The organism is Streptomyces sp. NPDC045022 (genome assembly GCF_056432605.1).
On sequence record NZ_JBWKIR010000004.1, the window covers coordinates 1 to 56,213 of the forward strand.

The 56,213-nt window shown below is 72.2% G+C and carries 60 protein-coding genes, 1 tRNA gene and 1 riboswitch (1 of these 62 running past the window's edge); of the genes, 12 read left to right on the top strand and 49 right to left on the bottom strand.

Annotation, left to right across the window (positions count from 1 at the left end):
- Positions 1-527 precede the first annotated feature (527 nt).
- Entirely contained in the window at positions 528-1,076 is a 549-nt protein-coding gene (locus tag AC07C1_RS08660) for a MarR family winged helix-turn-helix transcriptional regulator (protein ID WP_478937846.1), read from the bottom strand.
- Positions 1,077-1,186: 110 nt separating this feature from the next.
- On the opposite strand from AC07C1_RS08660, the gene AC07C1_RS08665 reads away from it, so the two are divergent.
- Entirely contained in the window at positions 1,187-2,473 is a 1,287-nt protein-coding gene (locus AC07C1_RS08665; RefSeq protein ID WP_478938402.1) for an MFS transporter, read from the top strand.
- A 120-nt stretch (positions 2,474-2,593) separates the two neighbouring features.
- Here AC07C1_RS08665 and AC07C1_RS08670 read toward each other — a convergent pair whose 3' ends face one another.
- Positions 2,594-4,240, bottom strand: a complete 1,647-nt coding sequence (locus AC07C1_RS08670) for an ATP-binding SpoIIE family protein phosphatase (protein WP_478937847.1) — start codon at positions 4,238-4,240, stop codon at positions 2,594-2,596.
- A gap of 130 nt (positions 4,241-4,370) precedes the next feature.
- Complete coding sequence (locus AC07C1_RS08675; RefSeq protein WP_478937848.1) at positions 4,371-5,750, bottom strand: NAD(P)/FAD-dependent oxidoreductase; 1,380 nt, start codon at positions 5,748-5,750, stop codon at positions 4,371-4,373.
- A gap of 377 nt (positions 5,751-6,127) precedes the next feature.
- On the opposite strand from AC07C1_RS08675, the gene AC07C1_RS08680 reads away from it, so the two are divergent.
- Positions 6,128-6,964 (top strand): TetR/AcrR family transcriptional regulator, encoded by an 837-nt coding sequence (locus AC07C1_RS08680; RefSeq protein ID WP_478937849.1) that lies wholly within the window; start codon positions 6,128-6,130, stop codon positions 6,962-6,964.
- Between the two features lie 580 nt (positions 6,965-7,544).
- Here the strand turns inward: AC07C1_RS08680 and AC07C1_RS08685 are convergent.
- Both AC07C1_RS08685 and AC07C1_RS08690 read right to left on the bottom strand, forming a co-directional pair.
- On the bottom strand, positions 7,545-10,859 hold the full coding sequence (locus tag AC07C1_RS08685; RefSeq protein ID WP_478937851.1) for an AfsR/SARP family transcriptional regulator: 3,315 nt from the start codon (positions 10,857-10,859) through the stop codon (positions 7,545-7,547).
- Between the two features lie 503 nt (positions 10,860-11,362).
- The gene (locus AC07C1_RS08690; RefSeq protein WP_478937853.1) at positions 11,363-13,441 is read right to left on the bottom strand and encodes an asparagine synthase-related protein; all 2,079 of its coding nucleotides are present in this window, start codon (positions 13,439-13,441) and stop codon (positions 11,363-11,365) included.
- A 779-nt stretch (positions 13,442-14,220) separates the two neighbouring features.
- Between AC07C1_RS08690 and AC07C1_RS08695 the strand changes: the two genes are divergently transcribed.
- From AC07C1_RS08695 to AC07C1_RS08715, 5 genes are all read left to right on the top strand, one after another.
- Complete coding sequence (locus AC07C1_RS08695; RefSeq protein ID WP_478937854.1) at positions 14,221-15,645, top strand: MFS transporter; 1,425 nt, start codon at positions 14,221-14,223, stop codon at positions 15,643-15,645.
- Positions 15,646-15,792: 147 nt separating this feature from the next.
- Positions 15,793-17,010 (top strand): L-2-hydroxyglutarate oxidase, encoded by a 1,218-nt coding sequence (gene lhgO, locus AC07C1_RS08700; RefSeq protein WP_478937856.1) that lies wholly within the window; start codon positions 15,793-15,795, stop codon positions 17,008-17,010.
- 172 nt (positions 17,011-17,182) lie between these two features.
- Entirely contained in the window at positions 17,183-18,769 is a 1,587-nt protein-coding gene (locus AC07C1_RS08705) for a N,N-dimethylformamidase beta subunit family domain-containing protein (RefSeq protein WP_478937857.1), read from the top strand.
- Between the two features lie 85 nt (positions 18,770-18,854).
- A complete protein-coding gene (gene trmB, locus AC07C1_RS08710) occupies positions 18,855-19,679 on the top strand; it encodes a tRNA (guanosine(46)-N7)-methyltransferase TrmB (protein WP_478937859.1) in 825 nt (274 codons plus the stop codon).
- A gap of 55 nt (positions 19,680-19,734) precedes the next feature.
- Positions 19,735-21,096 (top strand): PrsW family intramembrane metalloprotease, encoded by a 1,362-nt coding sequence (locus AC07C1_RS08715; protein ID WP_478937861.1) that lies wholly within the window; start codon positions 19,735-19,737, stop codon positions 21,094-21,096.
- A 106-nt stretch (positions 21,097-21,202) separates the two neighbouring features.
- Here the strand turns inward: AC07C1_RS08715 and AC07C1_RS08720 are convergent, their stop codons facing one another.
- The 5 genes from AC07C1_RS08720 to AC07C1_RS08740 all read right to left on the bottom strand — a co-directional run bounded on the left by AC07C1_RS08720 (position 21,203) and on the right by AC07C1_RS08740 (position 26,368).
- A complete protein-coding gene (locus AC07C1_RS08720; protein ID WP_478937862.1) occupies positions 21,203-22,147 on the bottom strand; it encodes an aldo/keto reductase in 945 nt (314 codons plus the stop codon).
- A gap of 94 nt (positions 22,148-22,241) precedes the next feature.
- Positions 22,242-23,273, bottom strand: a complete 1,032-nt coding sequence (locus AC07C1_RS08725) for a M23 family metallopeptidase (RefSeq protein ID WP_478937863.1) — start codon at positions 23,271-23,273, stop codon at positions 22,242-22,244.
- Between the two features lie 9 nt (positions 23,274-23,282).
- Positions 23,283-23,449, bottom strand: a riboswitch (cyclic di-AMP (ydaO/yuaA leader).
- Between the two features lie 250 nt (positions 23,450-23,699).
- The gene (locus tag AC07C1_RS08730) at positions 23,700-24,881 is read right to left on the bottom strand and encodes a PP2C family protein-serine/threonine phosphatase (RefSeq protein WP_478937864.1); all 1,182 of its coding nucleotides are present in this window, start codon (positions 24,879-24,881) and stop codon (positions 23,700-23,702) included.
- A gap of 190 nt (positions 24,882-25,071) precedes the next feature.
- Positions 25,072-25,145 (bottom strand) — tRNA-Met (locus AC07C1_RS08735).
- Between the two features lie 89 nt (positions 25,146-25,234).
- Positions 25,235-26,368 carry a dihydrofolate reductase family protein gene (locus AC07C1_RS08740; RefSeq protein ID WP_478937865.1) on the bottom strand — a complete coding sequence of 378 codons (1,134 nt, stop codon included), beginning with the start codon at positions 26,366-26,368 and terminating at the stop codon, positions 25,235-25,237.
- Between the two features lie 76 nt (positions 26,369-26,444).
- Here AC07C1_RS08740 and AC07C1_RS08745 point away from each other — a divergent pair, with 76 nt between their 5' ends.
- The 5 genes from AC07C1_RS08745 (at position 26,445) to AC07C1_RS08765 (ending at position 30,167) form a co-directional block, all read left to right on the top strand.
- Complete coding sequence (locus tag AC07C1_RS08745; RefSeq protein ID WP_478937867.1) at positions 26,445-26,963, top strand: MarR family winged helix-turn-helix transcriptional regulator; 519 nt, start codon at positions 26,445-26,447, stop codon at positions 26,961-26,963.
- Positions 26,964-27,061: 98 nt separating this feature from the next.
- Complete coding sequence (locus tag AC07C1_RS08750; RefSeq protein WP_478938403.1) at positions 27,062-27,706, top strand: GTP cyclohydrolase II; 645 nt, start codon at positions 27,062-27,064, stop codon at positions 27,704-27,706.
- Between the two features lie 429 nt (positions 27,707-28,135).
- A complete protein-coding gene (locus AC07C1_RS08755; protein WP_478937868.1) occupies positions 28,136-28,723 on the top strand; it encodes a hypothetical protein in 588 nt (195 codons plus the stop codon).
- Positions 28,724-28,955: 232 nt separating this feature from the next.
- Complete coding sequence (locus tag AC07C1_RS08760) at positions 28,956-29,543, top strand: TetR/AcrR family transcriptional regulator (RefSeq protein ID WP_478937869.1); 588 nt, start codon at positions 28,956-28,958, stop codon at positions 29,541-29,543.
- Positions 29,544-29,873: 330 nt separating this feature from the next.
- A complete protein-coding gene (locus AC07C1_RS08765) occupies positions 29,874-30,167 on the top strand; it encodes a hypothetical protein (RefSeq protein ID WP_478937871.1) in 294 nt (97 codons plus the stop codon).
- 457 nt (positions 30,168-30,624) lie between these two features.
- Here AC07C1_RS08765 and AC07C1_RS08770 read toward each other — a convergent pair whose 3' ends face one another.
- The 39 genes from AC07C1_RS08770 to AC07C1_RS08960 form a co-directional block, all read right to left on the bottom strand.
- Entirely contained in the window at positions 30,625-30,807 is a 183-nt protein-coding gene (locus AC07C1_RS08770; RefSeq protein ID WP_478937872.1) for a hypothetical protein, read from the bottom strand.
- Positions 30,800-31,507, bottom strand: coding sequence for a hypothetical protein (locus tag AC07C1_RS08775; protein ID WP_478937874.1), 708 nt, complete (start codon positions 31,505-31,507; stop codon positions 30,800-30,802). The genes AC07C1_RS08770 and AC07C1_RS08775 overlap by 8 nt, the downstream gene beginning before the upstream one ends.
- A gap of 26 nt (positions 31,508-31,533) precedes the next feature.
- Positions 31,534-31,992 (bottom strand): hypothetical protein, encoded by a 459-nt coding sequence (locus AC07C1_RS08780; protein ID WP_478937875.1) that lies wholly within the window; start codon positions 31,990-31,992, stop codon positions 31,534-31,536.
- 194 nt (positions 31,993-32,186) lie between these two features.
- A complete protein-coding gene (locus AC07C1_RS08785; RefSeq protein WP_478937876.1) occupies positions 32,187-32,801 on the bottom strand; it encodes a hypothetical protein in 615 nt (204 codons plus the stop codon).
- 66 nt (positions 32,802-32,867) lie between these two features.
- A complete protein-coding gene (locus AC07C1_RS08790; protein ID WP_478937877.1) occupies positions 32,868-33,674 on the bottom strand; it encodes a hypothetical protein in 807 nt (268 codons plus the stop codon).
- A 64-nt stretch (positions 33,675-33,738) separates the two neighbouring features.
- Positions 33,739-34,041, bottom strand: a complete 303-nt coding sequence (locus tag AC07C1_RS08795; protein ID WP_478937878.1) for a hypothetical protein — start codon at positions 34,039-34,041, stop codon at positions 33,739-33,741.
- 85 nt (positions 34,042-34,126) lie between these two features.
- The gene (locus AC07C1_RS08800) at positions 34,127-34,678 is read right to left on the bottom strand and encodes a DUF4314 domain-containing protein (protein WP_478937879.1); all 552 of its coding nucleotides are present in this window, start codon (positions 34,676-34,678) and stop codon (positions 34,127-34,129) included.
- A 94-nt stretch (positions 34,679-34,772) separates the two neighbouring features.
- Positions 34,773-34,958 (bottom strand): hypothetical protein, encoded by a 186-nt coding sequence (locus AC07C1_RS08805; RefSeq protein ID WP_478937880.1) that lies wholly within the window; start codon positions 34,956-34,958, stop codon positions 34,773-34,775.
- A gap of 83 nt (positions 34,959-35,041) precedes the next feature.
- Entirely contained in the window at positions 35,042-36,220 is a 1,179-nt protein-coding gene (locus tag AC07C1_RS08810) for an N-6 DNA methylase (protein WP_478937882.1), read from the bottom strand.
- A gap of 90 nt (positions 36,221-36,310) precedes the next feature.
- Entirely contained in the window at positions 36,311-36,868 is a 558-nt protein-coding gene (locus AC07C1_RS08815; protein WP_478937883.1) for a hypothetical protein, read from the bottom strand.
- Positions 36,869-36,896: 28 nt separating this feature from the next.
- The gene (locus AC07C1_RS08820; protein ID WP_478937885.1) at positions 36,897-37,292 is read right to left on the bottom strand and encodes a hypothetical protein; all 396 of its coding nucleotides are present in this window, start codon (positions 37,290-37,292) and stop codon (positions 36,897-36,899) included.
- A gap of 73 nt (positions 37,293-37,365) precedes the next feature.
- Positions 37,366-37,932 (bottom strand): hypothetical protein, encoded by a 567-nt coding sequence (locus AC07C1_RS08825; RefSeq protein WP_478937887.1) that lies wholly within the window; start codon positions 37,930-37,932, stop codon positions 37,366-37,368.
- 78 nt (positions 37,933-38,010) lie between these two features.
- Entirely contained in the window at positions 38,011-38,397 is a 387-nt protein-coding gene (locus tag AC07C1_RS08830) for a hypothetical protein (protein WP_478937888.1), read from the bottom strand.
- A gap of 53 nt (positions 38,398-38,450) precedes the next feature.
- Positions 38,451-38,825 (bottom strand): hypothetical protein, encoded by a 375-nt coding sequence (locus AC07C1_RS08835; protein ID WP_478937890.1) that lies wholly within the window; start codon positions 38,823-38,825, stop codon positions 38,451-38,453.
- Positions 38,826-38,904: 79 nt separating this feature from the next.
- Positions 38,905-39,198 carry a hypothetical protein gene (locus AC07C1_RS08840; RefSeq protein WP_478937891.1) on the bottom strand — a complete coding sequence of 98 codons (294 nt, stop codon included), beginning with the start codon at positions 39,196-39,198 and terminating at the stop codon, positions 38,905-38,907.
- 119 nt (positions 39,199-39,317) lie between these two features.
- Complete coding sequence (locus tag AC07C1_RS08845) at positions 39,318-39,545, bottom strand: hypothetical protein (RefSeq protein WP_478937892.1); 228 nt, start codon at positions 39,543-39,545, stop codon at positions 39,318-39,320.
- Positions 39,546-39,653: 108 nt separating this feature from the next.
- Positions 39,654-39,959: a hypothetical protein gene (locus tag AC07C1_RS08850; protein ID WP_478937894.1), complete on the bottom strand. Its 306-nt coding sequence runs from the start codon at positions 39,957-39,959 to the stop codon at positions 39,654-39,656.
- Positions 39,960-40,064: 105 nt separating this feature from the next.
- The gene (locus AC07C1_RS08855) at positions 40,065-40,523 is read right to left on the bottom strand and encodes a hypothetical protein (protein ID WP_478937896.1); all 459 of its coding nucleotides are present in this window, start codon (positions 40,521-40,523) and stop codon (positions 40,065-40,067) included.
- A gap of 95 nt (positions 40,524-40,618) precedes the next feature.
- Positions 40,619-41,023, bottom strand: a complete 405-nt coding sequence (locus AC07C1_RS08860; RefSeq protein WP_478937897.1) for a hypothetical protein — start codon at positions 41,021-41,023, stop codon at positions 40,619-40,621.
- 25 nt (positions 41,024-41,048) lie between these two features.
- Positions 41,049-41,228 (bottom strand): hypothetical protein, encoded by a 180-nt coding sequence (locus tag AC07C1_RS08865; protein WP_478937898.1) that lies wholly within the window; start codon positions 41,226-41,228, stop codon positions 41,049-41,051.
- A complete protein-coding gene (locus tag AC07C1_RS08870) occupies positions 41,225-41,749 on the bottom strand; it encodes a hypothetical protein (protein ID WP_478937900.1) in 525 nt (174 codons plus the stop codon). The genes AC07C1_RS08865 and AC07C1_RS08870 overlap by 4 nt, the downstream gene beginning before the upstream one ends.
- A gap of 56 nt (positions 41,750-41,805) precedes the next feature.
- Positions 41,806-42,243 carry a hypothetical protein gene (locus tag AC07C1_RS08875; protein ID WP_478937901.1) on the bottom strand — a complete coding sequence of 146 codons (438 nt, stop codon included), beginning with the start codon at positions 42,241-42,243 and terminating at the stop codon, positions 41,806-41,808.
- The gene (locus AC07C1_RS08880; protein WP_478937902.1) at positions 42,240-43,787 is read right to left on the bottom strand and encodes a DNA cytosine methyltransferase; all 1,548 of its coding nucleotides are present in this window, start codon (positions 43,785-43,787) and stop codon (positions 42,240-42,242) included. The genes AC07C1_RS08875 and AC07C1_RS08880 overlap by 4 nt, the downstream gene beginning before the upstream one ends.
- 75 nt (positions 43,788-43,862) lie before the next feature.
- Positions 43,863-44,537, bottom strand: coding sequence for a hypothetical protein (locus AC07C1_RS08885; RefSeq protein ID WP_478937903.1), 675 nt, complete (start codon positions 44,535-44,537; stop codon positions 43,863-43,865).
- Between the two features lie 93 nt (positions 44,538-44,630).
- On the bottom strand, positions 44,631-45,230 hold the full coding sequence (locus AC07C1_RS08890) for a hypothetical protein (protein ID WP_478937904.1): 600 nt from the start codon (positions 45,228-45,230) through the stop codon (positions 44,631-44,633).
- 94 nt (positions 45,231-45,324) lie between these two features.
- The gene (locus AC07C1_RS08895) at positions 45,325-45,633 is read right to left on the bottom strand and encodes a hypothetical protein (protein WP_478937905.1); all 309 of its coding nucleotides are present in this window, start codon (positions 45,631-45,633) and stop codon (positions 45,325-45,327) included.
- Positions 45,634-45,689: 56 nt separating this feature from the next.
- Positions 45,690-45,881: a hypothetical protein gene (locus tag AC07C1_RS08900; RefSeq protein ID WP_478937906.1), complete on the bottom strand. Its 192-nt coding sequence runs from the start codon at positions 45,879-45,881 to the stop codon at positions 45,690-45,692.
- A gap of 75 nt (positions 45,882-45,956) precedes the next feature.
- Positions 45,957-46,868 (bottom strand): hypothetical protein, encoded by a 912-nt coding sequence (locus AC07C1_RS08905; protein ID WP_478937907.1) that lies wholly within the window; start codon positions 46,866-46,868, stop codon positions 45,957-45,959.
- 64 nt (positions 46,869-46,932) lie between these two features.
- Positions 46,933-48,066, bottom strand: coding sequence for a PD-(D/E)XK nuclease family protein (locus AC07C1_RS08910; RefSeq protein ID WP_478937908.1), 1,134 nt, complete (start codon positions 48,064-48,066; stop codon positions 46,933-46,935).
- A 61-nt stretch (positions 48,067-48,127) separates the two neighbouring features.
- Positions 48,128-49,321 carry a DEAD/DEAH box helicase family protein gene (locus tag AC07C1_RS08915; RefSeq protein WP_478937910.1) on the bottom strand — a complete coding sequence of 398 codons (1,194 nt, stop codon included), beginning with the start codon at positions 49,319-49,321 and terminating at the stop codon, positions 48,128-48,130.
- A 27-nt stretch (positions 49,322-49,348) separates the two neighbouring features.
- Positions 49,349-49,699, bottom strand: coding sequence for a hypothetical protein (locus AC07C1_RS08920; protein WP_478937911.1), 351 nt, complete (start codon positions 49,697-49,699; stop codon positions 49,349-49,351).
- 230 nt (positions 49,700-49,929) lie between these two features.
- Positions 49,930-50,493 carry a hypothetical protein gene (locus AC07C1_RS08925; protein ID WP_478937912.1) on the bottom strand — a complete coding sequence of 188 codons (564 nt, stop codon included), beginning with the start codon at positions 50,491-50,493 and terminating at the stop codon, positions 49,930-49,932.
- A 175-nt stretch (positions 50,494-50,668) separates the two neighbouring features.
- A complete protein-coding gene (locus AC07C1_RS08930; protein WP_478937913.1) occupies positions 50,669-50,905 on the bottom strand; it encodes a hypothetical protein in 237 nt (78 codons plus the stop codon).
- Entirely contained in the window at positions 50,902-51,129 is a 228-nt protein-coding gene (locus AC07C1_RS08935; protein ID WP_478937915.1) for an Acb2/Tad1 domain-containing protein, read from the bottom strand. The genes AC07C1_RS08930 and AC07C1_RS08935 overlap by 4 nt, the downstream gene beginning before the upstream one ends.
- A 3-nt stretch (positions 51,130-51,132) precedes the next feature.
- Positions 51,133-51,999 carry a GH25 family lysozyme gene (locus tag AC07C1_RS08940; RefSeq protein ID WP_478937917.1) on the bottom strand — a complete coding sequence of 289 codons (867 nt, stop codon included), beginning with the start codon at positions 51,997-51,999 and terminating at the stop codon, positions 51,133-51,135.
- A 13-nt stretch (positions 52,000-52,012) separates the two neighbouring features.
- Positions 52,013-52,825, bottom strand: coding sequence for a hypothetical protein (locus AC07C1_RS08945; protein ID WP_478937918.1), 813 nt, complete (start codon positions 52,823-52,825; stop codon positions 52,013-52,015).
- Between the two features lie 63 nt (positions 52,826-52,888).
- The gene (locus AC07C1_RS08950; protein ID WP_478937920.1) at positions 52,889-53,251 is read right to left on the bottom strand and encodes a hypothetical protein; all 363 of its coding nucleotides are present in this window, start codon (positions 53,249-53,251) and stop codon (positions 52,889-52,891) included.
- 65 nt (positions 53,252-53,316) lie between these two features.
- Positions 53,317-53,625, bottom strand: a complete 309-nt coding sequence (locus tag AC07C1_RS08955; RefSeq protein ID WP_478937921.1) for a hypothetical protein — start codon at positions 53,623-53,625, stop codon at positions 53,317-53,319.
- Positions 53,626-53,644: 19 nt separating this feature from the next.
- Positions 53,645-56,213: the 3' portion of a beta strand repeat-containing protein gene (locus AC07C1_RS08960; protein ID WP_478937922.1), read on the bottom strand. 743 nt of this gene lie beyond the right edge of the window; the window shows 2,569 of its 3,312 coding nt (coding positions 744-3,312); its start codon lies beyond the right edge, outside the window; the stop codon is at positions 53,645-53,647.

Consider the following 56,213-nt stretch of genomic DNA (forward strand, 5'->3'; position numbering starts at 1 on the left):
TATCAACATATCTGGCGTTGATTTTTGGCACGCTGTTGAGTTCTCAAGGAACGGTCGCTTCCTTTGTACTCACCCTCTCGGGCTTTCCTCCGGGCGCTTCCCTTCGGTCTTGCGTTTCCGACTCTATCAGACCTTTTCGATCCGATTTCCTCGGTGCTTTCCAGGTTCCCGCTTCCGCGTTTCCCTTTCCGGCGGTTCCGACTCTATCAGATCCTTTCGGTGTCTGACTCCCAGTCAGGGGGGGTTGTCTTCCCGGCCGCTGGGCCGTTCCGACGTCTCAAACCTTAGCGGATCCACCCGGCGATTCCCAATCGGGCCACCGAGTCCCTATTCGAATTGAATTCGGGCACGCCGAAATCAACCCGGTCGGGAGATCATGCTGATGATGTGAGTGGTGCCGCTCGAGGCGGCGGAGGTGCTGTCGCAGAACCGTTACGGCCCCGTGGCAACCCGAAGAACTCTACGGAGCCAGCAGGGGTGTGTCAAGCGACCCTTGTCAAGATCTTTCAAGGCGACGTCGGTCGAGTTCAGTCGAGGTCGCTGAGCCGGCCGCCGGCGTCCGGCTGCGCGTGTTCCACCCTGCGCAGCAGCCGGGTCAGGACCTCGCCGAGCACCGCGCGCTCCGCCGGCGTGAGGTCCTGGAGCAGGTCCTCCTCGAAGACGGTCGCGAGGCGCATCGCCTCCAGCCACTTCTCGCGCCCCTCGGGGGTCAGCTCGACGATGACCCGCACACGGTTGGTCTCGTCGCGCTCCCGGGTGACCAGGCCCTCGGTGACCATGCGGTCGATCCGGTGGGTCATCGCGGCCGGGGTGAGGCCCAGCCGCTTGGCGAGGTCGCCGGGACCCATCCGGTACGGGGCACCCGAGAGGACGAGCGCCTTGAGGACCTCCCACTCGGCGTTGCTGATGCCGAGGTCGGCGGTCTGGCGGCCGTAGGCGACGTTCATACGGCGGTTCAGCCGGGACAACGCCGACACGATCTTCTCGACCTGGGGGTCGAGGTCCTGGAACTCGCGCTGGTACGCGGCGATCTGTTCTTCGAGCGTCGGCTCTGTGACGCCGGGGGTGTCGGCCATGGCCGCAGTATCGCACGCGACGCCTTTGCCTTGAAGTCCTTCGCTGTGTAGTCTTTAGCTTCGAACTTTAGCTTTGAAGTCTTCAGGGCTAACTACTGAGAGAGGTGAACGTGACCAGGGCGATGGGCGCGGCGATGCGCCGGATCCACGTGGGTAACGCACTCAGCGCGTTCGGGCTCGGCTTCACCGTCCCCTACCTGTACGTCTATGTGACGCAGGTGCGGGGCCTGGGAGCCATGACGGCGGGACTCGTGCTCGCCGTCTTCGCCGTGGCCGCGCTGATCGTGCTGCCGTTCGCCGGCAGGGCGATCGTGCGGCGCGGCCCGCTGCCGGTCCTGCTCGCCGCCCTGGTGACCGCCGCTCTGGGCGCGCTGAGTCTCGGGCTGGCGGGCAGCGCCGCCACCGTGCTGCTGTCCTCGGCGGCGCTCGGCGCCGGGCAGGCTGTGATGCAGCCGGCGCTGGCGACGATGATCGTGGACTGCTCGTCGGCGGACACGCGGTCGCGGGCGTTCGCGACGCAGTTCTTCCTGCAGAACCTGGGGCTCGGTGTCGGTGGTCTCATCGGGGGTCACCTCGTCGACACCACGCGCGTGTCCTCGTTCACGCTGCTGTTCGCGATCGAGGCGGCGATGTTCCTGCTGCTGGTCGCGTTGATGGCGACGGTGCGGATGCCGCACTCGCCGCGGATGGAGGACGCGCCCGCGCAGGCGAAGGGCAGCTGGAAGCAGCTGCTCGGGAACCGGGCGATGGTGCAGCTGTCCGTGCTGGGCTTCGTGCTGTTCTTCGCCTGCTACGGCCAGTTCGAGTCGGGGCTCAGCGCGTACGGCGTGGAGGCGGCCGGGATATCCACCTCCGCGCTGGGTACGGCGCTGGCCGCGAACACGCTGATGATCGTGGTCGCTCAGTTCGCCGTACTGAAGTTCGTGGAGCGGCGTCGGCGGTCCCGGGTGATCGCCGGGGTCGGACTGATCTGGGCCGTTGCCTGGCTGGCCGCCGGGTACGCGGGGCTGGGCCAGGGCAGCCAGGAGATGGCGACGGCCGCGTTCGTGTCGACGTACGCCCTGTTCGGGCTGGGCGAGGCGATGCTGTCGCCGACCGTCGCGCCGCTGGTCGCCGATCTGGCGCCGGAGGGCATGGCCGGGCAGTACAACTCGGCTTTCGCGCTGGTCAAGCAGTTGGCGCTGGCGGTCGGTCCGGCCGTGGGCGGGCCCATGGGGGCCTCGCTGCACGCGCCGTACATCGTGACCTTCCTGCTGTTCTCGCTGGGGATCACCGTGCTGGCCCTGCGGCTGGGGCGGCGACTGAGCGCGGTACAGGACCAGCCGTGGCCGGCGCGGGGCAGCCGGGTGGTCACGCGCGGCGGAGCACCCACGGAGCCGGTGGCCGCGGAGGCGTAGGGCTCCCGGTGCGGGGGGGGGCGGGCCGGAGGCCCGGGGAACGGCGCGACCAGCCGCCGCGCACCCGTGGGGGGAGTCGGGCCATGCCCCGCGAGCCCGGCATGATCCGAACGAGAGGCACTAGCGTCTCGGCAGCAGAAACTCGCACCACACCGCCTTGCCGCCGCCGGGCGTTCTGCGGCAGCCCCAGCTGGAGGCGATCGTCGCCACGATCGCGATGCCCCGGCCGGACTCGTCGCCGGGCTCCGCGCGGCGGCGGCGGGGGAGGTGATCGTCGCCGTCCGTCACCTCGATGATCAGGCGGCGGTCGGTGCGGCGGAGCCGTAGCCGCATGGGCGGGATGCCGTGCTGGAGGCTGTTCGCGACCAGTTCGCTGGTTGCGAGGACGCCGAGGTCGTGCAGCTCGACGGGGAAGCGCCAGCTGGTGAGGACGCCGGAGGCGAAGGCACGCGCGCGGGGGGCCGCCTCGACGCCGCCGAGGAGTTCCAGGGCCGCGTTGCGGAAGAGTTCGCTGTCGGGGCCCTTGCGCGACGGGTGCTGGAGGACGAGGACGGCCACGTCGTCGTCGTGGTCGGCGGTGACGCCGGCCGACCGGACCAGGCGGTCGCAGACGACCTGCGGGGTGCCGGTCGCGCCCGCGAGGGCGCGTTCGAGCGCGGCGATGCCCTCGTCCAGGTCCTGGTCACGGCGCTCGACCAGGCCGTCGGTGTAGAGGACCGCCGTGGCGCCGGAGCCGAGCGCGATGGAGCCGGAGGCGTGGATCCAGCCGCCGGTGCCCAGCGGCGGTCCCGTCGGTTCGTCGGCGCGGGAGACGGAGCCGTTCTCGTCGCGGACCAGGATCGGCAGATGGCCGGCGGACGCGTACACCAGGCGGCCCTCGTTGGGGTCGTGGACGGCGTAGACGCAGGTGGCGATCTGGTTGGCGTCGATCTCGGCGGCGAGGCCGTCGAGGAGTTGCAGGACCTCGTGCGGAGGCAGGTCGAGGCGGGCGTAGGCGCGCACGGCGGTGCGCAGCTGGCCCATGACCGCCGCCGCCCGCACTCCCCGGCCCATGACGTCGCCGATGACCAGGGCCGTACGGCCACCGCCGAGGGTGATGACGTCGTACCAGTCGCCGCCCACCGCCGCCTCGGTCCCGCCGGGCTGGTAGGTGGCGGCGATGCGCAGGTCGTCGGGCTGTTCCAGCTCCTGTGGGAGCAGGGAGCGTTGCAGGGTGACGGCGGTCTCGCGCTGCCGGCGCTCGCTGGCACGCAGGCGTTCGGCCGCCTCGGCGTGGTCGGTGACGTCGGTGGCGAAGACGAGTACGCCGCCGTCGCGGTCACCGTCCTCGGCGACGGGGGTGCAGGTGAAGGTGTACGACCGGCCGTCGACGGCCCTGCGGGACTTCAGCGTGCGCGACTTGCCGCTGCGCAGCACCTGGTCGAGGAGCGGGAGCAGACCCAGTTCGGCGAGTTCGGGCAGCGTCTCGCGCGCCGGTGCGCCGGTGATCGGGGTGCCGAAGGCCGCCGCGTAGGCGTCGTTGACGTAGGCGATGCGGTGGTCGGGGCCGTGGACCAGGGCGACGAGGGCCGGGACGCGGTCGAGGACGTCGCGCGAGGGCAGTTCGTCGACGGCGGGTACCGGGGGTGTCCCGTCGGGCCGCTGTTCGACGCGGGCCGCGGGCACGGAGCCTTCCCCCCGCCGGTCCAGGGAGACCGGGGTCTCGGTCCGCGCTGCGGCGCGGCGCTGCGTTCCGGGGAGCCGGGCGCTCCAGCGCGTGAAGTTCACTGTGGGAAAAGCCTCGTGGGTGCTGAGGGCGGGCGGGTGGCCCGTCAGAGGACGTGGGCAGTCTGGCAGGGGGCGGGCCGCGACGACATCCGTCAGACGCCTCGGCGGTCCGTGGAGTTCCTCGGTCCCGTCAGGACGACCCCTTCGGGTCGTCCGAGGGGCTGTGAGGAGGCTTTCCACCGGCCGCGAGTTCGAACTCGGCTCGCGGATGTTCGAGTGAACCGAGCGAGACGATCTCCCTTTTGAAGAGCCCGGCGAGGGTCCATTCGGCGAGCACCCGGGCCTTGCGGTTGAAGGTGGGAACCCGGCTGAGGTGGTAGACGCGGTGCATGAACCAGGCAGGGTAGCCCTTCAGCCTGCGCCCGTAGACCTGGGCGACGCCCTTGTGCAGGCCCAGTGAGGCGACGGAGCCGGCGTACTTGTGCGCGTACGTCTCCAGGGGCTCGCCGCGCAGCGCGTGGGCGATGTTGTCGCCGAGGACCTTGGCCTGGCGGACGGCGTGCTGGGCGTTGGGGGCGGTGTCGGTTCCGGGTTCGGCCGCGGTGACGTCGGGAACGGCCGCCGCGTCGCCCGCCGCCCAGGCGTGCTCCACGCCGTCGACGGTCAGCCGGGCCGTGCACTTGAGGCGGCCGCGGGCGGTGAGCGGCAGATCGGTGGCGGCGAGCAGCGGGTGCGGTTTGACCCCGGCGGTCCACACGAGTGTGCGGGTCGGGAAACGCTGGCCGTCGCTGAGGACGGCGACCCGGTCGGCACAGGAGTCCAGGCGGGTGTTCAGCAGGACCTGGATGTTGCGGCGGCGCAGCTGGGTGACGGTGTAGCGGCCCATCTCCTCGCCGACCTCGGGCAGGATGCGGTCGGAGGCCTCCACGAGGATCCACTTCATGTCCTCGGGGCGGACGTTGTGGTAGTAGCGCGCCGTGTAGCGGGCCATGTCCTCCAGTTCGCCGAGCGCCTCCACGCCCGCGTAGCCGCCGCCCACGAACACGAAGGTGAGTGCGGCGTCGCGGATCGCGGGGTCGCGGGTGGAGGAGGCGATGTCCATCTGCTCGATGACGTGGTTGCGCAGGCCGATGGCCTCTTCGACGGTCTTGAAGCCGATGCCGTACTCGGCGAGGCCGGGGATGGGCAGGGTGCGGGCGATCGAGCCGGGGGCGAGCACCAGCTCGTCGTAGCCGATCAGTTCGGCCGCCCTGCCCTCCTCCGCGGTGGCGAGCGTGGTGATGGCAGCGGTGCGCACCGCGTGGTCGATGGATGTCACCTCGCCGATGACGACGTGACACCGGTCCAGAACGCGGCGCAACGGTACGACGACATGGCGAGGCGAGATCGAACCGGCTGCCGCCTCGGGCAGGAACGGCTGATACGTCATGTACGGGTCGGGAGTGACGACGGTGATGTCGACGTCACCCCGTTTGAGCTCGCCCTTCAGCTTCCGCTGCAGGCGCAGGGCCGTGTACATCCCGACGTAGCCGCCGCCGACAACGAGAATGCGCGCACGTTCCTTCACCATCCCATGACGCACCCGGCGCTGTTGTTTGTCCACAGCCCCGGCAATTTGTGTGACTGGCGGCCGGGTGTGCGCGAGGCCGGCCGCGGTGTCCGGGTGGGACGAAAGGGGGCAGGTCAGCGGGGGCGGACGACAGGGTGCGAAGGTGCGTAATCGGGACGTACATGACCCGTACTCCGATCGAGGGGCGCACTGTGCGGAACCTGCCCCTTCTGAATTGACCCTCTCTCAACTATGTTCGTGTGTCGACGGAGTGTAGGGAATGTGGTCGATCGGGTCCGCGACGGGCGGTTCCGGTCGAGACCGACGCCAGTTCCGCGCACTCCGGATTCAGTGACGGGGAGAGTCTCCGGGGGGAGACGTCATTACCGGGGGAACACATGCATGTTCAGGACACGCATTGGTCATCTGCAGCCGCCATCGCGCCCGGTGGCGGCGTGGTGAGCGCGGCGACGGGCAACGGACGCGCGGACGGGGCGCGTACGTCGCCGCTGCGCGTGGACGCACAGCGCAATCTGGAGCACGTGCTGCGTGCGGCGCGTGAGGTGTTCGGCGAGCTGGGATACGGGGCGCCGATGGAGGACGTGGCGCGGCGCGCGCGGGTCGGGGTCGGCACGGTGTACCGGCGCTTTCCCAGCAAGGACGTACTGGTCCGGCGGATAGCCGAGGAGGAGACGACGCGGCTGACCGAGCAGGCGCGGACCGCGCTCGGGCAGGAGGAGGAGCCGTGGTCGGCGCTGTCCCGGTTCCTGCGGACGTCCGTGGCGTCGGGGGCGGGCCGGTTGCTGCCGCCGCAGGTGCTGCGGGTTGGCTCCGCCGGTTCGGCCGACTCGGACGGTTCGTCGCGCTCGGTCGGCTCAGGCGGTTCGGTCGGTTCCATCGGCTCGGTCGGCTCGGTCGGCTCGGTCGGCTCGGTCGAAGAGGCTCGGGTGCCTCAGCAGCGGGCGCAGCCGGGGGCCGGTGAGCTGCGGCTGGTGGCGGACGAGGCCGCGGTGGTGGCCGACGACAGCGCGGCCGGGGCGCTGCTCGAGGTGGTCGGGCAGTTGGTGGAACGTGCGCGGGCGGCGGGTGAGCTGCGGGCGGACGTGTCCGTGTCCGACGTGCTGCTCGTGATCGCCACGGCGGCGCCGTCGCTGCCGGATGCCGAGCAGCAGGCGGCGGCGTCCGCGCGGTTGCTGGACATCCTGCTGGAGGGGCTGCGGTCCCGGCCGATGTAGCTGGTGCCGCTCGCCTCGGCTTCGCCTTCGGCGGTATTCGGTTTCCCACCCGCACCACCCGTGCGGCTGTCGCGGTCGGGTGCGGGTGGCCCCCGTGGGACGCAATCACCGTCGGCGGCTGCGGGCGGTCTCCCTGGGCGCAATCGCCGTCGGAAACGGCGGGGGGCTTCCTGGGGCAATCGCCGTCGCCGGAAGCTGCGGGCGGTCTCCCTGGGCGCAATCGCCGTCGGAAACGGCGGGGGGCTTCCTGGGGCAATCGCCGTCGCCGGAAGCTGCGGGCGGTCTCCCCAGGGCCATCGCCGTCGGAAACGGCGGGGGTCTTCCTGGGCAATCGCCGTCGTCGGAAGCTGCGGGCGGTCTCCGCAGGGCCATCGCCGTCGGAAACCGCGGGCGGTCTACCCGAGGCGCAATCGCCGTCCGAAACCGCGGGCAGTCTCCCTGGGCGCAATCGCCGGTGGAGGCTGCCCGTGGTTTCTGTGCGCGCGTTCGCCATGTGTCGCCGACGGGGGTGAGGGTCGGTGCCGGTTCTCGGGGTGTGGGTGGCCCCTTTGAGTCCCGGATCACCTGCCGGTAGCCGCCCCTAACGGCGGCCTTCGGCAGCCGCCGTCGTCGCGTGCAGCTCGTGCAGGACGTCCGCCACGTCGAAGGTCGCGCCCCGGGCGCGCTCGGCCGCGAACCGCTCGGCGGGCAGGGCCGCACGGGCACCGGCGAGCACCCGGGTGGCCTCGCCGCGCTCCGGCTCGGGGCGCTGACGGCCGTCGCACCAGTGGTCCGCGCATGCGAACAGCCGGAGGGCGCCCGGCAGATCGCCGAGCCGGGCCAGCAGACCGGCGCCGGTGTCCACCAGCCCCGCCGTTGCCCACTCGGCGCACCGCTGCGCCACGGCCTCGCTCAGCGCCTCGGCGAGCACCACAAGCCCGTGCGCCGGGCCGGACTCGTCGGCCACGAGGAGTGCCTCGACCGTCCGCAGGTCCGCCACGAACTGCGGTGGCAGGGTGCCTCCGAGTGTCACCGCGCAGGTCGCCTCGTACAGCTCGCGGGCCTGTGCTGTCTGCCCGTCGTGCAGCGCGATGCGGGCGCGCAGCAGCAGGACGAAGGCGCGTGAGTCCGGCACGGCGTGCCGGTCGGCGGCCGCCCCTGCCTCGTCCAGGGCGGTCAGCGCGGTCTGCCGGTCGCCGGAGCGGTAGGCGATCTCGGCGAGCCGCGCCATCAGGAACGGCGACTCGGCGTACGCGCCCACCTCGTAGGCGAGCCGCAGCGCCTCCTCGTACTCGCTGCCTGCCTCGTCGAACCGGCCGCGCACCATGGCCGCCTCGCCGGCCGCGCTGCACACCTGCGCCCGCATCCAGCGGTCCCCGACGCGCCGGCTGAGTGGCCGCAGCTCGGCCAGGTCCTCGTCCACGCCCCGGAGATTGCCCGGGGAGTCGACGGTGACGTGGGTGCGGTACATCAGGGAGACCCCGACCTCCCAGTCACCGCCATGTCTACGGCAGTTGGCGACGGTTGCGGCCATGTCCGGGCCGACGTCCGCCGGACCTCCCAGGTAGTAGCTGGTCAGTGGCCAGACGATGCCGGGGAACCGCGCGGCCGGCGGGCCGCCGTGCTCATAGGCGGCCCGTACCCGCGAGACGTACTCCGGGGCCCGCTCGTCGGCGCCCAGGTGCTCCGTGCCCGACTCCGACGTCAGGAACAGGTCGAGCATCCGCAGGTCCATGCGCAGCTCGCGCAGCGGGTGCCCGGCCTCACCGTCGGGGGCGGCGAGGAAGGCACCCACCGGGTCGGCGCACTCCACCCGTGCCATCAGCTCGCCCGCCGGTGCTCCGGCGGGCAGGCCGTCCAGGGCCACGCCCAGGCGGAGCACCAGCCGTACCCAGGCAACGGCTTCCTGGCGATAGTTGCGCAGCCACCAGAACCAGCCGACGGCCAGGGTGATCGCGCCGGCCTCCGCCTCGTCGCCGGCGCGCACGGCGCGGTCCAGGGCCGCCCGGATGTTGTCCAGTTCGGCCTCCGTCCGGGAGATCCAGGGCAGCTGCGCCGCGGACCGCAGCTGCGGCTCGGCCTCCTCGACCAGCGCCCGCACCCACGCGCGGTGCCGGCGCTCGGCCGCGGCGCGCAGGCCGGGAACCTCGGCCGCGCGCTCGATGGCGTACTCGTGAATGGTCTCCAGCATGCGGTAGCGCATGCCGCTCGCGCAGGTGTCACCGTCCGGCCCGGGCGGGGCGGCCACCACCAGGGACTTGTCGACGAGTGCCCCGATCAGGTCCGTCGCCGGGCCGGTGCACACGGCCTCGGCCGCCGCGAGGTCCCAGCCGCCGGCGAACACCGACACCTCGCGCAGCACCGTGCGCTCCCGCTCCTCGAGCAGGTCCCAGGACCAGTCGACGACCGCCCGCAGGGTCTGCTGGCGGGGCAGGACCGTGCGGCTTCCGGTGGTGAGCAGGCGGAAGCGGTCGTCGAGCCGGTCGGCGATCTGCCTCGGGGTCAGCAGCCTGAGCCGGGCGGCGGCCAGCTCGATGGCGAGCGGCAGCCCGTCCAGGCGGCGGCAGATCTCCGCCACGGCCTGGGTGTCGGCGAGCACCGCGTCGGCGTCGGGACGGACGGCCTTCGCCCGCTCGGCGAAGAGGCGGTGCGCCTGCTCCGGGACGAGGGGCTCCACGGGGCGCACCGACTCACCGGGGACGCCCAGGGGTTCACGGCTGGTCGCGAGGATCGTGAGCCCGGGGCAGTGGGTGAGGAGGGTCTCGGCGAGGGCGGCGGTGGCGCCGATGACGTGCTCGCAGTTGTCAAGGATCAGGAGCCTGCTGCGCGGGGCGCAGTACTCGATCAGCAGGGCCGTGGGGTCGGCCTGCCCGGTCGTCAGGTCGTTGGTCAGCAGCACGGTCTCGCGCAGACCGAGCGCGCTGACCACCGCGCCCGGCACCGCCTCGGGATGGTCGAGCGGGGCCAGCTCCACCAGCCATGCCTGGGGGAGCCCCGCGGCGGCCTCCTCGGCGAGGCGGGTCTTTCCGGAGCCGCCCGGTCCGGTGAGCGTGACCAGGCGGGCCCTGTGCAAGTCGGAACGGATGGCGTCGAGTTCTGGTTCCCGGCCGACGAAGGACGTCAGACGGGGGCGGAGATTGCCGGTGCGCTCGGCGGGTCGGGCGGGGACCGCCGCCGCCGGCTTCGGCGGCTCGGCGTCCTGCTGCTTCAGCAACGAGGCGTGCAGGGCCTTCAGTTCCGGGCCGGGGTCGGTGCCGAGGGTGTCGGCGAGGACGCGGCGGGCCGACTCGTAGGCCGTGAGGGCGTCGGCCGGGCGGCCCGTGTCGCGCAGGGCGCGGATGAGGAGGGCGTGCAGGGGTTCGTCGTACGGGTGGGCCGCGGTCAGTTCCCTCAGCTCCGGTACGGCGTCCTGGGCGCGGCCGAGGTCGAGGGCGGCCGCGGCGCGGGCGCGGTGCGCCTCCAGGCGCAGGGCCTCCGGGCGGGTGGCCGCGGTGCGGTCCGGGAGGTCGGCGAGGGCCGGGCCGTACCAGAGGGCGAGGGCCCGGGTGAGGGCGTCGTGCGCGGTGGCCGGGTCGCCGTCGGCCAGGGCCTTGGTGCCGGTGTGGGTGAGCCGCTGGAAGGCATGCAGGTCCACGTCGTCCTCGGTCGCTTCGAGGCGGTAGCCGCCGGGGGTGGAGGCGACGGTGTGCCGGCCGAGGGTGCGGCGGAGGCGGCCGATCAGGGCCTGGAGGGCGGCGGGGGCGTCCTGGGGCGGGTCGTCCGCCCAGACCTCGTCGATGAGGGTCTCGGGGGTGACGGTGCGGCCGGGACGGAGGGCGAGGGCGGCGAGGAGCGTGCGGAGGCGCCGGCCGCCGATGGGCAGGGGAGTGCCCTGGTCGTCTGCTGCTTGGGCCGGGCCCAGGATTCTGTACCGCACCCGGTCATTGTCGCGAGGGGCGCGGGGGTGGGGCACGGGGGTTTCGGAACCGGCGCGGGATCGGCGCCCTTGGGTTCGGCCGGGTGGGGCGGGCAAGCACGGCGCAGCATGGGGCCCGGTGTTGCGGCCGGCCCGGAGTGGGAACGAGGCGAAACGGGTGCCCCGTGCCGGCGCCGGCCGGGGGTTGACGCGCTTGCCGGCGCCTGCGGGGCGCCGCTGCGCCCACCCGTGCCGCCCCAGCGGCACGACTGCCCGCAGCCGCGCAAGCACGGTCGCCGGTGCCAGTTGACCGCCGTCCCTACCGCACGACGGCCCGCACCGACAGCGCCAGGGCCGCTCGTTTGGATCATGCCGGGCTCGCGGGGCCCGGCGTGATCCGAACGAAAGGCCCTGGCAAGTGCGGTCGCCGCAGCCTCTTGGCGGCGCGGGGAACTGCGCGACGGGCCAGGACGAACCCGCAGGCTCCGTACCGCGGAAGTCCGGTAGGCGGCGCCCCGAGTGCTTCAGGCGCCCGGCGCCAGAGCGCCCCTTCTCGGCTGGATCCCGGAGGGGACCGCGCGGGCGCGGGCCGGGGTGCCGGTCCAGCAGGTGCCGCGGCGCGAAAGGAGGCGGCGGAGCCAGAGTTCGAGGGAGACCAGGTCGGCGAGACCGTCCAGGGGGAGGGGCTCGCCCGCCGCCGCCGCGCGCAGGGCCTTGCGGACGACGCGGGCCTCCACCAGACCGGCGTCGGCCAGCAGAGGGGTGGCGAAGAGGTCCAGCAGGGGGTCGGCCGACACGCGCAGTCCCGCGCGCGTGGCCGCCGCGGAGGAGGCGTGGGAGGGGGCGCCCCAGCCGGGCGGGAGGTCGGTGACGCCGGCGCCCTCCAGGACCCTACGGAGGGTGGCCGCGCGGGCGCCCGGCTGGACGCGCAGCGCCTCCGGGAGGTCGCGGCAGGCGCGGACGACCTGGTTGTCCAGGAAGGGCGCGTGCAGGCGCTGGGAGCGGATCTCGGCGGCCTGTTCCAGGACGCGCAGATCGGCGGCGTACCGGGTGAGGGCCGCACGCGCGCGGTGGTCACCGGGGCGCCGGTCGGGCCCGGTGGCGGAGCGGTCCTCCGCGCCCTGGAGCAGAACCGATACTTCAGCCAGTGCCTCACCCGTCAGCCAGCGCGCGGCCGGCCCGGGTCTGGCCCAGGTCAGCGCGGCCAACGACGCGCCGACCGCCCCCTTGGGCTCGTCGAAGCGGCGCCGCATCAGCCGCTCGGCCAGCACCTCCAGACCCACTCGGTACGGAGTGCGGGCCAGCCGCCGGGCCGCGCCGTACACGCGCGCGGGGACCATCACCGAGCCGTCGGCCCGGGCAAGGGCGGCGACGGGCCGGACCAGGTACCGGCGCTGGCGGTCCATCAGCAGGTCGGCGAGGCGGGCGGGGTGGGCGTCCAGGACCTGGCGGGCGCCGTGTCCGGTGAAGTGGTCGGCGCTGCCGGCGGCGAGCCGGGCGCGGTGCCGGACCGCCGTGACCAGCGAGGGCCCCGGCTCGTCGGTGAGGGGGCCGTCGAGGTCGCCGTAGGGCAGGCTCTCCTCGCCGCCGGTGACCACGACGTGGTGCAGCCGGGGGTTGGCGGCGAGAGCGCCGGCGCGTTCCAGTTCGGCCTCGCGGCCGCCCACGGCGAGGTCGTTGAAGGTGACGGCGAGGAGCCGTTCGCCCGCGCCCGCCCCGTGGCCGAGGAGCGTGCCCGGTCTGCCGGGCAGCCCGGCGGCCAGCAGCGCGAGGGTGCCGGAGGCCGGGCCACCGGAGAGGTCGGCGCCGATGCCGGGCACCGGCATCCCGCGCGCGGCCCGCCGCTCGGCCGGCCCCATGCCGGGCACCGGCCCGGGGTCGAGGTCGGGCACGTGCCGGGGTGCCGACAGCCGGGTGCGGACCGCCTCCACGAGGGCGTCCCGTACGGCGTCCACGGCGCGGTCGGGGTCGGCCGGCGGTGCGGCCACGGCGAGGGAGGCGACCGGCTCGTACCCGACGATCTCGCGCGCTCCGGCACGCAGCACCAGCGCGTGCCCCGGCGGAATGCGCCGTACGCCGTCGTACGGGGTGGTGTCGCGCAGCGCGGCCGGTACGTCGGGGGCGGCGAGCAGGGCGGCCAGGTGGCCGAAGTCGAGGTTGGCCTCGATGAGGTCGGCGAGGGGCAGCGCGGCGGTGGCGTAGGCCGTACCGCCGGCCCAGGGGGTGTGGAACACCGGGCGGGCGCCCGCGAGGTCGCCGCATACGGTGATCCGGCGGCCCACCTGGACGACCGCCGTGTAGCTGCCGGACCAGGTCGTCAGATGGCGCAGCGCGCCCCCGCGCGCGGTGAACAGCCCGCGCCGCAGCTCCTCGTCGGAGGCGCCGCAGATACCGAGGACCGCGATGCGGTTCTGTCCGTCGGCGTGCACCACGCGCACCTCGTCCGGGCGCCAGTCGCCGACGGCCCACAGCGGGTCCGGGTCGCCCCACAGGAGGTGGGAGCCGACCGGGTGCAGGGTCTCGCCCTCGTATCCCAGGGCGCCCGCGGTGCCGATCCCGGCGGCGCCCGCGGCGGTGCTGCTCCAACCCACCAACCACCGCATCGACGCCTCCACAGGCTGTGGACCACCACTGCACCGCATGAACCGGGTCCCCATGCTGCCATGAAGGACGCGCCATGGAGGGGCGGTGGCGCGGCCTTCGATCGAGGGAAAACAACTGAGGCCGCCGGGAAGGCCGTGACGGTGGTCGAGGAGGACGCCGCGCGGGAAGCCGGGCGGAACTCGCCTGGAGCGCGCGGGCAGTTGGCGGGCGCGCGGCGCAACGGTCCCTGCGGACCCGAGGCGTGCGACGCGAATGCGCCCCCGATACGCTCCCTCAAAACGCCCCTCACGCCCCCAAGTTCCATGGTCGCGGCGGCGATCGGCCTGGCGAGTCGGGGACGATTTTCGGCCAAATAAGCGGAGCGGGGCTCGCGTTGAGCACGCTCCGTACAGGCCTGCGGAACGCGTCGTGACGCACAAACGCGCACAGTCCGGGAGGCGGGCATCGCCTCCCGGACCGGTCCGCCACCCGCGGGGATGTAGGTGGCGGTGTCCCCCAGCCCACTGGATCCAGTACAGCGGGCCGACCCACGCAAGAGCCATGGAACCGCTCCCCCGGTGGCCGGAGAAGAGCGCACGGACGGGCGCACGGCCACACGGCCGGGGGCACGTGGCGACAGGCCGTGCACGCTGCGTACAGGGCCGCGCTTCGGTACGGACCACAATCCCGCCATCCGGAAGAATGCCCCTTAACGCTTGGGATGCGGCGAACTACGCTGGGTTTACGAATGCCGCGTGGTTATGCCAGCGCGACAGCCGTCTGTGTCGAGGGGTGGCGCATGTCCAGGGAGCAACGCGGGCCGAACGAAAAACTCGGCACCGTTCTCGCCCTCGCGGGAATCAGCAACGCAGGACTCGCGCGTCGCGTCAACGACCTTGGCGCACAACGCGGGTTGACTCTTCGCTACGACAAGACGTCCGTGGCGCGCTGGGTGTCGAAGGGGATGGTTCCGCAGGGTGCGGCGCCGCACCTCATCGCGGCCGCCATCGGACAGAAGCTCGGCCGCCCGGTGCCGCTCCACGAGATCGGCCTGGCGGACGCGGACCCCGCGCCCGAAGTGGGCCTCGCCTTCCCCAGGGACGTAGGACAGGCGGTGAAGTCGGCGACGGAGCTGTACCGTCTCGACCTCGCCGGACGCCGGGCCGGCGCCGGTGGCATCTGGCAGTCGCTCGCCGGGTCGTTCGCGGTGAGCGCATACGCAACGCCTGCCTCACGATGGCTGATAACCCCCGCCGACACCTCGGTCGCGCGCGATGCGGGTCCCGGCGAGGACTCGGGCGCACCGACCAAAGTCGGCCACAGCGATGTACAGAAGCTGCGGGAGGCCGCCGAGGACGCCAGGCGGTGGGACTCCAAGTACGGGGGCGGTGACTGGCGTTCGTCGATGGTGCCGGAGTGCCTGCGGGTGGAGGCGGCACCGCTGCTGCTCGGCTGCTACTCCGACGAGGTGGGCCGCGCCCTGTTCGGGGCCTCCGCGGAACTGACCCGCCTGGCCGGGTGGATGGCCTTCGACACCGGGCAGCAGGAGGCCGCGCAGCGGTACTACATCCAGGCGCTGCGGCTCTCGCGCGCGGCGGCCGATGTGCCGCTCGGGGGTTACGTCCTCGCCTCCATGTCGCTGCAGGCGACGTACCGGGGCTTCGGTGACGAGGGCGTCGACCTGGCCCAGGCCGCCCTGGAACGCAACCGGGGGCTGGCGACCGCCCGCACCATGAGCTTCTTCCGGCTGGTCGAGGCGCGGGCCCACGCGCGCGCGGGAGACGCACAGGCGGCCGGCGCGGCGCTGAAGGCGTCCGAGGGGTGGCTCGAGCGGTCCAGGGAGGGGGACAACGACCCGACCTGGCTCGGTTTCTACGGCTACGACCGGTTCGCCGCCGATGCCGCCGAGTGCTACCGGGACCTCAAGGCCCCGCGGCAGGTCCGGCGCTTCACCGAGCAGGCGCTGTCGAAGCCCACGGAGGAGTTCGTGCGGTCGCACGGGCTGCGGCTGGTGGTCTCGGCGGTGGCCGAGCTGGAGTCCGGGAACCTGGACGCGGCCTGCGAGCAGGGGGTGCGGGCCGTGGAGGTCGCCGGGCGGATCTCGTCGGCGCGGACGACGGAGTACGTGAAGGATCTTCTGCACCGGCTGGAGCCGTACGGGGACGAGCCGCGGGTCGTCGAGCTGCGGGAGCGGGCTCGGCCCCTTCTGATGACGCCGGCGTAGCGGGCGCGGCGTCCGCCGGGCCGCCGCGCTCGGGCGCCGCGGGCTGCCCGTGGCTCCTCGCACGGTTCCCCGCGCCCCTTCGGACGCTGTGCCCGCCCGGCGTTTGAAGGCGTTGTCAGTGGCGCAGTGCACTATCGGTAGCGGGAGGTGGTGCAGGTGCCGGTCGGTGCGTACGACTGTGATGTGCTCGTGGTCGGCGGGGGGATCGTCGGGCTGTCGACGGCGTACGCGATCACCCGGGCCGCGCCGGGTACGCGGGTGACCGTGCTGGAGAAGGAGCCGGGCCCGGCCCGGCACCAGACGGGGCGCAACAGCGGGGTCATCCACAGCGGGATCTACTACCGGCCGGGCTCGCTCAAGGCGCGGTACGCGGTGCGGGGCGCCGCCGAGATGGTGAAGTTCTGCGCCGAGTACGGCATCGCGCACGCCGTCACCGGCAAGCTGATCGTCGCCACCGGACGGGACGAGCTGCCGCGGCTCCACGCACTCGTGCAGCGCGGCCGCGAGAACGGGATCCCGGTGCGGGAGCTGGGTCCCGCGCAGATCGCCGAGTACGAACCCGAGGTGCGCGGCCTCGCGGCGATACACGTCGGCACGACCGGCGTGTGCGACTTCGTGGGGGTCGCGCGGCAACTGGCCCGGGCGTCCGGGGCGGAGATCCGCTACGGCGCGAGGGTCGTACGGGTGGACCGGCGGCCGGAGCGGGGCGTGGCCGTGCTCACCGCCGGCGGGGACGTCGTACGCGCGCGGGTGCTGGTGAACTGCGCCGGACTGTACTGCGACGAGGTGGCACGACTGACCGGGGACGAGCCGGAGGTGCGGATCGTGCCGTTCCGCGGGGAGTACTACGAGCTGGCGCGGCCGGAGCTGGTGCGGGGACTGGTGTATCCGGTGCCGGACCCGGCGTTCCCGTTCCTCGGGGTGCATCTGACCCGGGGCATCGACGGGGGCGTGCACGTCGGCCCGAACGCGGTGCCGGCGCTGGCCCGGGAGGGATACGGCTGGGGGGTCGTACGCCCCCGGGAGCTGGCCGGGACCATGGCGTGGCCGGGGTCGTGGGCGATCGCCCGGCGACACTGGCGGTACGGGGCCGGGGAGCTGCGGCGGTCGGTGTCCAAGGGGGCGTTCCTGGATGCGGTGCGGAGGCTGTTGCCCGCGGTGGAGGCCGATGACCTGGTGCGGGCCCCTGCCGGGGTGCGGGCGCAGGCGGTGCTGCGGGACGGGACGCTCGTGGACGACTTCCTGATCCGGGAGGGGGTGCGGGCGGTGCACGTGCTCAACGCGCCGTCACCCGCGGCCACCGCTTCTCTGCCGATCGGGCGGGAAGTGGGGCGGCGGGTGCTGGAGCTGCTCGGCTCGCTGTAGGGCGTACCCGGGGGCCTGCCCCCCGGACGCGGTCGTGTTCACCGCCGAGCTGGTCGCCGTGGCCGCGCCCCCATGACGCCCCGCGGCCGAGAGCGGGGCGCGCGGCCCGCATTGCTGTGCCACCTTGGCCCCGAGGGGAGGTGACGCGCGAGCGGCGAGCAAGGGAGGCGGCATGGGCACGGATCCTGCCCCGCAAGGAGGGCCGGAACACGGGACGGCACAGGCGCGGCGGCTGGGGCGCAGGCGCTTCCTCGGAGCATGCGCCGGCCTCGGGCTCGCCTCGGTGACGGCCGCCGCCTGCGACGCGGCCGCTCCCCCGCGCGAGCACCACCGAGCGGCCGTCTCCCTCCGGCCCGAAACGGAACGGGACCGGCCGGGGACGCCCGATTGGCGTATCGCTTCCCGGGGTCCCGCCCCGGCCATCACCGGCTACGCGGACCGGGTGAGCGTGACGCCGGGCGAGGAGTGCGGCCTGTATGTCTCGACGACCGCGTCGTCCTTCCGGGTCTCGGCCTTCCGCGTCGGCTGGTACGGAGGGGCCCAGGCCCGGCTCGTGTGGTCGTCGGCGCGCATACGGGGCCGCGCCCGGCCGGAGCCCCGCTTCCTGCCGGACACCCGCACCGTGCGCGCGGACTGGCCGCGCACCCTCACGTTCGGCACGGCCGGCTGGCCGGAGGGCGCGTATCTGCTGCGACTGGAGGCGGACAGCGGCCACCAGCGCCACATCCCGCTGATCGTGCGCTCCACGCAGGGCACGGGCCGGACGGTCCTGATGCACGCCCCGGCCACCTGGCAGGCCTACAACCGGTGGGGCGGCTACAGCCTCTACGCCGGTGTCTCCGGCGCGTACGCCACCCGCTCCCTGGCCGTCAGCTTCGACCGGCCCTACGACGCCGGCGGCGCGGAGACGTTCATGGTGTACGAACGGGCGGCGGTGGTGCTGGCGGAACGGCTCGGCATACCCCTCGCCTACACCACCGGGACGGATGTGCACCGCGACCCGGAGGTCCTGCGCGGCGCCGCCGCGGTCGTCTGTCCGGGGCACGACGAGTACTGGACCTCGGAGCAGCGCCGGCATGTCACAGCGGCCCGTGACGCCGGCACCAACGTGCTCTTCCTCGGCGCCAACACCTGTTTCCGCCGGGTCCGCCTCGAGCAGGGGGAGACGCGGCCGGACCGCACGGTGGTCTGCTACAAGTCCTCCGTCCGGGCCGACCCCTGCTACACCACCCAGCCCGCCCTGGTGACCACCGACTTCCGCCGGGGTCCGGCGCCGGATCCCGAGTCGTCGCTCACGGGAGTGCTCTACGAGGGCTACCCGACGGACGCGCCGTACGTCGTCCACGCGGCGGACCACTGGCTGTACGAAGGAACGGGCGTACGGCCCGGCGACGGCTTCGGCCACCTGGTCGGCGTCGAATACGACCGGGTCACACCCGGTGCGCCCGTCCCCGAGCCGCTGGAGATAACGGCCCACTCCCCCCTGGTGTGCGGTGGCCGCCGCAGCCACAGCGACTCGGCCTACTACACGGTCCCGAGCGGCGCGGGGGTGTTCGCCACCGGCACCATGCGCTGGGTGGAGGCCCTCATGGCCGGCACCCCCGACGGCGGCCGCGACCACGGGATGGATGCCCGTACCCGCACCTTCGTGACCCGCACGACGGAGAACGCCCTGCGAGCCTTCGCGGAGGGCCCCGCCGCCCGGCACCGCCCGGCAGCACGCCCGAACGTCAGCGAGGTGTACAAGGCCGGGGCATGAGGCCGCGGCCGCCGGACCGCGGCGCCCGCCCGTGGCTGTCGGCTGGAAGGGTGCCGTCCCGCGGCGCCGTAAAATCTGTCTTACTGTGTCTGACTTCCTCAACACCCCCGAAGCCCCTTCGTCGGCCCCGCACGCCCCCGGTGCCTCCGTCCGGCACACCCGGGCGAAGGGGGAGCCCCGGTTTCCCGACGGTCCGAAGGCCGATCCGGCCGGGTCGCACTTCGAGCGGCGGATCCGGAGTTTCCAGCCGCGCCGCAGCCGGGTGACGGCCGGGCAGGCCGACGCCCTGCAGCGGCTGTGGCCCAAGTGGGGGCTGGACATCGACGGGCAACGGGTGATCGATCCGGCCGAGCTGTTCGGGAACGGCAACCCCGTCGTGCTGGAGATCGGCTTCGGGATGGGCGAGGCCACCGCTCAGATGGCCGCCGCCGACCCGGACACCAACATCCTCGCGGTCGATGTGCATACGCCGGGGCAGGGCAATCTGCTCGCCCTCGCCGACCGGGACGGGCTGGCCAATGTCCGGGTGGGCAACGGGGACGCGATCATCCTGCTCCGGGAGATGATCCGGCCCGACTCGCTGGACGGGCTGCGCGTGTACTTCCCCGACCCCTGGCCCAAGAAGCGGCACCACAAGCGGCGGCTCATCCAGCCCGAGTTCCTGACGCTCGCCGCGACCCGGCTGAAGCCCGGCGCGCTCGTGCACTGCGCGACCGACTGGGAGCCGTACGCCGAGCAGATGCTCGAGGTTCTCGGCGCGCATCCCGACTTCGAGAACACGCAGGCGGACGGCGGTTTCGCGGCACGCCCCGCGTTCCGGCCGCTGACCCGTTTCGAGGGGCAGGGACTGGACAAGGGACATGTGGTGCACGATCTGCTCTTCCGGCGCGTACCGCACCACGACCGGTAGCCAGGTCCGGAAAACCGCGCCGGCCCCTCGTCGCGACACCGTTAGGGTCGATGCCGTGGCCACCAGTGCTCCGTACCCGATACCGCCCGCCAGCCCCGGCTCCGGGGCGCTCCGCCACCCGCACTGGTGGCAACGCGGATGGGTGCGGTACGGGGCGCTGATCACGCTGCTGGCGCTGTCCGGGCTGGTGATCCTCGCGCTGGTACGGCGCCAGACCGGCACGGAGGGGCTCCTGGTCGGGGTCGGACTGGCCGTGCTGCCCGTGCCCTGGCTGACAGCCGCCTTCCGGTGGCTGGACCGGGTGGCACCGGGCCCCTGGCGGAACCTGGTCTTCGCCTTCGCGTGGGGCGCCTGCGCGGCGGCGCTGATCGCCATCGTCGCCAACACCTTCGCGACCAAGTGGATCGCCACCGCCACCGCCGATCCGGTCGGTGCCGACACCCTGGGCGCCACCGTGATAGCGCCGGTCGTCGAGGAGTCCGCCAAGGCCGCGGCCGTACTGCTGGTCTTCCTCTTCCGCAGACGTGACTTCACCGGGATCGTGGACGGGATGGTGATAGCCGGGATCACCGCCACCGGGTTCGCGTTCACCGAGAACATCCTCTACCTCGGCACGGCCTTCGGGACCGACCAGGTCACCGGTGGCCGGGGCATCGCCTCCGTCACCGCCGCGACCTTCTTCGTACGCATCGTGATGTCCCCGTTCGCACACCCCCTGTTCACGGTCCTCACCGGCATCGGCTTCGGTATCGCCGCGCTGTCCGGGGAGCGGCGGCGGCTGCGGCGGGTGCTGCTGCCGGTCTGCGGGCTGCTGCTGGCGATGAGCATGCACGCCTTGTGGAACAGCTCCTCCACCTTCGGCCAGTACGGGTTCTTCGCCGTCTACGGCGGATTCATGGTGCCCGCGTTCGCGCTGCTGACCTGGCTCGCGGTCTGGACTCGGCAGCGGGAGCTGCGGACCGTGCGGGAGGAGCTGCCGCCGTATGTGCCGGCCGGGTGGCTGGGGCCGGCCGAGCCTTTCGCGCTCGGGTCGATGCGGGCGCGGCGGATGGCCCGGGAGTACGCCCGGCACCACTTCGGGGGGCGGCCGGCCGCGCGGGCGGTGGCTCAGTACGAGGCGTACGCCACCTCGCTGGCGCTCCTGCGGCACCGGGGGCGGCGGGGGCGGGCCGGGGCCGACTTCGTCGTACGGGAGCGGGAGTTGCTGACCGAGCTGTGGCTACGCAGGGGCATGGCGCGGCCGGCTCTGGAGTACGCGGCCGGGGCTTCCGTTCCGGCGCCGGTGTACTGGGCGCCGCCACCGTACGGGTATCCGGCGGCGCCGTACGGGTATCCGGCGGCGCCGTACGGGTATCCGGCGGCGCCGTACGGGTATCCGGCAGTGCCGTATCCCTCGTACAACCCGTATCGCGGTTAGGCGGGGGCAGCCGGACACCGCCGGACCGCCGGGCACCGCCGCCCTCGTGGCTGATCGCCGCCTGCGGCGGAGAAGGGCCCGCCGCGGGCGGAACCGGCGGCTGGGGTCAGGCCGATGCCTCCGTCAGTTTCCTCAGGTCCTCGTCCGTCAGGCTCAGCCGCGCCACCGCGAGCAGGGCCGGGAGCTGGTCGACCGTTCGGGCCGAGGCGATGGGGGCCGTGATCGTCGGCTGGGCCGCGAGCCAGGCCAGGGCGACCGTGGCGACCGGGGCGTCGTGGGCGGCGGCGATCTCGTCCAGGGCCGCCAGGACTCGCCGGCCGCGCTCGGACTCGGCGTGCTTCGCGGCCCCGGTGGCGCGGGCGCTGTCGACGGTCGTACCGGGGCGGTACTTGCCGGTGAGGAAACCCGAGGCGAGGGCGTAGTAGGGCACGGCGGCGAGACCCTCACGGGCGGCCAGGTCCTGCAGCGGGCCCTCGTAGGTGTCGCGGGAGACCAGGTTGTAGTGCGGCTGGAGGGCTACGTAGCGGGCCAGGCCCTCGCGGTCGGAGAAGTCCAGGGAGGCCTGGAGACGTTCGGGGGTGATGTTGGACGCGGCGATGTGCCGGACCTTGCCGGCCCGCACCAGCTCGTCCAGCGCGCCGATGATCTCCTCGACCGGCACCTCGGGCTTGTCGAAGTGGGTGTAGTAGAGGTCGATGTGGTCGGTGCCCAGGCGGCGCAGGGACGCGTCGGCGGCGGCCTTGATGTTGGCGGCGGACAGGCCCTGGTACTCGGGGTGCTGGCTGACCTTGGTCGCGATGACGACGTCGTCGCGGTTGCCGCGGGCCTTGACCCACTTGCCGATGATCGTCTCGGACTCGCCGCCCTTGTTGCCCTCGATCCAGGCGCTGTAGCTGTCGGCGGTGTCGAGGAAGTTGCCGCCGGCGGCTGCGTAGGCGTCGAGGACGGCGAAGGAGGCCTCCTCGTCGGCGGTCCAGCCGAAGACGTTGCCGCCGAGGGAGAGCGGGAAGACCTCGAGGTCGGAGGAACCGATTTTGCGCAGAGAAGTCATGCTCTACGTCAACGCCGGCGACGGATGATCTCATTCCGCCGCCGGCGCCGAGTTCCCGCGAAGGGATGCCCCGCGGTTCTTCCGGAGGGCCGCGTCAGGGGGTGAGGCCCTTGTCCCGCAGCCACGGCATCGGGTCGGTACCGGTGGCCTGCCCGCCCGGGTGGAGCTCCAGGTGGAGGTGCGGGCCGGTGACATTGCCGGTGGCGCCGACGCGGCCGATGACCTCGCCGGTGGAGACCTTCTGGCCGACCGTGACGTTGATCGAGGACTGGTGGCAGAACCACAGCTCGGTGCCGTCGTCGAGGGTGAGGACCGTGCGGTAGCCGTAGGCGCCGGCCCAGCCGGCCTGGGTGATCGTGCCGCTGTGGATGGCCTTGATGAGGGTGCCCGTGGGCGCGGCGAAGTCGAGGCCGGTGTGGTAGCCGGAGGACCACATCGAGCCGGCCTGGCCGAACGTCGAGGTGATCGTGTACGAGGACGTCGGCAGCGTGTACTGCTTGGCCAGCTCGGCCAGCCGCTTCTCCGCGGCGGCCTTCCTGGCGGCGGCCTCCGCCTTCTCCTTGGCGGCGGCGGCCTTGGCGGCGGCGTCCTTCTCCGCCTTGGCGGCGGCGTCCGCGGCCTGCTTCTCGGTGGCGGCGAGCGCGGCGGCGGTGGCCTTGCCGTCGGCCTTGCTCTGCTGCTGCTCGGCCTGGGCCATGATCCGGTTGCGCAGGGCCTCGCCCGCGTCGGTGTGCTGCTCGGCGTCGGCGGAGGTCACGCCCACGTCGCTGAGCGCGGTGGTGGTGGCCTCGGGCGCCGGGGCGGAGTCGTCCTCGAAGAGCGAGCCGACGGAGGGCAGGTCCGGCAGGGAGATGGAGACCGGCGGCTTGCCGGTGTTGGCGCTGGCCATGCCGCCCGCGCCGACCGCGGCCATCACGCCGACGCCGAGGACGGTGGAGCTGCGGGCGAATCCGCCGCGCTGCTTGGCGACACGGTGCCGGCCGCGGACCGGGGCGACGGAGTCCTCGGTCGGGTTCCACTCCTCCCAGGGGCCCTCCTCGGCGCGGTAGGAGCCGTAACCGAAGGTCTCGGTGTCGGCTTTCGCCGGTATGAACGGGGCTTCTGGGGCAGGGCGGTTGGACGCCACGCGGGCGCGCTCCTTTCCTTCCTCCGCCTACCGGGTTAGCTGACGGGTTCGGAGCAGGAAGGTCTCCTACGCGCGTAAACCGGACGTGGACTCAGCGAGTTCACATCGGCATCCGCGTGATTCACCCCAAGGTGGTGGTTCCCCGGTTCCCTTGCGGGATTCGGCGCGTGCGCACGGAGCCGCCTCTGGTGACGGCTGGGACGACCGCGCTGCGTTATCGAACGTTAATAGACGCGCCAGGCACTTTCCAAGCCGTTCGACTTGATCATCAGCATTTCCGGACGGGAACCTATCCATCATGACCGCTGCAAATCGGACGAGTTGACCGAGGCTCAGGAGTCACAGAAGTTTTGATGGTGACTCAGATGGTATGCGGACGGCGGTCGCCCGGTCACCGTCGGTGAGGGCACTCATCGCTGAGGGCACTCAGGGCTGCCGTACGGCGAGCAGCGCCATGTCGTCCGTCATGCCGCCGCCGGAGTGCCGCCTGACCTCCTCGGCGAGCCGGGCGAGGAGCGTGCCGGGGTCGCGGAACGTGCGTCCGGCGAGCCGTCGTTCGGGTTGATAGAACCGGCCGTGGGCGTCCCGGGCCTCGGACAGGCCGTCGGTGTAGAGCAACAGGGTGGCCCCGCTGGGGAAGCCGGCCTCCAGCGTCCGGTCGGGCCATATGCCGAGGTCGCCCATGCCGAGCGGCAGCGCCGGCTCGTGCGCGGTCAGGGTGCGCAGGGTGCCGTCGGCGTGCAGCAGCAGCGGGGCCGGATGGCCCCGGTTGACGACGCGTACGACTCCCTCGCCGTGCGGGAGTTCGGCGAGGACGGCGGTGGTGAACCCCTCGAACGCGTCGATGCCGTCCCGCCGGGTGCCCTCGCGGGCCAGCGCCCGCTCCAGCCGCTCGGCGACCGCCTCCAGCGTGGCCTCCCGCTCGGCCGCCTCCCGGAACGCCCCGATCAGCACGGCGACGGCGGCGACCGCGCCCAGGCCCTTGCCGCGCACGTCGCCGACGACCAGCCGGACGCCGTACGGGCTGTCCTGCACCGCGTAGAGGTCGCCACCGATGAACGCGTCCTGGCGTGCCGCCTCGTAGCAGGCGGCGATCTCGAAGCCGCCGATCCGCGCCGCCGGCTCGGGCAGGACGGCCCGCTGGGCGGCCTCGGCGATCTCCCGGGCGGAGGCCAGGCGCCGGTCGCCGCGGCGGACCACCCGGTTGATGGCGACGGCCAGCAGGGCGACCGAGGCCACGGTCACCACGTCCGTGACGGTGGCCACGACCGGGTGGGCGCCGGCCTGGGCGTGCACCGCGTAGACGGCGGCGAGGGCCACGAGGCCGGTCAGGACGGTGGTGCTCAGCGCGGCCAGGGGCGCGGCGATCAGCGGGGCGGCGGTGAAGAACGGGACGGCGGTGAAGTCCTCGGGGGTGAGCAGGCCGTAGAGGACGCCGCCGGCGATGAGCAGGGCGGGCAGGGCGCGGGCCAGGGTGCGCGGGCTCGGGCGCCGGGTCCGGTGCGCCGGTGCGGGTGCGTCGCCGAGGCCCGGGTCGGGCACGGGGTCGCCGGGAAGCCGGCCACCCGCCCTGGCGTACGCGTTCTGCTCCACCTCACCAGGGCGCACCGCTTGTCTCCCACGTGTCCGACGTACGTCCAGGTTTGCGGGCACAGGGGCGGGGGGCGACCGCTGTGGACCGACCGGATGACCAGCTGTGACGTATGCCACTTGGGCTCCCCGGACGCGAATCCCGGTCATCCGGGGAAAACACTCAGGGCCGGAATCCATGTGCTGGATTCCGGCCCTGAGTCTTCAGTAGCGGGGACAGGATTTGAACCTGCGACCTCTGGGTTATGAGCCCAGCGAGCTACCGAGCTGCTCCACCCCGCGTCGTTGTGTCTCTACTGTACGCCACGCGCAGGTCGGATTGCACATCGGTTCCCGCGGGCCCTGCTCACGCGGCCCCCCGGGGGGCGCGGTCACCCCGGCAGGTGGGCGTTCGGGGCCTTGGCGAGCGCCTCGAACTCCGGGAGTACGACGACCTCGGCTCCCCCGTCGAGCAGCACCCCCGTGCCGTCGGCCGCCGCGACGAAGGTGTCCGGCTCCCGCCAGGCGGTGACCACCCGGCGTACCCCGGCCCGCAGGATCAGCTCGGCACAGGGCGCGGGACGGGAGGCGCGGCGGGCGCAGGGCTCCAGGCTGCTGTAGACCGTGGCCCCGGCCAGCCTCGGGTCGGCCCGGTCGATCTTGGCCAGCGCGGCCTCCTCCGCGTGGACCACCGGGTCGCCGCCCTCCCGGGAGTGGCCGCGGGCCAGTTCGGTGCCGTCGGCGGCGACCACGACCGCGCCGACGCTGAAGGCCGTCTCCGAGGGCGGACACAGGGCGGCGAGTTCGCAGGCGGCGCGCAGCCAGTGGCGGTCGGCGGCGGTGGGAGCCGGGCCGGCACCGGGGGCCGTGGGCTCGTAACGCATGAGGACGACGTCCTCAATGCGGCGGGTCTCGACCAGGCGCAGCCGGCCGCCCTGGTAGGCCCCGGGGCCGAACAGGCGCGGGGCCGCCGGGTCGCCGACGAAGAGGGGGGCGAGGACCAGCTGGAGTTCGTCGGCGAGGCCCTGCTGGAGGAGCTGGGTGTGCACCCGGCCGCCGCCCTCGACCATCAGGCGCCCGACTCCGCGTACGTCGTGCAGGTCCTCGAGCAGGGCCCGCCAGTCGAGGCCGGCGCCGAGCGGGACGACGTCGGCGGTGCCCCCGAGGAGGCTCGTGGCCCGTTCGGCGCCCTTGTCGGTCGTGTAGACGAGCTTCTCGCCACCGGTGTGCCAGAAGTTGGCCTCGGGGTCGAGGTCGCCGGTGGCGGTGACGGTCACCTTCAGCGGGTAGGCGGGCCTGCCCGCCGCCAGCCGGGCCGCGCGGCGCTCGGGGGAGTTGACCAGCAGGCGCGGGTTGTCGGCGCGGATCGTGCCGGCGCCGATGAGGATGGCGTCGACGGAGGCCCGTACGTCGTCGACCCGGTCGAAGTCGGCCGGGCCGGACAGCAGGAGCCGCTCGGGACCGGTGTCGTCCAGGAAGCCGTCGAGGGAGACGGCGGCGGACAGCAGCACGTACGGCAGGGGCATCGGCGCACTCCCTCGCGGCGGCCCGGTGGGCCCGCCAAGCTTTGGTTCAAGTTTTAAACAAACTTACACTGGCAGCATGACGACCCGCTGGCTCAGCCCCGAGGAGCAGCGCGCCTGGCGCGCCTATATCGCCGCCTCCCGGCTCCTGGAGGATGCGATCGACCGGCAACTCCAGCAGGAGGGCGGCATGCCCCACCTGTTCTACTCGGTGCTGGCCAACCTCTCCGAGGCGCCCGACCGGCGGCTGCGGATGACCGACCTCGCCGAGACACTGAAGGTCACCCGCAGCAGGCTGACGTACGTGGTGACCCGGCTGGAGCGGGACGGGCTGGTGCGCCGGGAGGACTGCCGCCGGGACAAGCGCAGCAGCCTCGCGGTGCTGACGGACGAGGGGATGGCCGTGCTGGAACGTACGGCACCCGGACACGTCGAGACGGTTCGCACCGGCCTGTTCGACCGGCTCACGCCGGAGCAGGTGGGACAGCTGGAGGAGATCTGCACGGGGATCGCGCGCGGGCTGCAGGGGGAGGAGACGGCGGGGGCGGTCACGGAGGACGTGCCGTGGCGGCGGCGGTCATCACCACCCCTCACTTGAGACGACTGCTTTAACTTTAAAGCATGGGGTAGTGTCCCGGTCCTGACATCTGCTTCAAATCTTAAGCAGAGGGTATGGCCCAGACTTCGGAGACCCGCATGCCCGACATCCCCGTCGCCACCCCGCGCGCCCGCGTCCGGGTACCGCTGCGCTTCCACGACGGTTACGGCGCCGACGCGGAACTCGTCACCTTCCACGGGCTCGCCGACGGCCAGGAGCATGTCGCGGTCGTCCTCGGCGAACCCGGCCCGGTGCCTCTGGTGCGCCTGCACTCCGAGTGCCTGACCGGCGACGTCTTCGGTTCCGCCCGCTGCGACTGCGGACCCCAGCTGCGCGAGGCGGTCGAGCGCATCGCCGAGCGCGGCGGCGTTCTGCTCTACCTCCGCCAGGAGGGCCGCGGCATCGGCCTCTACAACAAGCTCGACGCCTACGCCCTCCAGGACCAGGGCCTCGACACCTACGAGGCGAACGCCGCGCTCGGCCTCCCGGAGGACGCCCGCGACTACACCGCCGCCGCGCAGATGCTCGCCGCCCTCGGCATCGGTGAGCTGGATCTGCTGTCCAACAACCCCGACAAGGCCGAGCAGTTGCGCGCCCTGGGTGCCGTCGTCCGGGACCGGGTGCCGACCGGTGTCTTCACCACCACCCACAACGTCCGCTACCTGCGCGCGAAGGTCCTCCAGACCCAGCACACGCTGCCCCTGGCCCACCTGGACGCCCTGGCGGGACTGAGCGCGGGCTGAGCCGGGCGGGCCTGCCCATCGCGGACCTTGGCTGACCGCGTACCGCGGACCTTGGCGGACCCGCGTACCGCGGACCTTGGCGGACCCGCGTACCGCGGACCTTGGCGGACCCGCGTACCGCGGACCTTGGCGGACCCGCGTACCGCGGATCTGGGCGGGCCCGCGTACCGCGGACCTTCCGCCGCGAGGAGGCGGCCTGGGCCGCACTGCCGGCCCGTCTCGGACCGCGCCGGGTGGGCCGGCGCTGCCGGGCGTTCGGGGCCCACCGGCAGGCGGCCGGGCTCCGTCGCCGGCGGTGCGTCGGCCGACGGCCGCGCGGCCGACCAGGTGCGGGCCGTCCGGGCGAGGCGCCGGGCCCGTACGGCATGGTGCCCTGGGCCGTGGCGCCTCCGCGGCGGATGCTGATGCCTCCCCCCGCAGGAGAGGCCCGTGAGTGATCCCAGCCCCCGAGTGACCCAGAGGCCGGCATCCGCCGCGGCCCGCGATGACATTCCCGCTCCCGGGGTCATCGGCATCGGACTCGCCGCGGTGCTGACGTTCGCGCTCGCCCAGGGCTCGTGGCAGTGGTTCGCCACGTTCATCGGAGTGACGCTCCTCGCTGTGATGCTCGCCTTCCAGCGACGGGCGGAGTGGACGCCGGGCATCCGCTCGGCGTACATGCGCGGCCTGGTCGCCTACGCGCTGGTCATCGGCCTGTGCGTGGCGGTCGCGCTGGCACCCCTGCTGCAGCGCCGGGCCTGGCTGTTCCCGATGCCGGGCACGCGCGGCGAGTGCGCCCTGATGGGCAGGTACCAGGCCCTCCAGGTGAAGGCCGCGCTGGGGAACCTGGCCGGCAGTGACGGTGCCGCCCTGGCGTTCGCGCAGGACGTCCAGGGCCGCAAGGCCGTTGCCGAGTGCCTGGCGGCCACGACGACCCTCTGGCTGCCGATGTACGGGGTGGGGGCGGCGGTGCTGGTGGGGGCGGTTGCGTGGTTCCGCGACCGGGCCCGGGTCCGGCGGGCCCCCGTCGGCCACTGAGGTGTTCGGTCCGGGGTGTGCCGGGGTGTGCGAGGCGGGTGCGGGCCGCGATCAGCTAGCGCATCGCGGCCTCGACGGGATACGGCAGAGATCGGCTCTCACAGGTCTCAGGTCACTTCGCGGCCCTGACCTCGCAGGCGATCCCCGCTCACCGACCGGACAACTTCGCATGCAGTACTCTGCCTGAAGTGGTGTGTACCAGTGCCGAGTACCGCGTCGGGAGCCCTGAGCCATGGTGAGACGGAACGATCAACGGCGCGCCGCGCTCGTCGACGCCGCGATCGAGGTGCTGGCCGGGGAGGGCGCCCGGGGGCTGACCTTCCGGGCGGTGGACGCCGTGGCCGCCGTGCCCCTCGGTACGGCGTCCAACTACTTCTCCAGCCGCGACGATCTGCTCACCCAGGCCGGCGCCCGTGTCTACGAGCGGCTCCAGCCCGACGAGGCCACCATCGCCCGCCAGCGGGCGGCCGGCCGCGACCGGGAGACGTACACGGGGCTGATGCGAGAACTCGTCGGCCGTGTCGCCTCCTTCCGCACCGGCTACCTCGCGCTGCTGGAACTGCGCCTGGAGGCCACCCGCCGCCCGGAGCTGCGCGCGGTCCTCACCGAGCGCGTCCGCGCCGACCTCGACGCCAACGTCGCCTACCACGAGGCCTCCGGCCTGCCCGGCGACGCCATGGCCGTCAAACTCCTCTACCTCGCCCTGAACTGGCTGATCGTCGAGCAGCTCACCCTGCCGGACATGCTCACCGAGGCGGAGCGGGACGAACTGGTCACGGCCGCGGTCGAGCGGATCGTGTCCGCGTCCCCGCCCTGCTGACGTCATCGCCGCTGGGGCCCGCGCGTCCGTCCGTTCGGCGCATTTCGATGACCCGCGCGAGTGGCAACGCGAATCGAATGCGAGACCGAATGTGGCGCCGGTGGGAAGCAAGCGAGCATGACATTCCGCATCAGGGCCGCCAGAGGTCTTTCGGTAGTAGCCGGATCCGTGATCGCCGGGTTTCTCATCGCCTCACCCGCAGTCGCCGCTCCGGCCGGCGCGGCGACACCGCTCCCACCGAACACGACGAACCCGGCAGCCGCGCAGACAACCGCCAAGGGGCTCGGCGAGCGCGACCAGAACAGGGAGCAGAGGATCGTGCGGGCCGTCGTGAGACAGGACGGGACCCTCGTCCCCGGGCAGAGCTTCGGTGCCGCGTCGGCGAGCAGGACGGAGAGTTCCACCGGCACCTACCAGGTCTGCTTCGACGTGCCCATCACCAACGGGACCTATGCCGCGAGCATCGGCCTGCCCGGCAACTTCGGCACGTCGGCTCCTGGTGAGATCACCGTCGTGGGCCGGGCCGGCACCGACAACTGCCTGTACGTCCGGACGTTCAACTCGGCAGGCACCCTGGCGGACCGCAGCTTCCACGTGATCGTCGCATACTCGGGAGTGCGCTGACGTCGCTCACGCACAGGCCCCCGCAACCACGGAGCGCCCCGACCGGACCAAGCCGATCGGGGCGCTTCTTCGCAGGTCAGAGGCGGAACGCCTGCTCCTGCGGCCGTAGGCCCTGTGGGACTCGAACCCACAACCAATGGATTAAAAGTCCGGCCGCTAGTGCGATCATGTTTCCTCGTCTTGCCCCTGTTTACCTCCTCTGTGCAGGTCAGAGGCCAGGTGCCGTGCAGGGCCTTGGCGATCGTTCACCGCCTTTCCCCGTCCTTCCGTTCCCAGAGCGTTCCCAGGGAACCCGTCCCGTGACGCCGGCGGCAGGGGGCCGGGCAGTTCCCGCAGGCCAGCCGAGCGCCGGATGAGGGGAGCGTCGGAGTGCCTTCCCAACGCAAAGAGGCTCTACCCCGCTTGGGGTAGAGCCTCCGGCCGTCTTCGCGCCCCTGTCCGGGCCGCTGAGGGCACACTACCGACTCTGGCCCTCCAGCGCCCGGCAGTACGGGCAAATGACTTGGGCGTCGCGCCCGTAGCGGACCGTCAGGCCCTGGCAGCGGGGGCAGTAGCCGACCTGGTTCGGAAGGCAGCCGAGGACGACCGCCGCGGTGGCGCGGTCGGTGGTGGGGTCGATGCGTGTCGGCTGCTCATCCATGCATTCGAATGTAGGTCCGCCGTCTGCTGGTGGGGTGAAGGGCATGGGTGTTTCCTCGCGGCGGCCAGCCGGCGTCGGTGTGGTCGATGACCGCGGCGATGCGGTCCAGGAGGTCCTGGTCGCCTTCACGGCCGTGGTGGATCTTGTGGATCAGGCGGGCCGCTGCTGCCGGGTCCATGCAGCGGTCCGGGCGGGGCAGGTCGTCGCGGTCCTCCGCGTGCGGGTGGGCGCGGCCGACGACCAGGCCGGCGGCCGCGAGGATCGCCGGGACTTCGGCCAGCGTTTCGAGGGTGCGCGGCCGCTCCTGGAACAGGGCGTGGATGCGGTGCCCGGCCTGGGCCGTTTCGATGGTGGCGTATGGCTGCCACACCCACGAACGGCCGCCGATCTGGAAGCGGTTGTCGGCGTCGGGTAGGCACAGTTCGATCCAGGGCTCGCCGCCGGGGCCGCCGTCCTCGTGGCGGACCTCGGCGTATCCGTCGCGCCAGAACACGCGGGACTCCCAGCCGGCGGTGTCCTTGGCGAGCTGCTGGGCGACGTCGGCGGTGAAGCGCGGGATGACCAGGTCGTCCATCCAGCGGTGGTAGCTGATCTCGGCGTCGTAGGGCCCGAGGCGGTTGGGGTCCTCGTCGATGGTGACGCGGGCGGGGGTCCAGCTGTGGCCGCCTCGGGCGTGGTCGTCGTGGATCTGCACGGACATGCGGTTCTCCAAGGGTCGGGGTGCGGTCAGGCGAGGGAGGCGCGGATGGCCTGTAGGTCGGTGATGTACTGCTCGGCGCGGACGACGTCGTTGCGGCGGGACAGGATGAGGGCGTCGAGGAGGTACCGCTTGCGGGCGGTGGTGAAGTCGGCGGGGGCGATGACGGGGTTGGGGTGCAGCTCGGTGGCCGGCGGGAGGATGCCGAGGCGGCAGAAGGCTTCGGCGATGTGCCAGTCGTGGGCCTCGTGGGTGAGGGGCAGCAGGCCGTGTTCCATGTCCCCGGTGAGGATGAGGGCCACGGGCAGGTCGGCGATGATGGCGGCCGCCTTGTCGGGGTCGAGGTGCAGCGCGAGGGAGTAGTAGAAGAACTCGCCGGTGGGGGCGGTGTGGGCGCCGTAGGCGGCGGTGTGGTCGCCGTTGTAGGAGACGTAGCGGCCGGCGTTGTGCTCCAGGGCGATGACGGGCTTCCAGCTGTCGCGGGTCACTGCTGGGTTCCTTCCGTGGTGGGGGCGGCCCGGCCGGTGGGCCGAGCCGCGGGGCGGGTGACGGTGTGGGTCAGGCGACGATCGAGCCCATGGCGTGGATGGGGGCTTGGGTCTTGCTCGCTACGGTCTGGTCGTCGGCGCTGTCCCAGTGGCCGCAGAGGACCTGGCCGCCGTCCTGCTGGTGTGCGGGCTGGTCAGGCGTTCTGGTCGGGGTGTTCGCCGCCGTGGCGGGCGATGAGGGCGCGGACGTCGCCGGGGGGCACCTCGTAGAACAGGCGGCCCTTGTTCTGGCCGGTGTCGCCGGCGGTGAGCCACAGTTCAACGGGGTCCTCGTTGTTCCAGCCGTCGCCGTCGGGGGCGTCCAGGCCGGGCCACAGGAACACCTCGTCGATGCCGTACGGGGAGCCGGGTCGGGTGGTGAGGGTGATGCGGGTGTCGTCGGCCAGGCGCAGGATCTGGTGGACGTTGCCGGTGCCCTTGGTGGCGAAGGAGTCGAAGAGGGGGGCGCGGTAGACCATGCGCTGCTGGGCGGGGTCCCAGTCGCACAGGGCGTAGAGCCGGTTTCGGTCGGGCATCGGCTCGCAGCCGGCGCCGAGGTCGATGAAGAGGCCGTACTCGATGCACTCAGCCTCGCCGGGCCAACGGCCGGTCCAGCGGGTGTTGCAGGCGTCGCCGCGGTGGCCGCAGCCGCTGCGCTGCACGCCGGTCCTGGCGCAGCGGGCGACGTCGCACTTCGGGAGGTGGAGGCTGCCGGGGGCGACGCTGCAGTCCGGGCAGTTGGTGGTCTCGGGCGTGGGTTCTTCGTTCATGACTTTCCTCGAGGTACGGGGTGGGCCGCCCACCTGGTGAGGTGGGCGGCCCGGTCGGGTGTGGGGTCAGGAGGTGGTGGGCTTGCCGTCGGCCGGCTTGGCGGGGGTCCGCTTGCGGGCCGGGCGCGGCTGGGGCTTGGGGTCGGCGGCCGCGGCCTTGGTGGCGGCCGGCTTGGCGGTCGCCTTCTTGGCGGGGGTGGGCTTGGCCGGGGTGCGCTTGCGGGCCGGACGCGGCTCGGGCTTGTCGGCGCTCGCCGCGGTGGCGGGCTTGGCTGCGGTCTTGGTCCGGCGGTCCCGCATCGGAACGACGTTGGCCGCCGGCTCGGCCGGGGCCTGCGGCGCGGGCTCGGGCTCCGGCTGGGCCTGGGGCTGCTCGGCGGATTCGGCGGGGGCCTGCGGCGCCGGCGCGGCCTCGGGTTCGGGGTCGGGCTGATCGGCGTCGGCCGGGGCGGTTGCCGCGCTGACGGTGTCCGGCTCGGGCTCGGGGTCCCAGGGGCGGTGCCCGACGAAGAAGGGCTTGGTGTCGAAGACGGGCAGCAGGCGGTCGCTGATGGCGTTGTACAGGACGACCGCGGGGTCCTTGTCCGGTTCGAGGGAGCCGAGGTGGACGGGGGTGTGCCAGCGGTGGCCGTTCGGCAGGGGGTGGTGAATGCCCTCGGTGGGCTCCTGGTCGGCGGGCTGGGTGCCGCCGGTGACCCACAGCTGGATGGTGCTGCCGTCGAGGATCGGGCGCATGCTGATCTGGCGGTCGAGCGGGCCGTCGAGGCGGATGATGTCCTCGATGATCAGCTCGTTGACCCGCCAGGCGTCGGCGCCGAGGTAGCCGGTGAGGGTTCCGGCGGTCTCGTGCAGGGCTGAGGGTGCGAGTTGCACTGGGTTCTCCAAGAGGTCGGGTGGTGCTGGTTGGAGCCCGCCCGGGCGGGCGGGCTGGCTTGGGTCAGTCCCGGACGGAGTCCAGGAGGTTGCGGGTGGCCTCGGCGAGCTGGGGGTTCATGGCCTCGTCGCTGCCGGCGTAGCGCCAAGCGGCGCGCAGGGCGTCGCGCGCGGCGTCGGTCTCCCCGCGGTCGAGGTGGTAGGCCGCGGAGTCGAGGGAGAAGGCGGCGACGCCGAGGGCGTTCTGCTGGTCGTCGCAGGCGGCGCGGTTGGCGTAGGAGCGGGCGCGGGTGGCCCACCTGCGGGCGGTCGCTTCCAGGGCGGTGCGGTCGAGCTGGCTGTCGAGGGCGGGCGATACGTACTGCACGGGGGCTCTCCAAGAGGCTCAGTCGGTCGAGGGGTGTGGCACATCCGGCCGGGCGGCGGTGCTGACCGCCGCCCGGCCGGACGGGTCAGGCGTCGAGCTCGGCGACGAGCTGACGGACGCGGACGGCGACGTCGGCGACGCCGAGGAGGGTGAACGCGGCGTCGAGGACCTGCGGGTAGAAGCAGTGGAGGACAAGCTGCGTGTACTGGGCCTGGGTGAGGTGCCGCTGGTCGTCGGGGCGGATGGACCAGGCGGTGAGGATGGCCTGGCTGGTGCAGGCCGCGGCGGCGCGGACCTGGGCGCCGTCGACGTCGAGGCGTTCGACGGCCGCGATGATCGCCCCGCTGTGGTGAGGGGGTACGGGCAGCGCGGTCATGTGGATCTTGTTCACGGCTTCTCCAAGAGGTAGCGGTGGAAGGCCCCGCCCGTGGGGCGGGGCCGGCGGGTCAGTTGGCAGAACGCGGACGCTGTCGCCCTCGCTGAGGAGCATCGAGAGGCGGGAGCCGCTGTCCCAGTCGACGTCGAGCTGGTCGAGCGCCGCGGTGTAGCGGCGGACGGTGCCCTCGTCGCCCGGGCGGAGCTCGGTGTGGGGGTCGGTGGTCTTGACGAGCGCGATGCGCTGGCCGGCGTCGTACATGCGGTGCCTTCCCGTGTGCTGGATTCGGTCGTGTGGTGTGGCACATGTCAGTCCGAGGCCCGGAGCGTGGCACTCCGGGCCTCGGATCCTTCCGTCACAGGCCCTGCTTCTCCAGGGCCAGCAGCTCCTCGACTCCCCGCTCACAGCCGCACTGTCCGGGCCGCAGCGCCTTGCCGGGGTCCGGCTCCGGAGCCTTGCACCTGTCCGTGGCGTGCTTGGCGTGGCCACACCCCTCGCACCGGCCGGCGGCCCTGCGTGCGAGCACTTCCTCGGGACCCATACGCCCCTCCTTTCGTCCACTTGCCCTCTTATTCTAGCGGCACTCACGGGGGCGTCAAGAAAATTTTCCGACGTCTGCCCAGCTCAGCTGGCCTTTGCGCCCATCAGCTTGTCCGCGAGGGCCAGCGCCCGCTGCGCCGCCTCCGCGACCGCCAGCCGGTCAACGATCTCGTCGCGCTCCTTGAACAGCGCCGCGCGCTCCCGCACCGTCTGCTCGTACAGGTCCCCCTGGGCCAGGCTGTCGCCGCAGGCGATGACCACGTTCGGGCCGAGCCCCCACACGATGGCATTGACCGCCGCGCCGGCCGCCGCCAGTGGCTCCAGCTCGTTCAGCGACCAGACGTAGTCGGCGGGGTCGCACTGCATCTCGCGCATGTGCTGGGCGAGGGAGCGGAACATGCCGCCCGTGCCGCCGGCCGGTTCGTGGAACCGCTGCCCCTTCGTGGGCGGCTCGCTGCAGAGCATGCGGGCCATCATGTCGCACAGCTCCGGTGGCGTGTGGTACTCGCCCAAGCCCTGCTTGGCACCGTGCGAGCGCAGCGAGGTGATCGTCCACGACATCACGTCCGTGTCGGCGCGGTAGTAGGGGTCAGGGTTGCCGGTCAGCTGCAGGATGCCGTAGCGCAGCGCCGTCTCGGTCACCCGGCGCACCGCGTACGCCTTCTCCTCCACGCCCTGTTCGGTGAGCCAGCCCATCAGCGGGGCCATCCGGGCGCCCAGGTCGGGGCGCTGGGACCAGGTGTGGGCGTAGATCTCGCGGTAGCCCTGCAGCATCTCCCAGTCGCTGGAGGAGTAGATGATGCGAGCGACGTCCTCGGTGTGGCCCTTGATGGGGAATAGGGCCAGGCCGCCGACGATGCTGACGGGGATGTCCATGCGGTAGCCGCCCCAGTTGGAGGCGTGCCAGGTCTCCGCGACGGCCTCGCCCAGGCGCTGCCCGGCGTCCCGCGCATTGCCGAGCAGCCGCGGCGCGATGCGACGCGGTACGGGGATGGGCGTCTGCACGGACGGCAGCTCGGGGCGGGGGTCGGCGAACAGGCTGTCGGCCTCGGTGTCGGCGGCGACGACCGGGCGCGGCGCGGGTGCCGGGCGGGGCGCGGGCGCGGGTGCGGCGGTCTGCAGCGGGAGCTGGGCGGCCGGGCGGGGGGCGGGTGCTGGGCGAGGCGCCGGCGCGGCGGTGGTGCGGGCCGGCTTGGGGCGGGCGGCGAACGTCGCCGGGACCGGGGTCTCCTCGGCTTCGGCGAACAGGTCGAGCTGATCCATCGGGTGCTCCGTTTCGGTGTGGGCGTGACAGCGCCCCGCCACCCGGGCCGGGGGGAACCGGCCGGTTGGCGGGGCGCAGAGGGGCTGAGGTCAGGGGCGGTCGAAGGTGCGGGAGATGGTGTCGGTGAGGTGGAGGAGCCCGGCGGCCACGCCGCTGAGCAACTGGGCGATCTCGCCGGCGTCGTGCGAGGTGACGTCGCTGGGGACCATCCGGGCGGCCTCCTCGGCGATCGACCGCAGATCCCACGAGGCCGGTCCGCTGCGCTGGGCCGGCTGCTCCTCCGGGCCTTCGCGGCGGGCCAGCACCACGTCATCGACGCTGTTGAGCGGGCGGCTTGGCCGCAGGCCCTCGTAGTCGTTCCAGTAGTGGCCGACGGCGAGGTGGACCCTGCGCGCGGTGGCGTCCCAGATGGCGTAGACCGAGTACAACTCCTCTTCCGGATCCGCTTCGACGAGCAGGGCCGGGGTGAGGGTGGTGGTTCCGGCGGTGACGCAGGCCAGGGTGACCGGGAGGATGCCCAGCTCCTGCACCGTGCTGTTGATGCGGTCGGCCCGGTCGACGGCGGCGCGCGCCTGGTCGGCGGCAGCGCGGGCCTTGAGCCGGGCATAGGCGGCCTCGGCCTCGGCCAGCCACTTCGGTTCGGACACGGTGTTCTCCTTGCGGGTGCGGGTGGGATCAGGGGCGGTCTGCGGCATCGGCCGTGGGGGCCTCGAACCAGGTCCATTGGCAGCTGCCGATGCCGTACAGGCCCTCGTCGTCGGGCGTGACGATCTCGGTGGCGCTCTCGGCTGTGGCGGGGTCCTCGTCGATGTACTGCCAGCTGACGTGCACGACGACCACGCGCGGCTGCCCGGCGACAGTGCCGCCGTCGATGACGTGAATGGTGTCGACGGCGTCGTGGCCGTAGTCGTCGGCCAGCTCCTCGGTGCGCGCGGCGATCTTGCGGACGGTGTCCAGGTCGAAGCGCGGACACAGCCAGCCGTTCCACCGGTTGGCGAGGTCGACCCTGGCCTCGAAGGGGCCGAACGTGTCGTCGATGCAGACGCGCACGGTTTTCTCCGTGTCGGGCACGGTGCTGCTCCTTTCGGTGTGCGAGGGCCGGGCGCCCGCCGTTGCGGGGCCCGGCCCGGTGGGAGGGGTGGGGTCAGAGGTCGGAGACGGCGCCGGCGAGCGTGTTGACGAGCAGCGCCACGGCTTCCCTGTTGCGGCCGGTGGCCGCCAGCACGGCGTAGCGGTGCACGACCGCCTGCGCGGTGTCCGGGAGCAGGGCCAGGTACTGCTCGAACGTCAGGTCGCGCTGGGGCCAGGCCCGGTGCTGGTATCCGGCGCGCAGCGCGGCTGCGGCCATCGCGCCGGCGTAGGCGCGGCACTGGTGGGTGAGGTCCAGGTCCTGGGCGGCCACCCCGATGGCCTCGGGGCCGTGCGGGGCGGCCGTGGGGAAGGCCCTGCGGCGGGCGCGGCAGGCGCGCTGGCGGGCGCGGACGTCGCGGATGCGCTCCACGTCGTGCAACTGGCGGGCAGTGCGCCGGGCCTCGACGGGGCCGGCGGCGTCCACCTCGTAGGACGACAGGCAGTGCACCCACAGTTCGGTGCGCAGCTCGGCGTCGGCGTCGGCGTCGGCGGGGATCGGCTCGACGGCGGTGATCCGCATCGTGTGCGGCTGGTCGTTGAAGACGACGAGCCAGCGGCGGCTGGTGTCGGTGGTGGTCATGCGGTCTCCAAGAGGCGTAATCGGTCCATCGTTGTGGCATACCCGGCCGGGCTTGTGCGGCCCGGCCGGGTGCGTCGCTCAGGTGGTGCTGTAGCGGGTCTTCAAGGCGTCCATCACCTGCGGCAGGACCCCGCACATCTGCTCGGGGACGTCGGTGTGATGGTGGGAGTCGTCCAGCGCGCCGAGCAGGACGACCGGCCCGTACAGGAGGTACGGCAGCTGGTTGGCGTAGATCCCGTTGAGCAGGGAGGTGGCGTACAGGTTCTGCTCCTTGCGGGCCTGGCCGTCGGCGTCGACGGCGATGGACAGGCGGCGCTTGCCGTCGGGGCGGGCGTAGTGGGCGATCTCCACCCAGCCGTCGACGTGCTTGCGCAGCGCCTCGACCAGGCCGTGCCCGACGGGCAGCTGCAGGTCGGTGAGGGTGCCGTCGATGCCGAGGCGGACGGCGTGAAGGGTCTTGCTCACGGCTGTTCTCCCAGGGGTTGATGGGCCGCCGCGGTGGCGGCCCCCGCGGCGGATCAGAACGGGCGCAGGGCGAGGGCGAGTTCGGTCAGCAGCTGGCGGCCGACGTGCACCGCGTGCCCGACGGTGAACTCGTCGGCCTCGGCGCAGGCGGCCATCTCCACCACGCACTTCAGGAACACCTCGGGCATGCAGGAGATCCAGGTGCGGTAGTTCTGGCCGTAGGAGGCCACGCGGTGGGTGGCGGCGAGCACGCGGTCGATAGTGATCGCGGCCTGGCCGGCGGCGTCGGCGCTCAGGTCGAACCGCTCGGCGAGCAGGTGCTGCAGGTGCGGGCCGGCGGCGACGAGGTCGGCGAGTCGGTCGGCCGTGTGGCCGGTGGCGAGCGCGTACGGCGCGGCGAGCCGGTCGGTGTAGGTGGTGCTGCTCAAGGCTTCCTCCAAGAGGCCGTTGATCGTGCGGGACGGCGCCGGCCGCCCGCCCGCAGGGGCGGGCGGCCGGGCGGGGCGGTCAGACGAACCAGACGTCCTGGTAGGCCTCCAGCCGCTCCAGGGCGACCGTGAAGCTCTCGGCGCGGGTCAGCATGAAGCTGGCGTGGTCGATCGGGCCGCGCTCCGGGTTGATGAGCACGAACGTGATCTCCACGCCCTCGTCGACGATGTGCTGGGCGGTGATCTTGAGGACGGCCGGATCGTTGGCGTAGCGGACGTAGAGGCTGTCGCCGACGATGCTGGTCCTGGCGCCCTCGGCTTCACTGAGGGCGGCGGCGAACTGGTCGAGGTAGGTGATCACAGGCTTCTCCAAGAGACTGGTCAGGGTTGTGGCACATCTGGCGGGGCGGTCCGGCTCGTGTTCACTCCTCGCGGTGTAGGCCCGGCTCCTTCCCGCCCATCCCTCTTATTCTACGCGCATTCATGAGGGCGTCAAGAATTTTTTCCGCAAAGGCCCAGGTCACGGGCTTGCAGGCGTGGCGTGCGCTCAGGCCAGGGAACCGCGTCCAGCGCCCGGCGGTGCGTGTCCGGAACCACGGCCAGCGGCCAGCCGGCCCAGTGCAGCCCCATCGCGGCGAGGATCACCGCGTCCGCCTTGTCGTAGCGGCCCGGACCGTCGCACTCCACGCCGTACCGCTCGGCGACCGCATCGCGCACCATGCCCTTGGCGATGCGGGCGCGCTTCTCCTTCGGGTAGTCCTTCGCCGGGTAGGCGGTGCCGGTGGCGTAGATGGTCCGCCCGTGCGGGGTGACGACCGCGTAGGGGATCTACCGCTCCCACAGGTCCTGCGTGAGGATCCACCACAGGCCGGCCAGCTCGTGATGCCCGGCCTGCGCGCCCTTCCCGTACGCCGCGCCCTCGATCACCACCAGGTCGGCCGACCGTGTGCGCTCGGCTATCCCCTGCCGCAGCCACCGCAGCCGGTGATGGCCCTTGCCCTTGCAGCGCAGGGCGTCCGCCCAGCCGTCGCCGGCGACGCCCGTGCACGTCAACGACGGGTCGATGCCGATCACCAGCGGGGGCCTTGCGGCCGGGACGGTGGGCAGGGGCAGCTGCAGGACGGGACTGCTCAACGGAACTCCTCGGGGTACGCGGAACGGCACGGAGAGGTCAGGCGGCCAGTGCCATGCGCAGTGCCGAGCCGTCGGCGCGCAGCGGCAGCGGGTCGAGCCAGCGGTTCAGTGCGGGTGCTGGGCGGGCTTCTCCGCGTCGGCGGCCAGCTCCTCCCGGACGACGCGCGCCAGGTGGGCGACGTCGCCGACGAGTGCGGCCACGGAGTGCGCGTAGTCCTCGGCGCTGGCCTTGGCCATCGCCAGGTACAGGGCCTGGCACATCGGCCTGTCGCGGTTGGCGTAGGCGGCGACGAACCGGTGAGAGAACAGGTGCGCCGGGTGCTGGGGGCCGTCGGCCGGGTCGGGGGCGGTCAGCACCCACAGGCCCTCCGGGCTGGCGTCCCCGTATAGCTGGACGAGCAGCTGTCGTGCGGCTTCGGCGAAGGCACAGCACACGCCGTATATCTGGTTGCCGTCGCTGGCTGCGGCGATCTCGCCCATCAGCTGCATGGCCCGGTCGTGGTCGCAGGCGATGGCGTGGTCCAGGACCTGCATGACCAGCTGGGTGCGGCGAGGGGTGTCCACGAGTGCAGTGCTCCTTGAAGAGAGGGGGGTTGGAAGGCCGCGCCCGCGGGGGTAGTCACCGCGGGCGCGGCCCGGATCGGGGGCTGGTCAGCCGGTCACGCGGTGGGGGCGTCTATCAGGCCGAGGGTCGAGGCCCAGGCGTGCCCACCGGCCGCCCACGCCATCGCGTGTAGGACCAGGCGCTTGTTGGGCTCGTCCAGGGCGTACAGGTGGGCCAAGGACATGACGTGGCGGCCGGTCAGCAGGCAGGCCAGCCGCAGGATCTGCCACTGCTCCGCGGTTCCGCTCAGCGGGCCCTCGCCGGCGTTGAGGCAGGCGGCGGCGACGTGCCGCCAGGCGATGCGGGACTCGCCGTCGCCGTCGTCGACGACCATGCGGGCGTGCTGCAGCTCGGGCAGCCAGTGCCCGTGCGTGGCCAGCAGCCACACGGCGGCCTCTTCCTGCCACGATCCGGCGGCGCGCTCGCCCAGGCGGGCGCAGAGGGCGTTGATCTGGTCCATCAGGTGCTCCAAGAGGCGTGGTTGGTCAGGTGCGGGGCTTGGGGAGGTGGCCAACGTGCCAGCCGCGGCAGGTGCGGTTGCGGCACCGGTAGGTGGTCAGGCGCACCCCGCCTTTGGCGATGAGCCGCTGGCGGTGGTCCTCGGCCGCGTCCTCGGTGTCGTGGCGGCGCTTGCCGTTACAGGCGCGGCCCTTGGTGCGGATCACTGCACGCCGACCGGGGTTGGCTCGGCGGCCGGGGCGGGCTCGGCGGCCGTGCAGCCGGTGCAGCGCCGGTCCGACGCCTCCCAGTCGGCGATGTCGGCGATGCCGACGATCAGGCCGCCGCAGACGGCGACCGCGCCGTCCTTGGCGCTGTCCCGCTTGTGGACGCCGTCGCCGCTCGTGCGCCACACCCACTCGCCGCGCTGGCTGACGCAGTTGACCTCGACGGGGGTGGTGCCGATCCGGCCGAAGGCGGTATGGAACAGCTCGCCGGGGCGGCTGGTAGGGCGGGGTGCGCCGAACTCGGTCGCCTCGATGGCCTCGGCCCACTGCTGGAACACCCCGTGGCCGGGGTGGAACAGGAAGACGCGCAGACCGAGCGGGTCGTCTCCGGTGGCGACGCCGAGGTGGTCGATCTCGATGCTGTCGGCGGCCAGGCCGGGGTGGGTGCTGGCCAGGACCGCGCCGGCGATCATCGGCTGCAGCGCCTGCCGCATCGGCCGCGGGGTGGTGGGGTGGGGCATGGGTCTCTCCAGGTGCTCGGTGGGGCCCGCCCCCGGGGAGGGGGCGGGCGGAGTGGTCAGGTGGTGGCGAACTCCAGCTGCAGCTGCTTGGGCTCCTTGGACTTCGCCTGCTTGCGGCGTGCGGTGACCTCTCGGGTCGCCTGTGCGCAGGACGGGCAGGGGCGTTCGCCGTTGCGGGTGTGGTCCTTGGCTCCGGCTTCGGTGCCGCAGCTGGCCCGCAGCTTCGGCTCGATCAGCTCGTCGTCGAACACGTCGTCCAGCGCGTCGATGACCAGGCCGTTGCACCACAGGCGGCCGCCGGCGATGCCGTCGAACTTGGCCTGGGCGGGCATGACGGTGGCGATGCACTCCGCGCGGAACGGGCACGGCCCGCACATGGCGAGCAGGGGACTGCACAGGCGCCTGAGCGCCCGGTCACTGTTGAACTCGTCTTCGCTGGGCGTAAACCCGCGCTGGCCTCGGCAAGGTGCGCCGAGCGTCCAGTCGCGGCTCACAGAGCGTCCTTGATGCGCTCGCCGATGTGCCGGGCCACGTTGACCGACACGGCGTTGCCCGCCTGCATGGTCTGCTCGGCCTGGGTGCCGATCACGACGTACTGCCGGTGGAACCGCTGCGCCTCCAGCTGCTCGCGCGGCTTGAGCATCCGGAAGTAGCAGTCCTCCACGGCGGGCGCGGACCTGAGCAGGCCGGCCGAGTCGTGGGTGGACAGGGTGTGCACCGGTTCGGCGACCGTCTTCACGGCGGCCTTGCGGTAGGGGATGACGAGGGTGTTGCGCAGCTCGGGCGGGACAGGCCCCCCGTTCGGGCGGACCAGGCCGTGATGGTTGCCCTGCGCGGTGACCGCGGTGACCGGCTCGGTGGCAAGCGCCGGCTGGGCGTTCTGCCGGTAGGTGATCACGAACGGTTCGGGGTCGACCGTGACCAGGGCCTCGCACTCGCGGGTCATGCGGGTCCGCATCGGCTCGGCGACGTCGCTGCAGGCCGTGTTCCAGCTGCCGCCGGTCGGCACCAGCAGCCCGTCGCCCTGCTTGATGGTGCGGGTCGAGAACGGCCGCTCGGCGACCGCGTAGGCGCGGTCGGTGCCGTCCTTGCCGTGATTGAGGGTGATCGAGGACGGGGTGTGCGGGAACTTCGCCAGGCCCGCGCGGATGCGGTCCATGGTGGTGGCCACCAGCGGCTTCTTGCGGTCGCCGATGCGCTGGCCCAGGTCGTCCCAGTTGATGACGGAGGCGGCCGGCCGGACGTACGGCTCGACCACGGCGTTGCGGCAGCGCCGGTTGGGGCAGCGGTAGTTGTAGTCCCGCAGGTACTTGCCGATGCGGACCCGCGGGTCGAACCACGCCTTCTTCGCGTCGACGTCCTTGCCGCAGTCGAAGCAGAACGCGCGCGGGCGGGGCTCCAGGTCGGGCTTGGGCATGCCCTTGAGGCGGAACACCAGGTAGATGCGGTCCCGCCACTGGGGGGCGCGCACGTTGTCGTCGTCGCCGACGTGCGCGGAGGTGGCGCACAGGATCTGCGGCTGCTCGTAGCCCAGCTCGGTCATCGCCTTGACCCAGGTGCGGAACAGGACCCATGACAGGGCGAACTCGACGACGTTCTCGATGACGACATACGGGAACCGCTTGGCTTCGCACGCCCGCACGACGCACCAGGCGGTCGCCCGGGTCCGTTCGAACGCTTCCGGGGTGAGCGCCTTCCACTCCTCGGCCTCGTCGTCATCGAGCTGGTCGAGGACCTGGAACAGGTCGAGCTGATCGGTGGGGTGAACGCGGCCGCCGGCGGGGCTGACCTCGGTGCAGATGATCGACGCCCACAGCAGCAGGGCGCGGGGCAGGAACCGCATCGGGTAGCCGGTGACGTCGGCGGTCAGGTGCTCAATCGTGGGGTGGTTAGCGGCGTGGGAGTCCATCGCCGTCTGCCAGTGGTTCATGGCGAGCTTGCCCCTCCAACCGGCCTCGACCAGGCCGGAGGAGGAGCCGCCGGCGCCGGCGAGCAGGTCGTTGAACGTCAGCTCAAGGCTTCTGGGAAGGGTTGCCAACAAGATGTTCTCCAAGAGGTCGGGTCGGGGGCCCCGCGCCGTGCGGCGCGGGGCCGGTGGGTCAGGGGGTAGGGGTCACAGCAGCGGCTGGCGGCTGACGAAGAGGACCTGCAGGACGTCGCGGCGCTGCCACACCGTCATGGGCCACTCGGTGCCGCCCTGCTCGTGGACGAGCCGCCAGCCGGCGTCCTCGAGGAGGTGGGTCTGCCAGCCGTACTCCTTGACGGCCTCGGCCTGGCTGTCGAAGGGGCCGCTGATGGGCCGTCCGTCGGCGGTGTGCTGGGAGTTGACGCCGAGGAAGCTGACGGCGTACCGCTCGGTGGTCGCCAGCAGCAGATCGCCGAGCTTGGCCCCGGCCGCGCGGGTGTCCGGGTCGGTGAGCGACTTCAGGTGGAGGGCGACCGCGGCGAGCATCGTGACGATGTCGGCGCCGTGCTTCTCGTGCTCGCCGTCTTCGGTCGAGTCGTAGACCAGTGCGTCGTAGTTCGGGTTGTCGCGGTGGCCGCGCTGGATGATCCAGCCGGTGACCTGCTCCAGCCGGTCGGGCAGCGCGTCGTGGTCGTGGATGACCAGGTGGCTGCCGTCGGGCAGGTCGACGTACAGGTTCGTCTGGCCGCCGCAGGGGTCGATGTCGCAGACAAGGCCGGCCATGCGCAGCGGCGTGGTGACCGGCTCGTACTGCAGCCAAAGCGCCTGCCACTCGGGCCGGTTGACGCGGCCGTGGACAGGCAGAGGTGCGATGTTGTTCATGCGATCTCCAAGAGGTGGGTCGTACGGTACAGAGTTGTGGCACATTTCGGAACGGGATGACGGAACTCGTTCCGCCACCCCGTTCCGCCCGGTTCAGCCGGCGTGAGCGGCCGGGCGGGCCTCGGGGGCGGTCATCGCGTGCCCCGGGGTGCCGCAGCCGAGGCAGCAGAGCAGCCCGTTCGCGTGGTGCCCCCAGCAGCTGCAATGCCCGCACAGGGCCGGGTGCGCGGCGGGCAGCCCGGCCCTGGTGACCAGGGACCGCAGGCGCCTGATCTCGGCCGCGTGCCGGGCGGCGCGCTCCTGCTCGGCTTCCTCGACCTGGATCGTCATCAGGTTGGCGTGCTGGTCGAGGATGTCGGCGAGGCGGCGGGCCTCCTCGGCGATCCGGCGGGCCTGGTGGACGGCCTGCCGGTCGCGCGTGCGGTCGAGGTGGAACTGGGCGCCGCCGGCCTCGGCGAGGAGCTGTTCGGCGAGCTGGTCGCGGGCGTGCTCGCCGTCACCGAGGCCGTTCAGCTGCGCCTCTGCGCGCGCCTGGTCGTCGCGGTCGGCGATGTCGGCGAACAGGGCGCCGATGCCCACTGGGTCATCGCGCCAGGCGCGGGCGAGCCCGATCAGGACGGGGATGACCTGCTGGGCGGAGTCCAGGGCCAAACGGTCCTGGGCTTCCTGGCGCAGGGTGGGCAGCTTGCCCATGTGGTGCCTCCAAGAGGTGAGGTTCGGTCGAGTGGTGCGGTATTTCTACGGGCGGTCGACAGGACTGCCAGCCGCCCGCCCGTAGGGGTGGGGGTCAGGCCGTGGGAGCGGTCTTGGCGGCCAGGGGGAAGCCGTGCTCGGCGGCGATCTGCTCGGCGAGGTCGACGCTGGCCGTGAAGCGGCCGCCGTGGTGCTCGCGTCCGGGGATCTTCAGGCCGTGGAACTCGCCGTGCGCCTCGGTGATGGCGACCGGCCAGGCGGCGTCGAGGAAGCCGACGACGCCTTCGGACTCCACCACCAGCACGTCGCCGTCGCGGATGTCCTCGCGGCACTGGGTCGCGTCGTACGCCTCCACGGTGTCGTCGAAGCGATGGATGGCCGGCGCGGTGATCGGGTTGCGCATGTCGTTCTCCAAGAGGTCGGTGCGGTCGAGCGATGTGGCACATCCAACGGCGGTGGTTAGGCCGAGTGAACGGTCTTCGCCGGGTCCGTGACGGTGACCTCGCCCTCCGTGGTCAGCGTCGTCTCGCTCAGCTTGACGCCGAAGCACCACACCTCGGCGACCGTGGCGTTGTCGCTCTCGTGCCGCACCACCAGCTTCCAGCTGCCACCCTCGCAGGTCGCGGTCGACGTCATCGACTGCTCGCTCATGTTCAGTCCTCCTCGCGATGTAGGCCGGGCCCTTTCCCGCCCATCCCTCTTATTCTAGTGGCAATCAGAGGGGCGTCAAGAATTTTTTTCGGGCGGCGGATCACCCTGGCGTGCTCTCTCCCGCCCCTCACGGGCCATCTGACGCGCCAGCTGCCGGGCGGCCGCCACATCCCCCGGACGCTCCAGCGCGACCCGCCGTGCGCGGGCCAGGTCCTGCTGATAGTCGCGCAGCCAGGTCTGCTGCGCCTCCCGCTCGGCCTCCGCCTGGTCCCGTTCGCGGGCCGCGCGACCGGCGCGCGGGTTCGTGCCGCAGGCGCGGCAGTTCGCGGCGGGCACGGAGTGCCTGGGGCAGCCAGCGGGAGCGGGCTCCCCTGCGGCGCCAGCCGCGGGGGGTGGGGGGGAAGGAAGGACAGAGGAAGAAGAAGGAAGAGAAGGGGTTCCACCGGTGGAACCTTGAGGGTTCCACCCGTGAGACCCACTGGGTTCCACCGGTGGAACCCTGCCTTCGGCCTCGTCAGGGTTCCACTCGTGGAACCCTGCCTCTCTCACGCCCTCGCCGGCGGCCAGCGCCCGCGCGTCGATGTCCTGGCTCGTCATGCCCGGCGCGGACGGTGCCGCCCGGCTGACCCCCGTGCGCGCCTTGCGCGGGTTCTTCGGAGCCGAGTCGGACACCTGGAACCGGGCGTCCAGATCGTCGTTGGACGGGATCGCCGGGACACCCATGGGGAACACCCGGTAGACCGCGCGGCGGCCCGCCTTGCCGACTTCCACGCGCTCTATGAGGCCCTTGGCGACCAGCTCGGTGACGATGGTGATGCACCGCTTCTCGGTCACGCCGACCCACGCCCGCAACCTGCGCAGGCCCGGCTTCGACAGGCGCGTCTCGTCGTCGGCCGAGTCGCATATCTTCATCAGGGCCAGCTTCTGACCCTGGGTGACCACGTCATCGGGCAGGTAGGCAGCGACGACCATCAGGTGAATGGACAACGGAAGTTCCCTCCACGGGCACGCCGCCGCCCGCCCCGACCCGGGACGGGCGGCGGCCGTCCGATCAGGCCTTGAAAGGCCGCACGATGATGGTCTTCGGCGTGGTCTCGGAGGTCTTCACCTCAGGCACTGCCAGGCCCGCCGCCTTCAGGTTCTTGATCATGCGGTCCTCGTCCGGCACCATCGGCACGGGGATCTGGGCGTCCTCGTGGAGGTTGACCATCTCCTGCACGTCGACAGCCCACTTCGGGTTCTTGCCGCCCCAGGCCAGCTCGTTGCGGCCGTACGCGCCCGCCGGCGAGGTGTCCAGCATCAGCCGGGCCTTCTTCTTGATCCGCTTGCCCTCGGTCTCCAGCTCGTGTCCGCGTACGTACTCCTCCAGGGCCTGCTTCCGGTCGGCGTCGTCGTGGATGAGGACCGTCTGCACCGGCGCTCCGGGGACCTTGGGCAGCCCCCAGCAGGCCGTCATGAACGGGCAGTAGTCGCAGATGGAGTCCAGGCCCGGCCCGTCGAAGTCCCGCCGGGCCTCCTCCGGGCTGTTCAGTTCCAGCACGCGCTGCACCCACCAGCGGGCGCGGGAGGCCTCCATCGGATCGAACGGGATCTCCTGGATGTACTCCTCGCCGTTGTCCCGGTTGACGAAGCGGAAGCGGATCCGCTCCACCTGCAGCGGGCCGAGCTTGGCCAGGTACCGCTGGCCGGGCACGTCCTCGAAGCCGACCGTGCGCAGCAGGTCGGCGTACAGGTACACCTGGCGCAGCTCGGCCGCCGTCGCCCCGTAGCGGCGCACCTTGTCCCACAGGAACGTCGTCTTCGTCTTGACGTCCTCCACCGTCACGACCTCGGCGGGCACCTTGGGCCGGTGGCGGGCCGGGACGCGGCGGGCGGTCTCCTCGTCGAGCTGCACGGCGTCGATGTGGCCCTTGATCGTGTCGTCGGCGACGGCGCGTTCGACCAGCCAGCCGTACTCGCTGCGCGCGGCGCCGAGCAGGCCCTCGTGGATGTAGGTGCCGAGGATCGCGGCGCGCTTGTCGGTCTCGTCGGTCGGCGGGGTGCCGGCGATGATGTAGGCGGCGCGGCGCTCGCAGACGGTGTCCGAGGCGCCGAGCTGCCGCTGCAGCGAACGGGGCCGTCTGGCGTCGACGTCGTGGGCGGCCGTCCACAGGGACGGAACGCTCTCCACAAGCTGAGCAGTCACAGCAACTCCTGATGTTCGGGGCGGGCCGGGCCGTGCAGGGCCCGGCCCGCGAGGGAAGGGGTCAGCGCCGGGCGGCGGCGGTCTTGGCGGGCGTGCGCTTGGCCGGGGTGCGCCTGGCGGCCGCCTTCTTGGCGGGGGCCTTGCGGACGGGGCGCCTGTCCGGGTCGGGCTCGTCCTCGGCCTCGGCGCCGCTCTCTTCGGCCTTGCGCTCGGCGGCGGCCCGCAGCCGGTCCGCGTCGGTCACCGGCCCCTGGCCCATGTCGGCCGGCGGGTTCTCGATCTCGGAGACCAGGCGCTCGATCGCGGCACGGATGGAGACGACCTCAGCACGGGTCAGGCCGGTGTCGTCCTCGGCGGCCTCCCACCACAGCTCACGCAGCCGCTCGACGTCCTGCAGGTCCGCCACCCCGTGGTCGTTCAGCCAGCCCTGCACCCGGTCGCCGACGAGCGCGGGCATCTGGCGGGGCTGCGAGGCCAGCGAGCAGCCGAGCCGGTTGAACACCAGGTCCTCGATGGTGAAGTCCGGCAGGTCGAGCGGCTTGCCGTCCTCGATACGCAGCTGCAGCGAGCGGGCCTTGATGACCTGGGGGGTGCGGCCGCGCCGCATCCGCACCCACACCGAGCAGTCGAAGGCGAGATCCTTCTGTGCCTGGACCTTCCACTCGCGCAGGACGCGGTTGCGGTTGTCGGTGACGGGCTTGCCGTTGTCGTCGATGGCCGAGATCAGCTTGCCGCGCGCGGTGATGATGGCGATGCCGGGGAACGTCTGCAGCAGGTGAATAACCTCGAACCACCTCTCGGTGGCGTCGTTCCACAAGTTCATCCCCACCTCAACCGAGGCGTCCGGGTCGTCCTGCAGGCGCTTGGCGTTGGTCTTGCCGCGCCGGGCCCGCTCGTTCGTCCAGGTCTTGAGCATCCGCCACAGCGCGGTCCCAGAGTCGACGGACAGCACCACCGGCGGTTCGCCGGCGAGGGCGGCGCGGCGGGCCTCGTCGTGGACGGCGCGGATCTGCTCCAGGATGTCGCGGTAGGTGCCGTCGTGATTGATGATCAGATAGTCGGCGCCGGGGATGGCCGCGTACTCATCGGCGCTGCCTTCCGACAGGTCGACCCAGTACATCTGGCCGATCTGGTCGGAGGCGGAGAACTCGGCGGCAGAGTAGGTCTTTCCGGCGCCCTCGTCTCCTTCGATGAGGATCAGCGGCCACGGCACGATGCCAGTCGGCTTTCGGGTCTTCAGCTTGATGGTGCCCATCGGGACTGCTCCAAGAGGTCGTTGGTCTCATGCAGCGCGCAGAGCCCTGGTCTCGAACAGGCCCGCCCACTCGGGGTGGCGTTCGATCAGGAGCCGCACGTACCGGCTGCGGAAGTTGTTGTTCAGGCGGAAGGCGTCGCCTTGAGTGGCCTGTCCGTACCGCCAGCGCAGGAGCTCGAAGAGCATCCCGATCCCGACGCGGGTGAAGCCGTCGGTGACGCAGTTGGCGGTCAGCGCCTCCAGGTGCCGCAGCACCCACGGGTTGAGGGCGTGGAACGCCTCGAACCGCTGCTGGATGGACTGGCCGGGGTCGGCGTTCGGCTGCTGGACGGGCTGGATGTCGTCCAGGCCCGGCAGTTGCTGCTGGTGAATGGGCACGGGACCCCCGAAAGTGCAAACACCTCTCCAATGGTGTGGCACATCTTTCATGAAGGGTCTGACACGTTCAACCAGTTCGCAGCCAGCAAACCGACGGCGGCCGGTCGGCGACCGGGCCGTGGCCAAGGTGGCGCACATCGTTCCTCCCGAAGACAAGAGCACCGGCCCGCTCCGGGCCGATGCTCTTATTCTAACCTCATCTTCGGTTTTGTGCCGCCTGTTTGCGCAGGTCAGGCGGATTTCGCGGCGCGGCCCCGGGGGACGATCACCGAGCCGGGGCCGGTGTAGCGGCGCTGCCGCAGCGCCGCCTCGACCTGCGGGACGACCGCCCACATCACCGTGCGGGACTTCGCCTGAATCTCCGGCGCCGCCTCGATCAAGGTGTCCAGCAGCCACAGCGGCGACCCGGACAGCTGGTAGTCCGCCGGCGCGAACCGGCCCTGCCGCACCACGGCCGACAGGTTCTGCTGGCTGCTCAGCCCGAACAGCGCCGTCGCCTCCTGCAGGCCCACCAGCGGCGGCACGTCGTCCACGTTGCGCGCCCACATGCCGGGCTCCTGCGAGGCCACCAGCTGCTGCAGAACCCGCTCGTCCACGTCCTTGCCCCGCGGCGTCATCTCCCCGAACCCCCGCGCGAACGACAGCAGCCAGTACGGCGACCCGGACACGATCACCGCGCGCTGGTAGTTCAGAACGCCCCGCGCCACCCACTGCGTGACCTGCGTGGGCTTCACCCCGTACAGGGCGGCGAACTCCTGCCTGCCGGCCAGGAACGGCTTCCGCTTCCCCGCCACCACTGGACCCCTCCTCAACTGGACTGCCCTTAGATTCTAACCAGCGAGGGCCGGGGCCGCTCAGGAGCGCGCGCCCAGGATGGCCGTCCGGAGAGGCTGTTACGCTGAAGCCTCCAAGAGGCCGAGGCCCCCACCGCATGCGGTGGGGGCCGTGGTCTTTCCGGGCGCATCCGGCCTACGCGGCGAGGTCGTACTGTGGCGGCCGCGGGGAGCCCAGCATCCATCCCCACGCCGGCGACAGGTAGTGCTCGGCCAGCCGGAACACCGTGTAGTAGCAGAACATGGCCACCGGCATCAGCACGCTGGTCAGGGCCTGCGCGTCGAGGCCGAGGCCGTGGCGGGCGGCCAGCGCCACCAGCCATCCGGCCAGCGCCGGGACACCGGTGCGGAGCAGAGACACGAACAGGTTCACGGCTGGGACTCCTTCGGTTGGCGGGCGATCGCAGCGTTCGCCCAGAACATGACTTCCTCGAGGCGGAACATGGCCGACTGCTTCTCCGCGCCGTCAGGCAGCTCGGAGTGCAGCATCAGCGCCAGCTCCAGGCACGCGGACCTGATGTCCTCGTGGGCCTGGCGGCGCTCGTCGGTGTCGGCCGGGTGGAACGTGAACCGGCGGATGACGTCAGCGGCGTCCACCGGTCACTTCCGGCCGTAGGCGAGGGTGAACAGGAACGCCCAGCCCTTCGGGCCGATCGCGGCGTCGCGCGGCTTGCCCTGCGAGCGGAACTGCGGGTGCGCGTCGAAGAAGCGGCGTACACCGCCCTCCGTGCGCGTCCCGTAGTGGTCCGACAGGTCCGCGTCCGAGATGTGCAGGAACCCGGCCGCGCGCAGCGCCTTCTGCAGCGGCTTCGCCGATGGCTTGGACCTGCCCGGCGCCAGGCCCTTCGGGAACGCCGGCGGCACGTACGGCCTCGGCGTCGGCGGCTTCGGCTTCGGCGTCGGCGTCTTGGGCGCGCCCGCCCAGTCCTTCCACGCCTGCACCGACGCGAAGTTGCACACGTCGACGTCCTGCCCGCCCCGGATGCCGTACTGGTGGACCACCCACGAGTTCTTCACGCGCGGCTGGCCCGGCGCGGCGCCCGGGTCGGCGATCCACAGGCCGTCCCCGCACACGGAGGTGCTGTCGTGCCGCTTCCAGAAGTCGAGGTTGCAGTACAGGATCACCCGCAGCTGCGGGCACAGCCGCTTCACGGCCGCCAGGAACGCGTCCTTCTCCGCGCACGACGCCGCGGTGTGCGCGGTCGTCGTCTCCCAGTCGCACGCCAGCACGTCGCCGGCCCGCGGGTCGGCGCAACGGACGAACCACTCGGCCTGCGCCTGGATGTTCCCCGGCCACAGGAAGTGGTACCAGCCGACCTGCTTGCCGCCGCCCCGCGCGGCCTTCTCCTGGTCGTCGCGCCGCGGGTTGGCGTAGCTGCGGCCCTCGGACGCCTTGATGAAGACGACGTCCACGCCGCCCATGTCCGGGTGCGCCTGCAGACTGCTGATGTCGATGGCCTTGAGCATCGGCCCGGCCTCCTCACTTCTCCAGTTGGATGACGTCGATGTAGCGGCGCAGCCGCTGGTAGGTGGCGAGCGTCATCAGCCCGTCGCCGTCGTCACCCCACGACCGCGACCAGCTGTTGCGGAAGCGCACGACGGTGGCCTCGGGCTCGACGCGGCCCGCGTGGTCCTGGACGACGCGCTCCAAGCCCACGAGGTAGATCTCGTGGCCGCCGGCCAGCGGCGATGACACCCAGTCGCCGCCGTCGACGAAGCCGTACCGGTCGGGCTCGAACCACGCTTTGAACCACGGTGTCCCGTAGAGCAGGCCCCCGGTCTGCAGCAGCGAGGCGACCGCCGTGGCATTGGTGGCGTGCCGGTAGTGGCCGGCCAGGCCGCGCCGCTTCAGTACCTTGGCGATGGCCAGGCCCGAACTGCCCGTGTCGGAGGGCGGGAATACGCCGGCCGCGTCGTCCAGGCCGGTCGCCTCCGCGTACAGGCCGATCGCCCACTCCTCGGCCGCCTGCGCGTCGGTGAGGACCAGCCCGGCCGCCCGTGCCTCCGCGTCATCGAGGAGCAGCGACACCGCGGCCGTCCCGGCGTTACCGGTGCACGAGCCGAGCGCGTCGACGTCTGCCGCGCCGGCGATGACCTGGGACAGGTTGATGCCCTGCGCGAACAGGTCCTCTTGGTCGAGGACCGGGATGCGCGGGGTGTGCTGGACAGGCTTGAGGGGCGCCCCGGTGTGCTCGTGCACCCACTGCAGAGAGCGGGCGTCGAGGACCTGGTGGCGACCTAGCTTCGTGTGGTGTGGGTAGCGGTGGGTGAGGGTGCCGTGAGTAATGGGCACGTCCGGTGCCGTTTCTCCCCCGCGCCGGACGAACAAGGAGCATGCTGCCGCGGTGGTGTGCCGCTACGGGCTTGCCCCCACCTTGCTGGTCAGCCACAGCTGCAGCAGGCCGATCAGCAGCGGGGCGATGAACGCCGACACCAGCCACTTGCGGGTGCTGGCCGCCTGCTGCTGATCGGCCTCGCGGGCCCTGACCGCAGTGCGCTGCGTCTCTTCGACGGAGGCCAGCCGCTGATTCACCAGCCGCTGATCCGCCTGGTAGACCTCCTTGGAGACGGTCTCCTCGAAGCGGGCGTTCATCGCGGCCAGGTCACCGCGCAGGTCGTCGCGTAGCTGCTGGATGCCGTGGTTCTGGTCTTCGCGCATCTGCTGCAGTGCGCGGTGCAGTTCCCACAGGGTGGGCTCGGCGCTCGGCGGCTGCGTCACCGCGCACTCCTCGGATAGGCGCCCCCGCGCCGCCCACGAGTCTACGGGCAGAAGCAGACCACCCGTCAGCCAGCGGGGTGGATGTTCCCCGGGCTACGCCACGCCGCATTCACCGCCGGCGGCAACGAAGAGACGGCCTGCTGCCACGCCGTGGCCAACGGCGTGCCGGGCGAGGCCTCCGCGAGGGCCTGCCCGGCGTCCAAGACCTGCTCAAGCCACTGGTCGACCGGCGGGATCACCGCGTTGTCCCAGTGCGTGTTGAAGTCGGCCATCGCAGTATCGCTGTCGGCTGCGGTACCGGACTCGCCGCACTGGCCGCACGTCCACGAGAAGCCGGAGGCGTCCGGGCCGACGATCGTCACCTGACGTGCCATCGTGTGTCGTTCTCCCTCGTCACAGGCTGTACATGAGGCCGCAGAACGACACCCACGGCGGGTTGATGGTGGTGGTGTTCGTGCCGACGATGCCGACCGTGCCGTCCGAGTTGAAGTCGATCTTCAGTGACAGCGTGCTGGAGCTCGACGCGGAGCACGCGGCCGACAGGGAGCACTTCGAGGACGGGCGGGCGGCCGACGGCAGCGCGGACGCGAACGGGGCGCCGCTGTTGGCGATGGCGCCGCTGCTGTAGGTGATGTTGAGGCCGCCGCGCCACTGCACGAAGTTCGTGCCCAGCACGTTGATCACCCTGTACTGCACGACACCGTTCGAGTTGCCGTTGCCGGTGTACCCGGAGGCCAGCGCCGGGGTCGTCCAGTCCTTCACCAGGTTGAAGATGACGCCTTGCCCGAGGTAATCCCACAGGGGCAGCGCCACGTAGGTGGGGGAGGCCAGGTAGACCTTTTCCGCGTCGAACTCGACGATCTGCTTGCCCATCGCGTCCGTGCCCAGCAGCACACTGGCCGGCGGCGCCGAGCTGGTCACGAGCGACGACTTTGGGGCGGTGATCGCCAGCTGCGTGGCCGCACCGTTGACCTCGGACGTGATCAGGCCGTCCGTGTCGCCGGCCTGGCCGCTCGTGAAGCGGATGACGCCCGTGGGCACCCCGCCGATCGTCTCCTCGTCGATGACGACCCGGTTGCCGCTGCTGGCCGTCTGCAGCTTCGCCCCGGTGATCGTCTGGCCGTCGATGGCCCCGGCCTTGACGTTGCTCGCGGTGATTCCGCCGGACTCCACGACCTCGATCGCGTACATGTCGATCTCGACCGTGCCGGTGCCTTGCTGGTAGTTCGCGTACAGGAACGGCGTGATGTAGCGGACGCTGGAGTGCAGTTGGGCGGGCGCGTTGGCGTTCGGCGCGGTCGTGCGGACGGGGGTGTCCGAGGTGCCCTTGAGATAGCCGGTGTACGTTGCCCAGCCCGCGCCGGCGACCAGGTCCACGCTGTCGACCGCCACGTAGAACTGGCTGGACTTCGAGTTGGCCCCAGTGTTGTTCACGAAGGTCACGCCGTCGGCCGCCAAACCGGCCACGCCCGCGTACAGCGTCTGGTTCGTACCCGGTGTCGAGTTGGCGACCGTCTGTCGTATCCGCAGGCTGACCCGGTACGTCACCGACGGGTCGTAGGGGATCTTCACGTCCGGCCGGTAGGCGCCCTGCACGTAGCCGACGCACCGCATCACGTTGCCGCCGGCCTGCGAGTCCGCGACGGCGACCGTGGTCATGGTGCCGCCCGGGTTCTGCCACTTCGACGCCGAGTCGCCGAAGTCGTACCACTTCTGCCCCACGGTTCCGGCCAGGCCGACTGACAGCCGGTCCACGGTGATGGTCCCGGCCTTGATGCTCGCCGCATCCAGAGTGTTCGTCAGGATCGACGCGCCGTTGATGGTGGTGGTCTGCGGGATCTGCCCGGTACCCATCTGGGTGGGCGGCAGCGTCACCCCGGAACCGATCGACCCGGTCACCGTGCCGGCGCTGCTCGCGGAGGCGACTGTGCCGTTCACGTTGGCCGCCGAGATCACCAGGCTGGTCGCGTCGATCTGCGCGGCCGTGATCTTCCCAACGGTGATCTTGCTTGCGTCGATGGACGAGATGACACCCGAGGCCGCCGTGATCGTCCCTGCGTTCAGCTTGTCGGCGGTGATGGTGTTACCGGCGATCTTGTCGGCGGTGATGGTCAGGCCCTGAATCTGCGCGGCCGTGATGCTGGCCGCGGCGATCCGGTCGGCGGCGACCGTCCCGGCGGCGAGCCGGTCGCCGTTGATCTGCCCGGCGACCAGCTTCTGCGTGGTGATCGCACCGTCGGCGATCATCGTGCCCGGGAGCACCGGTCGCACCGCGGCGTTGTCGAACCAGACCGCCCCGGCGCTCGCCTCGTAGGACTCCACGATGATGAAGGCCTTGACGGTGTTCGCCGGTGCCGAGACGGTGGCGGCAAGGCGCTGCCAGGTGGGACCCAGCACCGGCGGCGAAGCCTGCACGACGCTCCAGGCCACGGTGGCGCCCGCACTGTTGAGCCACTGGGCGTAGAACTTGACGGTGCCGTTGTAGTCGGCCGACGCCTGGTAGTCGCACGCCAGGTACAACTGGTCGCCGGCCAGGATCGGCACGGTCGTCAGGGTGAGGTTGCGGGTCGAGACCGCTCCCGCCACAGCGTCGACCTTGACCGACTTGGCGGAGCCGTTGCCCTTAGCGTCCACCGACCAGAACGCGCCCGCCGAGGCGACGAGCGCCGCCGTGTAAGCGCCCTCGAAGCTCGGGTCGCTCAGCAGGTTGGCGCCGCCAGCGACGGTCAGCTTGTCAGTCGTGATCGCGCCAGCGGCGATGTTCGATGCTGCGATGGTGTTCGCGGCGATCTCGGCGCCCGTGATCGCCTGGCCCTGGATCTGGCCGGCCGTGATGGACTTGCCGACGATCTTCCCGGCGTCGAGGGTTCCAGCCGCGATCCGGTCTCCGCTGATGGTGTTGGCGACCATCTTGGGCGTGGTGATCGCACCGTCCTGGATGGACGTCGTCCCCACCGCGCCT

Coding starts and splice junctions, on each gene's coding strand:
- AC07C1_RS08660 (WP_478937846.1), bottom strand. CDS start 1,076: ATGGCCGACACCCCCGGCGTCACAGAGCCGACGCTCGAAGAACAGATC.
- AC07C1_RS08675 (WP_478937848.1), bottom strand. CDS start 5,750: ATGGTGAAGGAACGTGCGCGCATTCTCGTTGTCGGCGGCGGCTACGTC.
- AC07C1_RS08680 (WP_478937849.1), top strand. CDS start 6,128: ATGCATGTTCAGGACACGCATTGGTCATCTGCAGCCGCCATCGCGCCC.
- AC07C1_RS08690 (WP_478937853.1), bottom strand. CDS start 13,441: ATGCGGTGGTTGGTGGGTTGGAGCAGCACCGCCGCGGGCGCCGCCGGG.
- AC07C1_RS08695 (WP_478937854.1), top strand. CDS start 14,221: ATGTCCAGGGAGCAACGCGGGCCGAACGAAAAACTCGGCACCGTTCTC.
- AC07C1_RS08705 (WP_478937857.1), top strand. CDS start 17,183: ATGGGCACGGATCCTGCCCCGCAAGGAGGGCCGGAACACGGGACGGCA.
- AC07C1_RS08720 (WP_478937862.1), bottom strand. CDS start 22,147: ATGACTTCTCTGCGCAAAATCGGTTCCTCCGACCTCGAGGTCTTCCCG.
- AC07C1_RS08740 (WP_478937865.1), bottom strand. CDS start 26,368: ATGCCCCTGCCGTACGTGCTGCTGTCCGCCGCCGTCTCCCTCGACGGC.
- AC07C1_RS08745 (WP_478937867.1), top strand. CDS start 26,445: ATGACGACCCGCTGGCTCAGCCCCGAGGAGCAGCGCGCCTGGCGCGCC.
- AC07C1_RS08750 (WP_478938403.1), top strand. CDS start 27,062: ATGCCCGACATCCCCGTCGCCACCCCGCGCGCCCGCGTCCGGGTACCG.
- AC07C1_RS08760 (WP_478937869.1), top strand. CDS start 28,956: ATGGTGAGACGGAACGATCAACGGCGCGCCGCGCTCGTCGACGCCGCG.
- AC07C1_RS08770 (WP_478937872.1), bottom strand. CDS start 30,807: ATGGATGAGCAGCCGACACGCATCGACCCCACCACCGACCGCGCCACC.
- AC07C1_RS08775 (WP_478937874.1), bottom strand. CDS start 31,507: ATGTCCGTGCAGATCCACGACGACCACGCCCGAGGCGGCCACAGCTGG.
- AC07C1_RS08785 (WP_478937876.1), bottom strand. CDS start 32,801: ATGAACGAAGAACCCACGCCCGAGACCACCAACTGCCCGGACTGCAGC.
- AC07C1_RS08800 (WP_478937879.1), bottom strand. CDS start 34,678: ATGTACGACGCCGGCCAGCGCATCGCGCTCGTCAAGACCACCGACCCC.
- AC07C1_RS08805 (WP_478937880.1), bottom strand. CDS start 34,958: ATGGGTCCCGAGGAAGTGCTCGCACGCAGGGCCGCCGGCCGGTGCGAG.
- AC07C1_RS08810 (WP_478937882.1), bottom strand. CDS start 36,220: ATGGATCAGCTCGACCTGTTCGCCGAAGCCGAGGAGACCCCGGTCCCG.
- AC07C1_RS08825 (WP_478937887.1), bottom strand. CDS start 37,932: ATGACCACCACCGACACCAGCCGCCGCTGGCTCGTCGTCTTCAACGAC.
- AC07C1_RS08845 (WP_478937892.1), bottom strand. CDS start 39,545: ATGGTGCGCGATGCGGTCGCCGAGCGGTACGGCGTGGAGTGCGACGGT.
- AC07C1_RS08860 (WP_478937897.1), bottom strand. CDS start 41,023: ATGGACCAGATCAACGCCCTCTGCGCCCGCCTGGGCGAGCGCGCCGCC.
- AC07C1_RS08870 (WP_478937900.1), bottom strand. CDS start 41,749: ATGCCCCACCCCACCACCCCGCGGCCGATGCGGCAGGCGCTGCAGCCG.
- AC07C1_RS08885 (WP_478937903.1), bottom strand. CDS start 44,537: ATGAACAACATCGCACCTCTGCCTGTCCACGGCCGCGTCAACCGGCCC.
- AC07C1_RS08890 (WP_478937904.1), bottom strand. CDS start 45,230: ATGGGCAAGCTGCCCACCCTGCGCCAGGAAGCCCAGGACCGTTTGGCC.
- AC07C1_RS08895 (WP_478937905.1), bottom strand. CDS start 45,633: ATGCGCAACCCGATCACCGCGCCGGCCATCCATCGCTTCGACGACACC.
- AC07C1_RS08900 (WP_478937906.1), bottom strand. CDS start 45,881: ATGAGCGAGCAGTCGATGACGTCGACCGCGACCTGCGAGGGTGGCAGC.
- AC07C1_RS08915 (WP_478937910.1), bottom strand. CDS start 49,321: ATGGGCACCATCAAGCTGAAGACCCGAAAGCCGACTGGCATCGTGCCG.
- AC07C1_RS08940 (WP_478937917.1), bottom strand. CDS start 51,999: ATGCTCAAGGCCATCGACATCAGCAGTCTGCAGGCGCACCCGGACATG.
- AC07C1_RS08955 (WP_478937921.1), bottom strand. CDS start 53,625: ATGGCACGTCAGGTGACGATCGTCGGCCCGGACGCCTCCGGCTTCTCG.